Source organism: Burkholderia alba, from assembly GCF_034721475.1.
Taxonomy (GTDB): Bacteria; Pseudomonadota; Gammaproteobacteria; order Burkholderiales; family Burkholderiaceae; genus Burkholderia; species Burkholderia alba.
On sequence record NZ_JAWJWL010000022.1, the window covers coordinates 37,024 to 94,694 of the forward strand.

Below are 57,671 nucleotides of genomic sequence, written 5' to 3' on the forward strand. Positions count from 1 at the left end.
ACGCGCGGCGCCGCCGGGCGGGCCGCGTTGCACGGCCCGCCCGGCGGCGGATCAGGATCCGCCGAACCAGTTGTAGCCCTGGTCGACCCAGTAGCCGCCCGGAAACGTGTTGGTCACGAAGATCTCGACGATGTGCTTCGGACTCTTGTAGCCGAGCTTGGTCGGCATCCGCAGCTTCATCGGGAAGCCGTACTCGGGCGGCAGCCGCTTGCCGTCGTAGTCGAAGGTCAGCAGCGTCTGCGGATGCAGCGCCGTCGGCATGTCGATGCTTTCGTAGTAGTCGTCCGCGCACTTGAAACCGACGTATTTCGCGCGTGTGTCCGCGCCGACGCGCCGCAGGAAATCGCCGAACGGCGTACCGCCCCAGCGGCCGATCGCGCTCCAGCCCTCGACGCAGATATGGCGCGTGATCTGCTCCTCGTGCGGCAGCGCGTACAGCTCGGGCAGCGTCCAGCTGCGCTGGCCGGTCACCCGTCCGGATACCGCCAGCCGGTAATCGTCGGCCGCCACCCGGGGCACGTCGTCGATCCCGTAGAACGCGTTGAACGGGAACGGCCGCGTGATGTCCGCCTCCGTATAGGTCGGCGCGAGCCGCTGCGGGCCGAACAGCCAGGCCTGCACGCGATCGTTCGCGCGCGACACCTGTTCGAGGAATGCGTTGACCGATGCGTCGTCCTGCAGCGAGCAGCCCGTCAGCATCGTGAGGCCGCCGAGCGTCAGGATGCGCTTGCCGAACAGCCTGCGCGACGGCATCGACAGTTCCTTGCGTACGTCGATCAGCAGCGCCTGCCGATCGAGCCGGTATCCGTCGTTTTCAGTTGGTTTCGTGTCGTTTTTAGACATGATGATCTCCTTCGCCTACCGGCCGCGCAGCATCGCGAGCAGCGAACGCGGCACCAGCAGCGCCATCGCGACATGCACGACGAAGAACGCGACGAGGAACGCCATCGCCCAGAAGTGCACGACGCGCGCGCGGTCGTAGCCGCCCAACAGCTCGCGCAGCAGCGGGAACTGCACCGACTTCCAGATCACGAGTCCCGACAGCACCAGCAGCACGAGATCGGCGATCGCCGCCACGTACGCGGCGCGCTGCACCGCGTTGTAGACGCTCAGGTCGTCGTGCGCCAGCTTGCCCTTCAGCGCATTCAGCGCGTCGCGCAGCACGCCCGCCGGGCTGAGCGGCAGGAACTTGCGGCGAAAGCGCCCGGTCGCGAAGCTCATGGTCAGATAGAACAGGCCGTTGAAGAACAGCAGCCACATCGCGGCGAAATGCCATTGCAGCGCGCCGCCCAGCCACCCGCCGAGCGTCAGGCCGCGCGGGATCTCGAAGCCCGGGTAGATCGGCGACGCGTCGTAGATGCGCCAGCCGGACAAAGCCATCGTGATCGCGGCGAGCGCGTTGAGCCAATGGCTGACCCGCACCCAGGCCGGATGTATCTTGCGGCCGGGCCGCGTGACGACCGGCCCGGTACCCGCGTGAGAAGCGCTCATGATCCGCACCTCCTTGATTGAGTTGAATCGGCGCGCGGCACGCCGCGCGCTCCGGGATTTATACGCCTTATCCGCACAGCGGCAGATCGACCGCCTGCAGCACGTCGCCTGCGCCGTCCTCGACGAACGCCGCGACGCCATAACGTCCGCCCGTCACGTGCTCGAGCGGCCATTCGCGCCGGATCTCGAACGTCCCGGCGCCGGACGGCGGCGCGTCGACGGGGCCGAGCCACTGCCGCACCACCCGCTCGTGGCGCAACGTCGCGCCACGGTTCTCGCCCGCCCGCACGTCCGACACGACGCCGTTCTCGTACAGCGCGAGATAGGTACCGAGCCGGCGGGGCGCACCCGCGCGCGGCGTCACGGCGAGCCGGACCGCGAGCCGGCCGCCCTGTTGCGCGACCGTCAGCGCGAGGTCGACGGTCGGCGGCTGGCCGCCGATCTCGCGCAGACGCCGCTCGAACGCATCCGGATCGCGCCAGTTGCGCAGTTCGCGGCCCGCGACCGCCACTTCCGGGGTGTAGATGAAACCGCCGCCGCTACGGGCCGCGAGCGCGTTCTGGCGCGCCGTGAAACGGGACTGCGCGAACCGGTCCCGCCAGCCGAGCCCGTCCCAGTCATCGACATGCAGCGCGAGCGGCACGATCCGCAGTGCCGCCGGGCTTGCGCCCAGGCGCGCGAGCCAGTCGTCGGCGGGCCGGCAGCTGCTGCAGCCTTCGCTCGTATACAGCTCGACGAGCGCCTGCCGGTAGGCGGGACTCGCGGCCGAACAGGCTGCGCCCGCTTGCGCGACGCACGCCGCCGCCAGCGCGGCAGCGCCCATGCCGAAACGGATCAGGTTGAACAGTGACATGCGAGCCTCGTCGTCCGGGGCGGGTCCGGGTACGCGGCAACCGGCGCGGCTTCCGGCCGACACAACCCGCCCGGGCGAAGCCGGGCGGACAGGCCGGACACCGCGTGACGCCGCGTCTGCCGCACCGCGCTCAATTCGACATCGGGCTCATCTTGTCGTCCTTCATCGGCTTTTTCATGCCGTCCTTCGACATGTGATCCTTCTTCATGCCGTCCTTCTTCATGCCCATCGAGTCCTTGGACATCGCGTCCTTCGACATCGCGTCCTTCGACATCGCATCCTTCGACATCGAATCCTTCGACATCGCATCGTTCTGCGCATACGCGCCGCCCGCGGCAAACGCGAAACCGACGAGGCACGCGGCGATCAGGGATTTTTTCATGGGATAACTCCATCGTTTTTGGTTGAGGAGCCGAATAGTCGGCCGCCGACACCGGATCTGACAGCCGCCCGCGAAAATTTTTGCGGGCCGGGCGTCGCGGCCGGCCACGCGTCGCCCTGACTACCATCATGGACCATGGCGGACGGGCCGCCCTCCTGGTGTACCCGACTCTCCCGGCGTGGGGTCGACTCGATCTGTCCCCGGTTGAAACCGGCGCCGTCCGGGTGTATCGTGTGCGCTTGCTAACGCGGGGGTCCTGCAATGCGTTCGGTCAAACAACCGGCGTGCGCGGGTGAGAAATACCCTTTGAACCTGATCTGGATAATGCCAGCGCAGGGAAGCGTCCGGGTTTCACCGCCGTTCTTCTGATGAAACCCGTCGCGTCGCGAGTCTCCTGCTTAGCCCCCACATTCGCTTTGCATGGGCCCCGAGCCAGCGCCACGGCGCCAGCCCGGTCCGAGAAACAGGAGATCGCATGAACGCCAATCCGAAGTTCCTTTCCGCCGACGCCCGCGTCGACGCCGCCGCCATCGCCCCGCTGCCGAATTCGCGCAAGGTCTACGTCACGGGCTCGCAGCCGGACATCCGCGTGCCGATGCGTGAAATCACGCAGGCCGACACGCCGACCGGCTTCGGCGGAGAAAAGAACCCGCCGATCTACGTTTACGACACCTCCGGCCCCTACACCGACCCCGACGCCCAGATCGACATCCGCTCGGGCCTGCCCGCGCTGCGCCAGCGCTGGATCGAATCGCGCGGCGACACCGAGACGCTCGGCGGCCTCACGAGCCAATACGGCCGCGAACGCGCGGCGGATGCCGCCACCGCGGAATTGCGCTTCCCGGGCCTGCACCGCCACCCGCGCCGCGCGCTGGCGGGCAAGAACGTCACGCAGATGCACTACGCGCGCCAGGGCATCATCACGCCCGAGATGGAGTACATCGCGATCCGCGAGAACCAGCGCCGCGCCGAGTACCTGGAAAGCCTGAAGGCGAGCGGTCCGAACGGCGCGAAGCTCGCCGCGATGATGGGCCGCCAGCATCCGGGCCAGGCATTCGGCGCCACCGCGTTCGGCGCGGACGCGCCGCACGAGATCACGCCGGAATTCGTGCGCGCGGAAATCGCGTGCGGCCGCGCGATCATTCCCGCGAACATCAACCACCCGGAATCGGAGCCGATGATCATCGGCCGCAACTTCCTCGTGAAGATCAACGCGAACATCGGCAATTCGGCCGTCACGTCGTCGATCGGCGAGGAAGTCGACAAGATGACGTGGGCGATCCGCTGGGGCGGCGACACGGTGATGGACCTGTCGACCGGCAAGCACATCCACGAAACGCGCGAATGGATCATCCGCAACAGCCCGGTGCCGATCGGCACGGTGCCGATCTACCAGGCGCTCGAGAAGGTCAACGGCAAGGCCGAGGATCTGACCTGGGAGATCTTCCGCGACACGCTGATCGAACAGGCCGAGCAAGGCGTCGACTACTTCACGATCCACGCGGGCGTGCGCCTGCAGTACGTCCCGCTGACCGCGAACCGGATGACGGGCATCGTGTCGCGCGGCGGCTCGATCATGGCGAAGTGGTGCCTCGCGCATCACAAGGAAAGCTTCCTGTACGAGCACTTCGAAGACATCTGCGAAATCATGAAGGCGTACGACGTGAGCTTCTCGCTCGGCGACGGCCTGCGCCCCGGCTCGATCTACGATGCGAACGACGAAGCGCAGCTCGGCGAGCTGAAGACGCTCGGCGAACTGACCCAGATCGCGTGGAAGCATGACGTGCAGGTGATGATCGAAGGCCCCGGCCACGTGCCGATGCAGTTGATCAAGGAAAACATGGATCTGCAGCTCGACTGGTGCAAGGAGGCGCCGTTCTACACGCTCGGGCCGCTCACGACCGACATCGCGCCGGGCTACGACCACATCACGTCGGGCATCGGCGCCGCGATGATCGGCTGGTTCGGCACCGCGATGCTGTGCTACGTGACGCCGAAGGAACACCTGGGGCTGCCGAACAAGGACGACGTGAAGGAAGGGATCATCACGTACAAGCTCGCCGCGCACGCCGCCGATCTGGCGAAGGGCCATCCGGGCGCGCAGGTGCGCGACAACGCGCTGTCGAAAGCGCGCTTCGAGTTCCGCTGGGAAGACCAGTTCAACATCGGCCTCGATCCGGACAAGGCGCGCGAATTCCACGACGAAACACTGCCGAAGGATTCCGCGAAGGTCGCGCACTTCTGCTCGATGTGCGGCCCGCACTTCTGCTCGATGAAGATCACGCAGGACGTCCGCGAGTTCGCCGCGCAGCAGGGCATGTCGGAAACCGACGCGCTGAAGAAAGGCATGGAAGTGAAGGCGGTGGAGTTCGTGAAGAGCGGCGCGGAAATCTACCGCCGCCAGTAACGCCGGACCGGTTGCGCCGCTGTCGACAAAGCCCGCCTCGCGCGGGCTTTGTCATGGCTGCGGCACGCCATGCCGCCGCGCCGCGAAGGGGTCGGATCGGGCGCGGCCCCAAGCGAAACAATTGATTACGATACCGACTAAAGACTAACAAGTCCTTACAGCAGAACGGGAGCCGGCCACGTAGATTTCAACGCATGGGCGCAGCGCCGACTGGCCGCGTCCGCCTCTCTTTCCATAAAGGACAGCATCATGAACTCGATTCGGCGTATTGGGGTATGCGCGGTGATCGTCGCTACCATGGCCAGCCTGTCGGCATGTGACAGCATGACCACCCGCCAGCGCAACACCGCGATCGGCGCGGGCATCGGCGGGGTCGCCGGCGCCGCGATCGGCGGCAACGCGCTGTCGACGATCGGCGGCGCCGCCGCCGGCGGTCTGATCGGCAACCAGGTCGGCAAGTAAGCCCCGCGCGGCGCGACGCCGCCCTCGGCGCCTGCCCGTGCACGGCGCGTCCCGCGAACGGCACGCGCCGTGTCGGCTTCCGGGCGCCGCCCGCGCGGCCGAAATGATCCGTTACTGTTTCACACAGCGTTTCATATGGGACCCGCCTAAGCTGGGAAGCATCGACGCTATCCCGCGCCCCTTGCAAGGGGAACCATCATGACCAAGACCTTTGCCGCAGCCGCCTTCGCGAGCCTCGCTCTCGCCGGGTGCTATTACCCGTACGGCTACTACCCGGCGGGGTACTACGCGGCCGCGCCCGTCCAGACCGAGCAGCCTCCTTATGTCGCCGCGGCGCCCGCCTACGTCGCGCCCGCCCCCGCCTACGTCGCGCCGGCCTATCCCGCTTATTACCCGGCGCCCGCCTACGCGCCCGCGTGGGGCGGCTGGTGGGGACCGTCCGTCTCGCTCAATTTCGGCTATCGCAGCGGTTGGGGAGGCTATCGCGGCTGGGGAGGCTATCGCGGCGGCTACTGGCGTCATCGCTGACGCGAACCGCGCCGGCCCATGCCTCGCGGCCTGCCCGACGGGTGGCCAGTCCGATTCTTGCTGTTTCATCGCAACCTGAAACGTTGCGCGATAGCGCGGTGTAAGATGCGTTCGCCTCCTCTCTCGACCGCACCGTCGCCGCTTCGATGAATCCCAAGAACACCGTCCTGCTGATCGTCCTCGCCGCGCTGTGGGGCGCGTCGTTCCTGTTCATCCGCGTGGGCGTCGCCGAGTTCGGCGTCGCGCCGCTGATGATGCTGCGCGTCGGAATCGGCGCGCTGTTCCTGATCGCGCTCGCGATGACCCGCTTCACGCCGCGCGAGCTGAGCGCGCACCTGCGCGGCCGCGCGGGCGCGCTGTTCGTCGTCGGCGCGCTCAACTCCGGCATTCCGTTCTGCCTGTTCGCCTTCGCCGAACTGACGCTGTCGGCCGGCGTGACGTCGGTCATCAACGCCACCACGCCGCTCTGGGGCGCGCTCGTCGCGTACCTGTGGCTGAAGGACAAGCTGTCGGTCGCGCGCACGATCGGCCTCGTGATCGGCTTCACGGGCGTGCTGATGCTCGTCTGGAACCAGGTGTTCTCGCCGCACGGCGCGGATCCCGCGTCGCCCGGCACGACCGCGCTCGCGGCCGCCGCGGCGCTCGGCGCGACCCTGCTGTACGGGATCGCCGCGAACTACACGAAGCGCAAGCTGAGCGGCGTCGATCCACTGATCAACGCGACCGGCAGCATGATCGGCTCGACCCTTCTGCTGACGCCGTTCGCACTGGCGACCTGGCCCGCCGCGCCGGTGTCGATCACGTCCTGGGGCGCGGTGCTGAGCCTCGGCGTCGCCTGCACCGGCGTTGCGTACTTCATCTACTTCTACCTGATCGCGCACGTCGGACCGGCGCGGGCGATCACCGTCACGTTCGTGATTCCGATCTTCGGGATCCTGTGGGGCGCGCTGTTCCTGCACGAACAGGTGTCGATCGCGATGCTGGAAGGCTGCGCGGTGATCCTGATCGGCACGGCGCTCGCGACCGGCGTGATCAAGCGTCTTCCGGGCATCGGGCCGCGTCCCGAGCAGTCTCGCTGACCGCCGGCGCGCCCGGCGCGCTAGGTTAAGCAATCTATGCAAAACGGCCGGCCGGGCGGACCGGCCGTTTTACATTGCCGCAAACGATTTCGCCCCGAGCCGGCGCCGATTCGTCAGACTTGAGTCTGGAGTTACCCTGATACGCGGTCGCCTCCGACTTTCGCTACACTCGACAGCATCCCACCTGCCGGAGGCAAACGTGACGCGCTCCGTTCTTCCCTCCGCCGCGCGTGCGCCCCGCCGCCGCGCCGCTTCATACTGACCCCATGTCGTCCCCCCGCCACCTCTCGCTCGACAGCCTGATGCCGCAGCTCGCGCGCGGCCCCGACGGCTGGTGCGCGCGCTATCGCGACGCCACGCTGTCGAGCGTGTTCCAGCCGGTGCTGTCGATCACGCACAAGCGGGTGGTCGGCTACGAGGCGCTGGTCCGCGCGGCCGACGCCGGAAGCCGGCCGGTATCGCCGGGCGAGCTGTTCGCGCGGGCCCACGCGCACGGCGAGGCGCTGCTCCTCGACCGGCTGACCCGCTGCATGCACACCGCCAATTTCGCCGCGCAGCACATCGAGGTGGGCTGGCTGTTCCTGAACATCCTGCCGCTGGTGCTCGACTCCGGCACCGCGCAACGCGAATTCATCGAGGCGCTGTGCGCGCACTTCAATCTGCCGCCGACGCGGATCGTGCTCGAGGTCGTCGAGCAGCCGTCGCGCGACGAGGCGGAACTGGCGCGCACGATCGACCTGATCCAGCATCGCGACTTCCTCGTCGCGATCGACGATTTCGGCACCGGGTTTTCGAACTTCGACCGCATCTGGCAGATGAAGCCCGACATCGTGAAGCTCGACCGCTCGATCGTCGAACGCGCGCTGAAGCCGGACGATTCGCACCGGATCATTCATCACCTCGTCACGATGCTGCACCAGTCCGGGACGATGGTGCTCGCCGAGGGCGTCGAGAGCGACGACGCGCTGCAGGTGTTGATGGAAGCCGATATCGATTTCGTGCAGGGTTTTCTGTTCGGCCGGCCCGACGCGTCGATCGCGCGCGGCTGCGCGGCCGCCCCCGCCCGCCTCGATGCCGCCTGGCAGCGCTTCGCCGCGCGCCGGCTCGAATGCGCCGACAGCGTGCAGCCGGGTTTCGACACGATCGAGCAGCTGGTGCTCGCGGCCGCGGCCGACTATGCGCGCCATCGCGATCTGCCGGGCGCCGCGCGGCATCTGCTCGCGACGCCGGGCGCACGGCGCGTGTTCGTCGCGGATGCGAGCGGCGAGCAGCACGAACCGTCGGTCACGTCGGCCGCGATCGCGGCCGACGCGGCAACGGGACGGCTCGCGCCGCTGTTTCCGGAAACCCATAGCAACTGGTCGCGCCGGCCGTATTTCCAGCGCGCGCTCGCGACGCCGGGACGCGTCGCGCTGATGGGACCGCACTTTTCGCTGACCGACGGCCGCGACTGCTACACGGCGGCGGTGGCCCTCCGGATCGCCGGCGATATCGTGGTGTTCTGCGCGGATTTCGCGCTCGACAGCGCGGGAACGGTCATGCGGTGAACGCGACCGACGCGCCCGCATGCGGCGGGCGCCGGCGACCGGCAGGATGATGCCGGTGGCGGCTCGCGAAAGCCGCCCGGCAATGCGAGGCTAGCTAGGTAGCGCTCTCGACCTGATCGGCCAGCAGCGTCAACGCACGCGCGACCTGGTGATCGAAGTAGTTCGACCGCTCCTTCTCATACGCGCGCAGCAACGCGGTGCATTCGCGCTCCGCCCATCGCCAGCGCGGCCCTTTCTTGATGAAGGCGGCATGATCCCGCAGTTCGGGCGGCACCGTATCCTCGTCCTCCCACACCCACAGGAAACCCTGCGTCGTGCGCGAGAACGGCATGCCCACCTCGCGCGCGACGACAGGGTCGTGCCGCATCGTGAAGTCGACGATCTCGGTCCTCGCGGCGCCGTCCGCCAGCGTGTGCTTCGCTTCGATCCAGCAGTGGTAGCGGGACAGCTGCGACAGGTGTTTCGCGTCGCGGCGCCGCTCGCGGGTCGAGCACAGCACATACAGCGCGCCGCCGCCGAAATCCATCACCTCGCCGCCCGCGAACGGCCGGTAAGGGACGTGCGTCAGCAGCGTCAGCACGCGGGCACCGACGATCGCGTAGTCGGCGCAGCGCATGTATCCGTCCTTCGTCGTCGATTCCGAGACGCTGCGATGCACGACCCCGTCGATCACATCGCGAAGCGGCAACGCCACGGGCGTCGCCAGAACCGGCTTGCCGTCTACCCTGTCCAATGTATCCACCTGCTCACCCGCATGAACCGCCATTCGTCCGTCATTGCCTCCGCGCCGCAAAACGAGGCGGAGCGCGACTTCAGCGACGCATTCTTGCTGACGCGAAACGAAATGAACGTGGCGATTCGTCTAGATCCGTAGCGGATTTGTCAGTTGGCGGACGGCATTTCGCATCCGATTCGTCAGGAATGAGCCGGCGGGCAATGCGCCGCCCTTCAGGCGGCGCATCTCGGCTCGGCGCGACGCCGGCCGCGGTCGGCCGTTTCGAACGCGCGGGACCGGTCGGCGCAGAGAGCGGTCGGCGAACGCACCGATGCGCGCGCACGCGGCGGCACGCGTGATGAATTCGTTCTGCTACGGGATTTTCGGAGCGGAAAGAGCCTGACGTCCCCCCGTTGCGGCGAAACCCGCCGAACGAGGCCGCTCAAGCATCGCGCCCGCCGTCGCGTGACGGGTGTCCCGTCAGCGCGTCGTGCGCCCCGGGCCGTGTGGACGCCCCGCCCGGCCCGGGCCGGATGAAACCGGCGGCGGCGCGCGCATCCGCGCGCGTGCATCGGCGACGCCGCGCCCTTCACATTACTCGACAATCTTCCCGCGCCCCGCCTTCACCGTCCCCCGCCGGCTCTTCGCATCGAGGCGGCGCTCCTTCGACGCGCGCGTCGGCCGGGTCGCCACGCGCTTGCGCGGCGTCACGCTGACGCTGCGGATCAGCGCGTCGAGCCGCGCCAGCGCGGCCTCCCGGTTCTTCTCCTGGGTCCGATGCTCCTGGGACTTCAGCACCACCACGCCGTCGCGCGTGATCCGCTGGTCGGACAGCTCGAGCAGGCGCGCCTTCAGCACCTCGGGCAGCGACGATGCGCGGATGTCGAAACGCAGATGAATCGCGCTCGACACCTTGTTCACGTTCTGCCCGCCCGCGCCCTGCGCGCGCACCGCCGACAGTTCGACGTCCTCGGGCACGAGCGTATAGCGAATCATCATTCGGCACGCTCCACCGTCTCGGCCGGCTCGCGCAGCGCTTCGGCGATCCGCGCGGCCAGCCCGGAATCGCGCTGGGTGCGCGTCGCGATCGCCTGGGCGAGCACGGCGCGCGGTCCGATCACCTGCACGCGCGAACGCGCGCGCGTCACGGCCGTGTAGATCAGCTCGCGCGACAGCACGCGGCTGAACGACGCCGGCAGAATCAACGCCGCCTCGTCGAACTCCGAGCCCTGCGACTTGTGCACCGTCAACGCGAATGCGGTGTCGTGCGGCGGCAGCGCGGCGGGCGACACCGCGCGCGCCTGCCCGTCCGCGCCGCGGAACCACACGCGCAGCGCGCCGTTCGCATCGGGCAGCGCGATGCCGATGTCGCCGTTGAACAGGCCGAGCGCATAGTCGTTGCGGGTCACCATCACCGGCCGGCCGGCGAACCAGTGCGCGCCGACCGCGAGCGGCACGCGCACCGCGCGGCGCACCTGAGCCGCGACGAGCGTATTGACCTGATCCGCGCCGCGCGCGCCGGCACGGGTCGCGCACAGGATCCGGAAACGGTTCAGCGCGTCGAACAGCGGCAGCGGGTCGGGCGCCGGCGCGGCGAGCGCCTCGCGCAGCGCATCGCCGTAGGCGGCAAAGCCGCGCGCGAGGCCGTCGAGCGTCGCGGCCGACAACGCATCGCCGCCGTCGTCCTGAAAACGGGCCGCGGCGTCGGCGTCGGTCGACAGCGCATCGAGCGCGTCGCTCGCGGCGCCCGCGCGGATCGCGAGCGACAGGCGGCCGATCGGCGAATCGAGTCCGAAGCGGTAGTTGCGTTCGAGCCAGACCACGCAGTCGGTCAGCGGCGCGAGCGCATCGCCGCCGCTCCCCGTCGGCACGGCCCGGTTCGCCGCGCCGGCCTCCCGCGCCGAAGCCAGCGCCCCCGCGAGCGCCGCATCGCTCGCCGCGAAGCGCGCATCGTCCAGCCAGTCCAGCTCGCCCGCGTCGATCCAGGCTTCGGCCAGCGTCTCGAGATCGGGCGGCGGCGATGGCGGGGCGATACGCGCATCGTCGCGCTCCGCGTCGGCCGTGTCGTCGAAGTCGAACAGCGAGCCCTGCGCGTCGTTGCCGCGCGCCGCGCGGCGGCCGCGCGGGGACGGCGATGGCGACGGAGACGACGCCGGCAGGATCGGCGCCGGAACGGGCGAGCGGCCCGCTTCCGCCGGCAGCGCCGCCACGAAAGCCGCGACCTCGATCCCGAGCGCCGCCGCGACGGTCGCGCGCCCCGCCGGGCTGAATACCGGACGCGCGCTCAGTTCCGCGAACACCGCTCCGGCCTCGACCGCCGCGAGCTGATCCTTGTCGCCCAGCAGCACGAGGCGCGCGCCCGGCGCGAGCGCGTCGAGCAGGTGCGCGGCGAGCGCGACGTCGATCATCGACGCTTCGTCGACCACCACCAGATCGCAGGGCAGCGGATTGTCGCGGTGATGCCGGAAGCGTCCGCCCGAGCCGCCGCCCAGCAGCCGGTGCAGCGTGTAGGACGTGCGCGGCAGTCGCGCGGCCAGCTCGGGCGGCAGATCGCCGGCGCGCGCGTGCAGCGCCTCCTGCATCCGCTGCGCGGCCTTGCCGGTCGGCGCGGCGAGCGCGATCCGCAAGCCGGGATCGGTGTCGAGCAGACACGCGATCACGCCGACCACCGTCGTCGTCTTGCCGGTACCCGGACCGCCGCTGACGATCGTCACGCGGCCCGTCAGCGCCGCGATCGCGGCCACCCGCTGCCAGTCGACCTCGCCCGCCGGCGCCGGCCCGAAGTAGCGCGCGAGCCGTTCGCGCAGCACGTCGGGCGAGACGTCGCCGGCCCGGACGCCGGCCCGCGTCTGTTCGACCAGCGCGCGCGCCAGGCGCGCTTCGTAATCGAAATAGCGCGCGAGGTACAGGCGGTCGTCGCGGTCGACGACCAGCGGCCGCTCGGCGCCGCGCGTATTCCGGTCGAACCCCGTCACGCCGCTGTCGGCCAGCGCCTGCCGGACTTCGGCGAGCGGTTCGTCGTAGCGCTGCGCGAGCGCGCCGAGCGACACGCACACGTGCCCCGCCGCCGTCGCCCGGCTCGCCGCGAACGCGGCACGCGCCGCCCAGCGCGCGGCGGCGGGCGGCGCGCCCACCCGCCGCGACAGCGAGCCGATCCGCCGCGCGAAACCCTCGGCGAGCGCGAGACCGAAATCGGCCGGCTCGGGCAGCCGCGCGGCCAGCCCGCCCGTAAACGCGAACGGTTCGTGCGCCGCGCTCATGCCGCCTCCTCGCGCATCAGCGCATCGAGCGCGTCGACCAGCTCGCGCGCCGGCCGCTTCGCATGCACGCCGGCGGGCAGCCCGCCGCTGCGCCAGTCCGGCCGCACGCCGCGAATGAACAGATACAGATAGCCGGCCATATGCGTGTCGTAGTCGTAGCCCGGCACGCGCACCCGCAGATAGCGATGCAGCGCCAGCGTATAGAGCAGCGCCTGCAGGTGGTACGCATGCTCCGTCATCGCGGCGTCGAGCGCGCGCGGTCCGTAGGCGTCAGCGCTCGCGCCGAGATGATTGGACTTCCAGTCGACGATCCAGAAGCGGCCGTCGTGTTCGACGATCATGTCGATGAATCCCTTCACGAATCCGGCGAGCGTTCCCGCCTCGAGGGCGACATCCGGGTAGCCGTGCGCCGCGAGCAGGCGGCGCAACGCATTGAAATCGAGCGCGGGCGCGGGAAACAGGAACTCCATTTCGTTCAGCCGCCGCGCCGGGTCGAGCGCCGCCAGCCGCATCCCGGGCACCAGTTCGGTCGCGACGACGTCCGCGACGAGCGTGGTCATCATCGCGGGCAGGCGTTCGGCCAGTTCGAGCGGCGTCTCGACCGGCCGCTCGTGCAGCGCGCGCAGCGCGGCCGCGGGCCAGGTCGCCGGCGCGGCGAAGTCGCTCAGTTCGAACAGCCGGTGCAGGCATTCGCCTGCCGCCGCGCCGCGCGGAAACGCGAGGATGTCGTCGTCCGCGAGCACCGGCACCGGGGCGGCCGGCGGCGGCGCGCTGCCCGCGCCCGCGGCGGCCAGCGCATCGTGATCGGGGCGCAGCGCCTCGTCGGGCAGCGGCGCGACGCCCGCTTCATCGCGCGCCAGCGCCGCCGTCAGCGAACTGAAGCTGGCGATCCGCCACGCATCGCGCAAGCCGCGCGCCGCGCGCCGTGCGCCACGCAGGCGGTCGGCATCGTGGCCGACTTCGAGCGGGTCGCGCCGCGCGGGCACGGGCAGCGCGCCGAGCGTCACCGGCCCGTTCGAGAGCGCCCGCCAGCGGTCGGCCAGCGCCGCTTCGTCGGGCGGCTCCTTCAGCCAGTCGTCGAAGCCGTGCCCGGCGCCCGCGACCAGCCAGTTCAGCACGCTGCGCCGGGACTCCCGGGTCGAGCGCGACGACAGATACGTGCCCGCCACCAGATAGCAGCGGTACACGGCCCGCGTCAGCGCGACATAGACGAGCCGCGCGCGCTCCGCCGCCTGCTCGCGCATCGCGTGCCGGGCCGCGCGTTCGGCGGCCTCGTCGTCGCAACCGTAGTGCAGCACGGCGTCGCCCGCGTCGTCGTGATATTCGCGCGCATCGGGCAGCCCGGACGCGGGCGGCTCGCGCAGCGCGCCGTCGTTCAGGAACGGGCAGAACACGATCGCGTATTCGAGCCCCTTCGATTTGTGCACGGTGACGATCTGCACCAGGTTGCGATCCGATTCGAGCCGCAGCTGCGCATCCTCGCCGCCGCCTTCGTTGCGCTGCGCGGCGAGCCAGCGCAGCGTCGGCGCGATGCCCGGCTGCGCCGACGCGCGCGCCTGGGTCAGTTCCGCGAGATGATTGACGTCGGTCACGCGCCGCTCGCCGTCCTGGCCGGCCATCAGACGCTCCGCGATCCGCAGCTCGCGCGCGAAGGTGCGCCACATCACGGCGAAACCGCGCTCGCGCCACAGCAGCCGGTAGCGCGAGAAGCGCTCGACCCAGCCCATCGCATCGGCCGCGGCCTCGACCGACGGCGTGCCGCCGCGCGCATCGTGCGCGACGTCCTCGCCCTGTTCGAGCCGCCACAGCGCGGCCGCGTCGAGGCCGAACCAGTCGGCGGCCAGCGCCGAGCGCAGCCGGCGCAGATCGCCGGGCGCATCGATCGCGGCCAGCACGCGCTCGAGCTGCTCCGCGTCGGCGGTCGCGAACACCGACGCCTGCGCGAGTTCCACGCTGCCGATCCCCCATGCGGCCAGCACGCGCTTCACGACGCTGCCCTGCCGGTGGGTCTGCACGAGCACCGCGATGTCGCCGGGCGACAGCGGCATGTCGCCGAGCCGCACCGCCCCCTCGCGCGCGCCGCGCATCAGGCGCGCGATTTCCGCCGCGCACGCCTGCGCGGCCTGCCATTGCGCGTCGCGCTTGGTCAGCGCGAGGTCGCCCGCCGGCAGCATCCACACGCGAAAATCGCCCGCGCCTTGCTGCGGATCGGTCGCGTCGCGGAGCGGCGGCCGTGCGCGCGTGCCCGCCCGCACCGGCTGATAGTCGAGGCCGTCGAGCACGAACGCGCGGGGATTCGCGCCGAATACCCGGTTGCACGCCTCGACGAGCGGCGGCGTCGAGCGCTGGTTGACGGCCAGCGTGTAGCGCGCCGACGCCTTGTCGCGCGCCGCGAGGTAGGTATGCAGATCGGCCGCGCGGAAACTGTAGATCGCCTGCTTCGGATCGCCGACCAGGAACAGCGGCCCGGCGGGCGCGAAGATCCGGTCGAAGATCGCGAACTGCAGCGGGTCGGTGTCCTGGAATTCGTCGATCAGCGCCGCCGGATAGCGCGCGCGCAGCGTCTCGGCGAGCCACGGATGGGTGTGCAGCGCGCGGTACAGGTTGGCCAGCAGATCGTCGAACGAAACGACCCGGCGGGTGCGCTTCCTCTCGGCGAGCGCGGCGGGCGCGACGTCCAGCCACTGCGCGAGCAGCCCGAGCCAGCGCGCGCGCTGCGCGGCTTCGGCCGCCGCCACCGCCGCCTCCAGCGCGCCGGCGAGATCGAAGAACGCATGGCGCGGGGTCGCGCCGCCTTTCTTCGTCGCTTTCTCGAGCGCCGCCTGCGTGAGCTTGAGCGCCGGACGCGGCAGGCTCGCCACCGCATCGGCGCGCGAGAAATAGCCGGCCCACGCGTCCAGCGCCTCTGCGATCGCTTCGGGCTTGTGCGAGCGCTGGTTCAGCGACGGCTGCGCGGCGCCGAGCAGCGCGTCGATCTCGCCGCGCTGCGCGCGCCACAGCGCCATCGCCGTATCGAAATGCGCGTGCGCGGCCGTTTCGGCCTCTCCGTCGGACGGCTGCAGGCCGTCCCAGCGCAGCACCGCGAGCGGCTTCTTCAGCCGCCGCGCCAATTGCGCGTCAAGTGCGGCCGGCCCCGCGCCGCGTTCGACCAGCCACGCGGCGAAACCGGGATGCGCGGCCGCCACCGGCTCGACACGGGTGCGCCAGAAATCGGCGGCCAATTCGAAACGCAGCGCCGCGTCGTCGGCTTCCATCTCGAACGCGAACGGCATCGCCGCCGCGAACGGCGCTTCCTGCAGCGCCCGCTGGCAGAACGCGTGAATCGTGTGGATCGCCGCCTGGTCGAATGCGCGCAACGCGCGCCGCACGCGCTTCGCGGCGGTGTCGGCGTCGAGGCCTCGCTCGGGCGACAGCGTCGTGTCGAACAGCTGGCCGACGAACGGATCGCCGCCGTCCTCGCCCGTCTCGAGCGCGTGCGCGAGCTGCGCGAGCCGGCCGCGAATCCGCTCGTGCAGCTCGGCGGTCGCGGCTTTCGTGAACGTGACCACCAGGATCTGGTCGGCGCTGAAATCCTTCTCGAGCAGCAGGCGCACGTAGAGCGCGCAGATGTTCCAGGTCTTGCCGGTGCCCGCCGACGCTTCGATCTGGTTCACGCCGTCGAGCGCGCACGCGAACACGTCCAGTTCGCCCGCGGCGGCCGCCGGTGCCGCGCGGCTCACGACGCCCTCCGCAGGTGTTCGACGAGCGGATCGAAGACGAGGTGCGCAAGCGCGCCGAACGGTTCGTCAAGCGACGGATTCGCGCCGCGCCACGCGATCGCCAGCGCCGCGTCGTCCGCCTCGCTCGCGACGCGGTCGTTGATCCACACGCTCGCAGCCTTCGCCTCGCTTTCCGACACCAGCGCCCACGCGCTTTTCGGGAAGAAGCGCAGCGGCATCCGCCGCCCCGCGCGGAACAGCGCGGCGAGCGGCGCAAGCTGCTCGACGGGCGCCGCCACCGGCGCGAATTCGAACGTGTCGCCGCTGCCGAACCACAGCGTGCGGCGCGGCCCGTCGGGCAACACCGCGCAATAGACCAGATGCGCGAGCCACGCGGACAGGTAGTCGCGCGCGCCGGGCCGCGCATAGCGGTAGATCACCTGGCCGGCCGCGGTCAGCCGGTTCAGCGTGCCGTGCAGATGCAGCGGCGCGTGCGCGGCGTCGCGCGCCAGCTCGGCGTCGTGCGCGCCGAACCAGGCGGCGTCGCCCTCGGGCCAGCGCGGCGCGATGTCGAGCCCGAACGGCACGCGCGTCGCGCCGTCGGCCAGCGCGCCGCGCACGTTGCCCGCCAGTCGGGCGAGCGCGCCGAGTTCCTGGTCGCGCCATACCGCGCCCGTCGCGCCGCCGGGCAGCTCCGGGCTCGCGTCGGCGACCCGCAACGCATGATCGAACGCGGCCGCGTCGGCCGTCTCGATCAGCAGCGGCAGCACGCGTTCCGCGAGCGCGTCGCTGCCCGCGTAATCGAGCGCGAACGGCTCGGTATCGAGCAGCTCGGCCTGCACGTCGGCCAGCACGATGCCCAGCCGCTCGCGCAGCAGCGCGCGCGCCGGATGGCGCCAGAAGCGCTCGAAATCGGTGAACGCCACGGGCTCCGCCGGCTCGGGCGGCAGCGGCGCGGCGAAGAACGGCCGCGCGGCCGGCGCGGTGCCGCGCGCGAGCAGCGCGGCCAACGCCGCGCGATCGGTGTCGTAGCTGAACAAGCCGCGCTCCGCCGAGAAGTAGTCGGCCGAGAACGGCTGCAGCGGGTGCTCGGTGACGAATCCGCGCCGCGCGGCGTCGACGTCGGCGGGCGACGCGTCGGCGCCGGCGGAGATCTGCGCCAGATAGTCGAGCAGTTCGTCGACCAGCGCGGCCGGCGGCAGCGGCGCGTTGTCGCGGATGCTGCGCCCCGTGTAGGCGATCAGCAGCCGGTCGCGCGCGGCGAGCAGCAGGTCGAGGAACAGGTTGCGCTCGTCGTCGCGGCGCTGCCGGTCGCCGAGTTTCGCGAACACCGCCATCAAGTCGAATTCGTCGGCACGCGCGAGGCTCGGCAGTACGCCGTCGTCCATCCCGAGCAGGCAGACGACGCGATACGGCAGTCCGCGCAAGCTCGTCAGCGATGAGAACGTCACGCCGCCCCACGGCACCCCGCCGCGCGCCGGATCGTCGAGCGCGGCGGCGAACCCGGCGCGCACGACGGCGGCCGGCATCGGCAGCCCGCCCGCGCCCTCCTCCATCGACGCCAGCATCGCGTCGAGCACGTCGCGCACGCCCGCCAGCGCATCGGCGAACACCGGCCCCGAATCGAAGAAGCGCGCGAGCGCATCGGCGAACAGGTCGCTCCAGCCTTGCGGCGTCAGGCTGTCGGCCAGACGCCGCGCGAAGCCGTCGAGATCGTCGGTGAAGCGCGCGAGACGGCCGAGCAGCTCGGCCTGGCTGCCCTGCGCGCCTTCGACGGGCAGCCACGCATCGACGGGCGCCGCGCCGTCGGGCATCGCATAGCCGAGAAAGAGCCGCGTCAACGCGTCGGCGAAGGTGTGACGCGGCACGGGCACCGCGTCGTCGCCGGACGGCTCGGCGGCCAGCCCGCGCCGCGCGCCGGCGGCGGCCAGCCAGGTCTGCACGGTCTCCAGCGCGGCCGCGTCGATGCCGTAGCGCGCGGCCACCGCGTCGACCCGCAGCCATTCGATCAGCTCCGGCGCGCCGACGTTGCGCTCGGGCAGCGCGAGCCAGTCGAGCAGCACGCGCGCGACCGGGTTCGCCTGCGACGGCGGCAGGCCGGTGATCCGGTACGGGATGCGGCGCGCATCGAGCGGCGCGGACGTACCGAACACCGCGTCGATCAGCGGCCCCGCGGCCGCCAGGTCCGACACGGCGACGAGCACGTCGGACGGTCCGAGACTCGGGTCCTCGTCGAACCACGCGAGCAGCCGGTCGTGCAGCACCTCGAGCTGGCGCGCGAGGCTGTGGCACACGTGCACCTCGATGCCGGGCTCGGCGGGCGGATCGCCCAGCTCCGCTTCCGGCTGCAGCGCGAGGATCGCGTTCTGGATCCGCGCAAGCCAGCTCGGCGCCGGATTCTCCGTATACAGCGCGGCGTCGCCCGCCGCCGCGTTTTCCGTCAGCTCGTGCAGCATGTGCAGCTGCGCCTGCGTCTGCCGCCCCCATTCGGCCAGCAACGGATGGCCGACCTCCTGATAGTCGAGCTGGTCCGCCGCGTCGAGCGATTCGGCGCGCGCGGCGGTGACGATGTCGAACCAGAATTCGCGGCACGGATTGAGCGCGTAGATCCGCACGTCGATCCAGCGCGACAGCTCGCGCAGCAGCGCGACGTGCAGCGGCGGCATGGTGGGCAGCGCGAACACGCTGACGACGTCGGGCCACCTCGCGCGCCCGATCGCGTCGGCGTCGAGCGTGCCGGCCTCGCTCAGGAAGCGGTGCGCCGGCGGCGTGCCGCTGTCGCTCAATTCCGCGAGCAGCGCGCGCCACAGCGCGGCCTGCCAGCGCTCGTCGTCGCGCGCGGCGTCGGCGCCCTGCCGGGGCGGCCCCTCCCGCTCGAAGATCGAGCCGCCGTCCTGCCATTGCGCAAGCCACTCGGGGCGATAGGTCAGGTAGTGATCGAAAACCGCCGCGATCCGGTGCGCCAGCTCATGGCGCATCGGCGCGTCGGCGGCGGCCAGATAGGCCGACAGGCGCGGCGACGCGCGCCACGGCGCCGCATCGCCCGCCTCCGACAGCAGCCGGTAGCAGCGCCAGACCAGCCGGTCGGGCGCGTACGGCGAACGCGGCGGCACGGTCAGCACCTCGCCGATCTGCGCCCACAGCCACTGGGCGAGATAGGTGAACTGCACGTTCGCGCAGACGCCGTGGCGCTCCGCGATATCGAGTTCGAGCCGGCGGCGCAGCGCGGCGCTCGGCACGATCACCTGCTGCGCGGCCCAGGGCCCGGCACGGGCGGGCAGCGCGGCAAGATCCTCGAGCAGCGCGGCGGCCAGCGTCTCGTGACGGTTCGAATAGAAAAGATGGAGCATGAAACCTGGGCGAAAGGCTCGCGCGGGCACGCCCGGCGCATCGAAGCGCCAAGCATAGCAAAGGGTTCGGCGCGGGAGAACCGGATCGGCCGGAACCGGGCCCATTTGCAGCGAAAGCGCGCGGAAATACGATAGACTCGTCGCCAATTCGAACGCCTCGGCGCCTCTTCGTCAGCCTATTCGCCAATCGATGCGCTACTCCGTCGAACTCAGGAAGTTTTTCTACAGCCAGTATTTCTTCGGCGGTCTGCGCATCGCGGTCGGGGTTTCGCTGCCGGCCGTGCTCTGCCTGATCGTCTTCAACAACCGGGATCTCGGCTTCACGATCGCGACGGGCGCGCTCGGCGCGTGCGTCGTCGACATGCCCGGCCCGCTCAAGTACAAGCACAACGAAATGCTGGCGTGCAGCGTGATCGGCTTCTTCGCCGCGCTCGCCACCGGGCTCGCCACGCCGAACATCTTCGCGCTGTGGCTGACGATCGTGCCACTCACCTTCGTGCTGTCGCTGATCGTCGTCTACGGCAATCGCTGGCCGCAGATCAGCTTCGCGACGCTGTTCATGATGGTGATGACGCTGGAGGGGCAGTTCACGCCCATGGAGGCGCTCGTCAATGCGGCGTGGATTCTCGCGGGCGGCCTCTGGTACACCTACTGGGCCACCCTCGTGTCGCGCTGGCAGGCGCACCGGATCGAGCAGCAGGCGCTCGCCGAGAGCCTGTTCGCCTGCGCGGCCTACCTGCTCGCGCGCGCCGATTTCTACGATCTCGACGCCGATCTCGACGAGTGCTACCGCAACCTCGTCGCGAAGCAGATCACCGCGGTCGAGACCCAGGAAACCGCGCGCGACATCGTGCTGCGCAACCTGCCGAAGCTGCGCCAAGGCAAGCTCGATCCGAGCCGCACGATGATGTTCAACCTGTTCATCAACAGCGTCGACCTGCACGAGCTGTTCGTCGGCGCGCACACCGACTACCCGCTCGTGCGCAGCACGTTCGGCGGCTCGGACCTGATGATCTTCTACCGCGACCTGATCCGCAAGGCGGCGTCCGACCTCGAAGAGATCGGCCTCGCGGTGCTGGAAAATCGCCGGCCGCATTCGCGGATCAGCGTGAAGGCCGAGCTGCGCGCGATCGAGTATGAAATCGAGCTGATGCGCAAGAAGAGCTTCGCGGCGACCAACGCGGAAGCCTATGCGGCCGTGCTCGCGACGTTCCGCCGGATCTGGAGCGCGACGCGCCTGATCGACAAGATGCGCCGCAACCTGTCCGAAAGCACCGACGGCCAGAAGACCGAGCTGAAGATCGACAAGACGCTCACCCGGTTCCTGCAGAAACGCCGGATGTCGCCGCTGCTGGTGTTCTCGAACCTCAACCTGCGCTCGCCGAGCTTCCGTCACGCGCTGCGCGTCACGGTCGCGGTGGCGGTCGGCTTCTGGCTCGGCCGCCTGCTGCCGCTCACGAACGCGTACTGGATCGTGATGACGACCATCATCATCCTGAAGCCCGGCTATTCGCTGACCAAGCAGCGCAACGCGCAGCGGATCGTCGGCACGCTGATCGGCTGCGCGGCGAGCATCGCGCTGATCTACACGCTGAAGGAGCCGCACCTGCTGATCGCGATCATGTTCGGCTCGATGGTGATGAGCTACAGCCTGCTGCTGTTCAACTACACGGCGAGCGTCGTGTTCACGTCGGCCTACGTGCTGCTGATGTTCCACCTGCTCGCGCCGGGCAGCATGCGGATCATCGGCGAGCGCGCGATCGACACGGTGGTCGGCTGCATGATCGCGATCGCGGCGAGCCGCCTGTTTCCCTACTGGGAATACCGGGCGATGGGCAAGCTGGTCACCGACACGATCGCGACGACCCGCAAGTACTTCGAATCGGCCTGGCGCGTCGGCCGCGGCAACAGCGCGCCGCCCGTGCCGGAAGCCGACGGCGCGGCGGCCGTGCCGGCGGTGGCGGCCGCCGTCGAGGCGGCGCTGCCCGCGCTCGACAGCGACTATCAATACCGGCTCGCACGCAAGAACGTGAACATCGCGTTCGCGAATCTCGGCCAGGCGTTCCAGCGGATGATGCTCGAACCGAAGGCACACCAGAAGTTCGTGCCCGAGCTGAACGACCTGCTCGTGCAGACCCACGTGCTCGGCGCGCAGATCACGGCCGCCGCGCCGCTGCTGCGCCACGCGTGCACGGAAGGCGCGCAGCTCGACCTCGGCCCGCTGCAGCGCAGCCTGGCCGCGATCCAGGACAACCTGGAGCAGGCCGAGGCCGGCGTGCCGCCGCCTGCCCATCATCCCGACGCCGGTAAGCAGCTCACCCGCGAGCTGGACGCGATGGTGGTCGCGGCCGAGCAGTCGGACGCGGCCGGCGCCGAACTCACTCACGATCTCAAGATGCTCGCGCACCAATGCAAGCAGATGTTCGCGTCGTCGCTGCTGATCCGCAAGGACGCCGGCATCATCCGCCTGCCCCAGTGACGCCGCGCGCCGCCGGCGCGCGTTCGCCCGCCCCGCCCCCCACGCTCATATCGCGTCGCGGCAGAAGTCAGGTATTTCCCGACTTCTGCCGCGACGCCGCTATTGATATGATCCGTTCCGCGCCAAGTTGTATAGACAACTTCAAGAACGCCCTTGCCGGTCCGACGCGTCCGGCTCAAGACACAAACATATCGGAGACACGATGAAGAACTTGCAGCGCCACCTGAGCGCGCGGCACATCCGTTTTCTCGCGCTCGGCTCGGCGATCGGGACCGGGCTGTTCTACGGTTCCGCCACCGCGATCCAGCTCGCGGGCCCCGCGGTGATCCTCGCGTACATCCTCGGCGGCGCGGCCGTCTACATGGTGATGCGCGCGCTCGGCGAGATGGCGGTGCGCGAGCCCGTGCCCGGCTCGTTCGGCCAGTACGCGACCGACAACCTCGGGCCGTTCGCGGGTTTCGTCACCGGCTGGACCTACACGCTCGAGATGGTGATCGTCGCGATCGCCGACATCACCGCGTTCGGCATCTACATGGGCTTCTGGTTTCCGGACGTGCCGCAATGGATCTGGGTGCTCGCGATCGTCGCGATCATCTGCGGGCTCAACCTGTGCCACGTGAAGGTGTTCGGCGAGCTGGAGTTCTGGCTGTCGATCGTCAAGGTCGGCGCGATCGTCGCGATGATCGGCGGCGGCGCGGCGATCCTGATCGCGGGCGTCAAGCTGGGCGGCAACGCCGCGCCGTCGGTCGCGAACCTGTGGTCGCACGGCGGCTTCCTGCCGAACGGCGTCGGCGGACTGGTCGCGTCGCTGTCGGTGGTGATCTTCGCGTACGGCGGCATCGAGGTGATCGGGATGAGCGCGGGCGAGGCGAAGAACCCCGAACGGGTGATCCCGCGCGCGATCAACGCGGTGCCGCTGCGGATCCTGCTGTTCTACGTGCTGACGATGGTCGTGCTGATGTCGATCTTCCCGTGGACGGGGGTCGGCTCGAGCGGCAGCCCGTTCGTGCAGATCTTCTCCGCGCTCGGCGTGCAGTCGGCCGCCAGCATCCTGAACCTGGTCGTGATCAGCGCGGCCATCTCCGCGATCAACAGCGACATCTTCGGCGCGGGCCGGATGATGTACGGGATGGCGCAGCAGGGCCACGCGCCGCGCGCGCTCGCCGCGACCTCGCGCCACGGGGTGCCGTGGGTCACCGTGCTCGTGATGGCGGCCGCGCTGCTGGCGGGCGTCGTGCTCAACTACCTGATGCCGAAGGACGTGTTCCTGATGGTGGCCGCGATCGCGACGTTCGCGACCGTCTGGGTCTGGCTGATGATCCTGCTGTCGCAGGTGGCGATGCGCCGCCGGCTGTCGAAGGCCGAGGCGGCCGCGCTGAAGTTCAAGGTGCCGTTCTGGCCGGTCGCGCCCGCGCTGACGATCCTGTTCATGCTGTTCGTGATCGCGATGATCGGCTACTTCGAGGACACCCGCATCGCGCTCTACGTCGGCGTCGCGTGGCTCGCGCTGCTCGCGCTGGTGTTCTTCTCGCGGATCCGGCCGAAACTCGCCCCTGCGTCGCGTTGACGCAGGGCGGCTATCCGGCGCGCACGGCGCCGGGTAGCGCCGCTCAGCCGCCCGTGCGGGCGGCGGCCGCGCTCGCGGCTTCCGCCGGGTGCGCCTCGTCGAACTCGCGCTTTTGCGAAATCGCGTTGTACAGGATGGTGCCGATCACGAGCAGCACCACGACGACGATCAGGATGGACACGCCGAATACCGGATTCTTCTTGCGCTGATCGTTCATGGTCGGGTCTCGCTCCGTCAAAGTCGTCGAAGCCGGCATTCTACGCGCAAGCCCGCGCAATGCCGCGTTGCCCCACCGTTTTGCTTTCCCCTCCCGCCGGGACGCGCGGGGCGCCACCGGATCTCGCCCGGGTTGGTCATCGTTCCCATTTCGCATTACAATCCGCTTTCTTTCAATTTGTAATTTTCCGCCGTCCGCCGAACCGGCCGCCACGCGCGGCTCCGGCGGGCCGGAACCGGCCCATCCCCCGTCCATCGTCTGGAGTCTTCATGTTTCCGAAGCGCATCCCCCTGGTCCCGCTGATCCGCACGCTCGCGCTGGCGGGCGCCGTCACGGCGCTGTCGCTTCCCGCGCACGCCGCCGACGAGGTCAATCTCTACACGACCCGCGAGCCGAAGCTGATCCAGCCGCTGATCGACGCGTTCACGAAGGAAAGCGGCGTCAAGGTCAACACGGTATTCGTGAAGGACGGCCTGCTCGAGCGGGTCAAGGCGGAAGGCGCGAAATCCCCGGCGGACGTGCTGATGACGGTCGACATCGGCAACCTGCTCGACCTCGTCGACGGCGGGCTCACGCAGCCGGTGAAGTCGAAGGCGCTGACCGACGCGATCCCCGCGAACCTGCGCGGCGCGAACGGCGACTGGTATGCGCTGTCGCTGCGCGACCGTGTGCTGTACGTCGAAAAGGATCTCAAGGTCAACGCGTTCCGCTACGAAGAGCTTGCCGATCCGAAGTGGAAGGGCAAGGTGTGCATCCGCTCGGGCCAGCATCCGTACAACACGGCGCTGGTCGCCGCGATGATCGCGCACGACGGCGAAGCGGCGACGGAGAAGTGGCTGCGCGGCGTGAAGGCGAACCTCGCGCGCAAGGCGACGGGCGGCGACCGCGACGTCGCGCGCGACATCCTCGGCGGCATCTGCGACGTGGGCCTCGCGAACGCGTACTACGTCGGCCACATGAAGAACGCCGAACCGGGCACCGACGCGCGCAAGTGGGGCGACGCGATCAAGGTGGTGCGCCCGACCTTCGCCAACGAGAAAAGCGGCGGCACGCATGTGAATATCAGCGGCGCGGCGGTCGCGAAGCACGCGCCGAATCAGGCGAACGCGGTGAAGCTGCTCGACTATCTGGTATCGCCGTCGGCGCAGGCGCTGTACGCGCAGGCGAACTACGAGTACCCGGTGCGCGCCGGCGTGACGCTCGATCCGGTGATCGCGAGCCTCGGCCCGCTGAAGGTCGACCCGCTGCCGCTCGCCGAGATCGCGAAGCATCGCAAGCTCGCGAGCCAGTTGGTCGACAAGGTCGGCTTTGACAACTGATGTCGTTTCCCCTCGTCACCGCCTTGCGTCGCGCTCCCCTCGCGGCGTGAAGCGCGGTGGCTTCGCGGCCGCGATCCTGATCGCGGCCGCGGTTTTTACACCGCTCGCCAGCCTCGCCTGGTCAGCCTTCGGCGCCGATCTCGCGCACTGGCGCCACCTCGCCGCCTTCGTCCTCCCGCAAGCGCTCGCCAACACGCTGCTGCTGCTCGCCGGCGTCGGCGCGATCGTCACGCTGGTCGGCACCGGCGCCGCGTGGCTCGTCACCGCCTACGATTTTCCCGGCCGGCGCACGCTCGCGTGGGCGCTCCTGCTGCCGCTCGCCGTCCCGACCTACATCGTCGCGTTCGCGTATCTCGACCTGCTGCATCCGATCGGCCCCGTGCAAGGCGCGCTGCGCGGGATGCTCGGCTTCGACAGCCCTAGACAGTTCCGGCTGCCCGACCTGCGCTCGCTGCCCGGCGCGATCTTCGTGCTCGGCTTCGTGCTGTATCCGTATGTTTACCTGAGCACGCGCGCGATGTTCGTCACGCAGTCCGCGAGCCTGATCGAGGCGGCCCGCACGCTCGGCGCGGGCCGGGCCGAGACGTTCGTGCGCGTCGTGCTGCCGCTCGCGCGGCCCGCGATCGCGGTCGGCGTGAGCCTCGCGCTGCTCGAAGCGCTCAACGACATCGGCGCCTCCGAATTCCTCGGCGTGCAAACGCTCACCGTGTCCGTCTACACCACCTGGGTCACCCGCTCCGATCTGGCGGGCGCCGCCCAGATCGCGCTCGCGATGCTCGCGATCGTGGTCGGCATGATCGTGCTCGAACGCTACGGCCGCCGCCGGCAGCGCTACGCGCACGGGCGCCGGATGCGGCCGATCGCGCCTCGCCGTCTGCGCGGCGCGGCCGCCGCCGCGGCCGCGTGCGTCGGCTGGCTGCCCGTGCTGCTCGGCTTCGGCGCGCCCGCCGCGTATCTGATGGTCGAGACCGGCAAGCGCCTGCACCTGATCGGCGGCGTGTCCGCCCAACTGCTCGCGAGTCTCGCGAATACGCTGATGCTGGCGGGCGGCGCGACCGTCGCGACGCTCGCCTGCGGGCTGATCGTCGCATGGGCCGCGCGCACGCAGCGCGACAGCGCGCGCCATCGGGCCAGCCGTGCCTGCGCGCGGATCGCGAGCCTCGGCTATGCGGTGCCGGGCACCGTGCTCGCGATCGGACTGCTGACGCCGCTCGCGTTCGCCGATCGCGCACTCGCCGGCCTGCTCGGCCGCGACACTCTGGTGCTGATGGGCTCGCTCGCCGCGCTCGTGATCGCGTACACGATCCGCTTCCTGGCGATTTCCGCCGGCAGCATCGAGGCCGGGCTCGCCCGCATTCCCGCGTCGCTCGAACAGGCGTCTCGCACGCTCGGGGAAACCGCCGGCATGACGCTGTGGCGCGTGCATCTGCCCCTGCTGCGCCCGGCGCTCGCCGCCAGCGCGCTGCTGGTGTTCGTCGACGCGATGAAGGAGCTGCCCGCCACGCTGCTGCTGCGCCCGCTCAACGTCGACACGCTCGCGACCTGGCTCTACGCCGAAGCCGCGCGCGGCACCTACGAGGAAGGCGCCGTCGCGGCGCTCGCGATCGTGCTCGCCGGTCTCGTGCCCGTGATCCTGCTCGCCCGCACCACTCTCAAGATGGGACACTGACACCGTGGCCATGCTGCTCGAACTGAACGCCGTCACGCTCGCGTACGACACGCCGGCCGGCCCGCGCACGGTCGTCGACCGATTGAGCCTCGCGCTCGAACGCGGCGGCATCGGCTGCCTGCTGGGCGCGTCCGGCTGCGGCAAGAGCACGGTGCTGCGCGCGATAGCCGGCTTCGAGCCGGTACGCGGCGGCGAGATCGTGCTCGACGGCGCCGCCGTCTCGACCCGCACGGGCGAGGTGCCGCCGGAACGGCGCCGGGTCGGCATGATGTTCCAGGACTACGCGCTGTTTCCACATCTGGACGTGCGTCGCAACGTCGAATTCGGCCTGCGGCGCCAGCCGGCGGCCGAGCGCCGCGCGCGCACCGCGCGGATGCTGGAGATCGTCGGGCTCGCCGATGCGGCGCAAGCCTACCCGCACGAATTGTCGGGCGGGCAGCAGCAGCGCGTCGCGCTCGCTCGCGCCCTCGCGCCCGCGCCCGATCTGCTGCTGCTCGACGAGCCGTTCTCGAATCTCGACGTCGACACCCGCGAACGGCTCGCGTTCGAGCTGCGCGACATCCTGAAAGCGACCGGCCACACCGCGATACTCGTGACGCACAACCAGGCCGAGGCCTTCGCGATCGCGGACCGGATCGGCGTGATGCAGGACGGCGCGATCGCGCAATGGGATACGCCGTACAACCTGCACCATCGTCCCGCGAACGCGTTCGTCGCTGATTTCGTGCGGCGCGAGGCGCTCGCCGAGGAACGGCAGCGGGCGCTGACGCGGGGACGGTAGACGGGGAGACTCAGGGGGCCGCACGTCGCGGCGGCATCGGTCCGGCCGGTACGTCGTACAGCGCCGCCGCGACGATTCCGCCGTGAACGTGGCCCCGCCTCTCGCGTCGGCATGCGAAACACGCCGATGGCTTACCGCGGCATCTCCGGCGCCCGCAGCACGAAACGCGCGATCGCGTCCACCACGCCGGCGGCCAACGGCAGGTCGGGATTCCCGTAGGTCGCGATATTCTGCTGCCGGTCGTCACCGTCGACCGCCTTCAGCACGTGGTTGGCGTCGCCGATCAGCACGAGCGCGGCGCGCGGATTCGCGCGCTTCAATCGCTCGGCATCGTCCCGTTCGACCTGAAGATCCCGCAGCCCCTGCACGATCAGCGCCGGCTTTTCGTAGCCGGCCAGCAGCGCGGCCGGATCCACCGTCAGCTCGCTCATCAGGAAGCGCTGCACCGCCGGCGCGAACAGCGGCAGCAAGGCCGGTTCGATGTCGGCCGCCGCGACCGCGTGCCCGGCCTCGAGGGCCGCGAGCACCGTCATCGCGTTATCCAGCAGCGGCGCATTGGCCGGATTCGCACGCAGTTGCGTCCTCAACACCGCCCCCAGCGGACGGCCCGCCGTCGCGACCAGGATCAGCCCGCACACCCCGGCGGAGTCGCGTGTCGCGGCCCGCAGACCAACCAGACCGCCCTCGCTGTGGCCCAGCACCCAGACGCATGCCGCGCCGGTTCGTTGCCGGATCGTCGTTACCCATGAGCGCACATCCGTCGCGTAATCGTCGAGGGTCACCGCGTTGGCATCGGGAACCGCCGCCGCGCTGCCGAACATCCCGCGCTTGTCGATCCGCACCGTCGCGATACCCCGGCTCGCCAGTCCCTCGGCCAGCAGCCGGTAAGTCGACGCGCGCAGGCCGAGCGGACCATTGCCGTTCCGGTCCGTCGGTCCCGAACCCGGCACGATCAGCACCACCGGCGCGGCCGCCCCGCTCGCGTCGGCCGGCGTCAGCAGCGTGCCGCGCAGCGGGCCCGCCGGGCCGGGCGCGGAAAGTTCCATCGCAGCCGGCGCGGGTGCGCTTGCGGACTGGATCGCCGCCGCCACGGCCAGCGCTGCAAGGAGAGTCATGGGCATTGCCTCCGATATCGATACCTGGATGTCCGCCCGACGCGCCCGGTCAGTCGGCCGCGCCGGCGACGTTACGCTCGACGATCGCGGCCAGCTCGGGCCGCGCCTCGCGAGCCGTCGTCACCCCCGATACCGCCCGCCCGCATTGCCGCACATAGTAGACGACCGCCCCCCAGAACCCCGCATGCGAGTCGCACGCGCGGCCATCGACGGCGCCGGCACACGCCCAGCCGATCGGCGTGCGCCCCTTCGCACACCCTCTCCGCCAGCGTGCGCGCCTGCTCGAAGCCCCGTCCCGCGAACAGATCGCGCGTCGACCCGGCGAGGAGCGGCCCGTTAGCCGGATACGCGACGCGCCAAGGGGTATGAACCGGCGCGCCGAACCCGGCGCGCGGCGGCCAACGCGCGGCGACCCGCTTATCCCCCGCTTATTCCCGCTTGCCCGCCCGCGTCCGCGCCGCCCCCGTGCGGCTCGGGTTTCGGCGGATGCGCGTAAGGCAACCCGTGGGCGATGCCCTGCCGCAGGAAATCGCTGATCGCCCGGTTGCTGGTTTTCTCGGCATCCAGATCCGCGGGCATCGGCAGATGCAGGCCTTCGAGCATGTCGAACCGGTGCAGGTCGATCGCCGCGTTCATCACGACGCCGAACGCGGCCGCCGCCTCGATCGAGGCCCGGTAGCCCAGGATCGCCATCAGCGCGAAGCCCGCCGGCATCGCCAGCCAGACCCCGTGGCCGTGCAGAAACCCCAGCGACACCGCCGCGCAGATCACGAAGGTCGGCACCAGCCGAATCGACACGTCGAACTGATTGCGCGCGCTGTCGACCAGCCCGCCCAGCGCGGCGTCGATGTACGGATAGAGTCTCGGCCACATCACCACCGCATCGAGTCCGTACCGGCTGGTCGCGAGATCCTCGGCCGCGCGCAGCGCGTTGCCCAGGCCCGTGGGCAGCACACGGTCCGCGTCGGACGGATAGTATTTGGACAGCCGGCGGGCCGCCGAATCGGTCGACAGTTTCTGGCTGGCGGTCGGATTGTCGGGCAGGTTCTGCACCGCGTCGACGAGCTTCGCGCGCTTGCCCTGTTGATACCTGACGCAGCATCGTCCGAGCCCGCCGGTCGCGAGACGCCCCCAATAGCCCTCGACAATCCGCACCAGCGCATCCTGCAGCGGCATCGTGACGAACGCGAGCACCAGCACGACGAAGATCAGACCCACCCATTTCGTCAGGTCGAAATCGTTCATCGCCCGGACGAATCGGGCCCACGACGGCGGCGCGTCGGGCGCGCCCGATGCATCGAGACTCACGATCAAGAGCGCCACCGACAGGATCGGCAGGAATGCGATCAGGAAAAAGCGCGCGCCCAGTTCCTTGAAGCCGGCTTCGAACAACGCGTCGAACTTCATCGCGTCACTCCGCTTCCATGTGCCGCGGCGGATGGCGGTTCATGCAGTTCGGCGGGGGCAGCCCGTCGATCGGAATCGCGTTCACTTCGCGGCCGCACACGGGACACTTGAATTTGCGCGGCCGGTACGAAGACTGCCCCGGCAAGCTGCCTTGTCCCGCGCCGCCGAAGTCGGCCGTCGTCACGCGGAACGTTTCCGAAAACTCCGCCGAATCGAGCGCCTTCGCGATCGACTCGCTCGTCACGAAGACCGACATCCGCGGCACGCCCGGACGCGCGTGATACAGATAGAGTTGCAGCACGCTTTGCGGGTTTTCGATCAGGTAGCCGCTGACCCAGTCGAACACCGGGTGCACGCCGGCCTTGCGCGGCAAGGCGACGGAGACCGACGCGGTTTCCACGTGTTCGGCCGCGATCGCGTGAATGAGATTCCTGAGCGCATCCATCGGCTCCTCCCGCTCTCGCCGCGCGCCGGATCGGCATCCGCCGCGCGGGGACTGATGCCAGGTCGCGAGCCGCCCGTCCGCGCTCATCCGGCCGCAGCGGCGCCGGACGCATCCGGGCGGGCGAGCCCTCCTGCGTGCTATTAACGATAGCCGACCGGCAAGGACAATCAATCGGAATATCGCGCGGCTCAGTTCGTCTTTTCACGCCCGGACGGGGAAGCTTTCGTTGTGCCGACGACGCGCCCGGCCCGATCCCTGACCGGTTCGACGATCGCGGCCCGGGTGCGCGTCTCGGCAGTCGCCGGGCTGCCGATTCCAGCGTGTCTGCCGCACGGGCAAGCGGTTGAATGAGGTCCGTCGTTGATAGGTCCGGCGCCCGCGACGGGGCGATAACATCGACCCGGTGCAAACGCGATCCGGGCGTGGTGCGCGAAGGCGAACAGTCGCATGCCGCACGTCGTCTGGCGCTTCCCCTGAACGCCCATCGTCATGACATCGGCGCGCGCAGCACGGCAAAGTGCTCGTCCTCCGACTCGACGCCGAACGCCAGCGACCGATAGAAATCCATCGCGGGCCGGTTGCATCGGAAACACGACAGCGTCAACGGCCGGCCCGCTTCGGCCGCGCGCGCCATCAGAATCCGCATCGCCGCCCGGCCGATGCCGCGCCGCCGATACGCCGGGTACAGCAGGAGCAGGGACACGTGCCACGCCGGCTCGCCGGCTTTCAGCGCCAGATACCCGGCCCTTGCCTTCCCGACGTGAATCCAGCGGAAGTCCGGCGCCTGATACGACCGGCCGAAACGCTCGCGCTGGCACGCGTCGTTCCAGCCGAACGTCTGCTCGATGTATTCGCGCAGCGACAGCCGATACAATGCGAACAGTTCGGCTCGATCCGCATCGTCCGGGTGTATGGGCATCAGTTCGATTGTGTCGTCGTCCATGCTCGCGCCGGGTCCGCCGTCTCACGCCGCAGGAAAAGCATGAAGCCCACCGGGAACCCCGGCACGAACCTCGCCGCGCGCATGCCCGGCGCTCACGCTACACCCCATCCCGCACCGGCAGCGCCGTCGAATACTTGATCTGCTCCATCGCGAACGACGAGCTGACGTCGAACAGCGGCACCGCGCGGATCAAACGCTTGTACACGCGATCGTAGTCGTCGATATCCGACACCACCACCCGCAGCAGATAATCGGTCTCCCCGCTCATCCGGTACACCTCGACCACCTCGGGCATGTCGCACACGGCCTGCGTGAAGCGCGCCGCCCATTCCTCGGTGTGCTGGTTGGTGCGCACCGCAACGAACACGGTCGTGCCGACCCCCAGTTTGCGCGGATCGCACAGCGCCACCTGCGCGCGTATCGCCCCGGTTTCCTTCAGGCGCTGAATCCGCTTCCAGCATGGCGTCTGCGACAAGTTCACCCGTTGCGCCAGCTCCGCGATCGGCAGCGTTGCATCCGCCTGAAGCAATTCGAGCAGTTTCCGATCGATCGCATCCATTTCCCCAGCCTCGTGTGAATAGAATTTTTTTCTACGTGGAAAGTATATAAGGGAACAATATGGAATCCGTTTCCCCAAGTCGACCGGTATAAATACGTATCCGGCCCGCGGCAATCGCAGCGGGCGCCCGACCTGCCGATCGACCGATGAACCACGACACCCTGCTCCTTTCGTCCGCCTCCGACCTGCCGTTCGCGCGACCGGCCTCCGCCGCGCCGCGCCGGGAACCCGCTCCGCTCGCGCGTCTGTGCGCACGGATCGACGGCGCGCTGCGCGGTGGCGCCGACGCGCCGCTCACGGCGGCCTTCGCCCGCGATCTGCGCGCCGCGCTCGCCGAGGCCGCGGCGGCCCCGGCACTGCTCACGCCCGCGCAGCGCGAAGGCTCGGCGAACACCTATCGCCGCCACCTGCTCGCGGCCGATCCGCTCGGCCGCTACGCGGTCGTATCGCTGGTCTGGCAACCGGGGCAATGGAGCCCCGTTCACGGCCATCAGACCTGGTGCGGCTATGCGGTGCTGGAAGGCACGTTGAGCGAATCGGTCTACGACTGGCACGACGCGGCCGGCTGCGCGACCGAAGCCCGCCGCCATCCGCGCGAAACGGGCGCCGTGTCCTACGTGCGCGCCGGCATGACGGGCATCCACCGGCTCGGGCACGGCGGCGCGGCGGCGGATGCGCCCGCCGTGTCGCTGCATGTGTACGGAGTGCCCGGCGAACGGATCGCCACCCACGTGAACGAGATCGTCGAGGTTCGCGCCGGCGCCTGAGCAGCGTTCATCCGGCCGCGAGCGCCGGCATCTTCCGGCCGCCCGCCCCGGCAGCGGCACATATCAGCCGCCCCCGCCCTCGCGCCGCCCCTCGGCCGGCGTGGCCTTGCCCGACGCCGGTGCCGGCGCCCCGCCTGACGCGGCCGGCTCTTGCGCCGGCCCCGTGTGCGCGGCCGACGGCGCCCCTTCGCCGGCCGCCCGAGCCTCGCCGTCGCGGCGGCTCTGCGCCGCGACGGCCTTCGGCGACGACGTGTACACCTGCATCTGCGGCACGGGAATCTCGATGCCCGCATCGTCCATCCGCCGCTTGATCCGCACATTGAACGCGCGCATCACGGTGGACTGCTGCTGCGGCCGCGTGCGGATCTGCCCCTTGACGATCATCCAGTTCGGCTCGAAGCGGTCGAGCCCCCACACCTCCACCGCGCCCAGCATCAGCCGGCGGATCGCGCCGTCGCTCCACAGCTCCGAACCCGCGTCGCGAATCATCCGCGTGACCTGATCGATGTCCGCCGAGAACGGCACGCGCACCTCGAACACCGCATAGCCGTAGTCGCGCGACAGGTTCTTCACGATCTTGATCTGCGAGAACGGGATCGAATGCAGCGCGCCCTGCCCGTCGCGCAGCCGCACGGTACGGATCGTCAGATGCTCGACCGTGCCTGCGTGGCCGCCGTCGACGTCGATCCAGTCGCCGACCGAGATCGTGTCCTCGATGATGATGAACAGCCCGGTGATCAGGTCCGACACCAGCGACTGCGCGCCGAAGCCGACCGCGAGACCGATCACGCCCGCGCCGGCCAGCAGCGGCGTCACGTTGATGCCGAGATTGGCCGCCGTCACGATGCCCGCGGCCGTGATGATCGTCACCAGCATGACGTTGCGCACGAGCGGCAGCATCGTGCGGGCGCGCTGGCTCGGGTTACGGCCCTTGCCGCGCGCGCTGGCGGAATTGAGCGCCTCGAGGATCGCGGTGTCGATAATGATCCACGCGAGCCACGACACGAACAGCGTGATGACGATCGCCGTGACCGCCTGCGCGATGCCGCGTGCCGCGACGCTGTGCTCGATGATCCGCGCGAGCGACACGCCCCACAGGCGCGACGTCAGTTCGACATAACCGAGCCAGATGAACAGCGTGCCGAGCGACCCGGCGAAGCGCACCAGCCGCGCGACATACGCGGACCGGTTGCGGCGCGGGTTGCGATGAACCGGGTTGGGCCGCGTCACGCGCAGCACGACGGCCGACAGGAAGAACGCGAGCACGAGCAGCAGCGCGGTGACGATCGACGTCTGCAGCAGGTTCGACGACGAATGGCGCCCCATCAGCGTGCCGAATACGGCGGCGAACGCAAGCAGCAGCACCGGCGCCGGCCACATCGACGCCGCGAAGTCGAACATCTCGGTGGCCGCGCGATGGCCGGTGCGCTGCGCGTAGCCGCGATTGCGGATCAGATGCGCGATCGGCCGGCGAAACGCCAGCGCGAAATACGCGCACAGCGCGGCGGCCGTCATGTTCGCGAAGATCGAGATCAGGCCGGAGAGATTGGAGCCGAGCTGCTGCGCGACGTCGTAGTTGAGCGCCGCATCGCCGAGCGCGCCGAGCGCGCCGATCACCCGCAGCAGGCGCCACGACCGCGCGATCAGCAGCCGCCCCGCCGCGCGCCGGTGCCCCGCGCTGAAGAGCGCGAACATGATCAGGCACAACGCCGCGAATACCGAGCCCGACACGCTGGCGTACGCGGTCACCAGCGCGAGCGTGCGGCCGAGCGAGTCGGGCAGGCTGTGCGCGATCGCCAGCACGACGGCGAACGCGATGATCCACGGACCCACCCGCCGCAGTGCGAAAACCAGCATCTCGCGCGCACTCGGATTCGGATCGAGCTTGACGACGACGCCGTAGTGCGCCCAAAGCTTGTGCTGCGCCCAGATCAGCGCCGCCCCGCACGCGCCCCAGCCGGCCAGCATCACGACCAGATCGAGCAGCACACGGCCCAGCGATTCGCGGCCCTGTCCGCTCACGATCGCAACCAACTCGTTGCCGGCGGCATAGAAGCGCCCCGTCCAGTAGCGCGCGGGCGTATCGCCCTGGCGCATGCTCGCCTCGACGGATGCCATCCCCGATGCGATCGCGCCGAGCAGTCCGGCGTTCGCTTCGGGCGACGACGCGGCCGTCGGCGGGGAAGCCACCTGCGCCGCCTGTGCAACGTCGCGCAACTGCTTGAGCTGGGTCACGAGCTGGGTGCGCTGACGGTCGTTGTCGAGCATCCTGATCACGGCGTTGAACGACCGGGCGATCTCGGCCGCGCTCGCCGCCGACGGCGCGGAAGCCGCCGTGGCGGCCGACGCGGCCGATGCGGTCGACGCCGGTTCCGCCGTGGACGGCGCCATCATTTTCTGGAAGGTGGCCAGCCCGGGCGCGGTGGCGGCCTGCGCGGCGCTCGCGAACGCGACGGCCAGCAGACAGGCGGCCACGCCGGGCGCCGCGCGGCGCAGCCGCCACGCGAAACCCGCCAATACGGCGAGCCAGACGACGGCGCACGGCACCGGACCATTCAAGCGGGAAGAAATCGGCATGCGATCGATCGGGGGATGGCACTGGCTCGCCAGTGTAGCCCCAAGTGCACGCCGCGCCTGCGGCGAAATCGACGGCCGGCCCCGCAACGACGCACGCGGCGCACGAGTGAGCCCGTGCGCCGCGTGCGTCGTTTCTCTTCAAGCGCGCGCCGAACCGCGCGCGCCGGTCATGCTCAATACGCCGCCGTTGCGATCCGGCGCACGAACTGATTTTGCTCGATCGCATCGACGAACGCGACCGCATAGTCTTCCGCCGAGATCTTGCTGTTGCCCTCGGCATCGGCGATCAACGTGTCCGTGCCGGTGCGGAACGTACCCGTGCGCTCGCCCGGCGCAATCAGAGCAGCCGGAGCGAAGAACGTCCAATCGAGATCCGTCGCCGTCTTCAGGTAGGCGAGTGCGTCGCGGTGCGCGAGCGCGACCGGCTTGTAGGCTTCCGGGAAGCCTTCCGCGTCGACCAGTTGCTTGCCCGGCGCGATTTCTAGCGATCCCGCGCCGCCCACCACGATCAGGCGCTTGACGCCCGCCTGGCGCGCGCCCTCGACGAGCGCCTTCGTCACGCTCACCACCTTCGCCGCGTCCTCCTGCTTCGGACCGTACGCGCTCGCCGCGACGTCATGGCCGGCGAGCGCCGCCGCGACGCTCGCCGGATCGGCCAGGTCGGCCGCCCGGCTGGCCACGTTCGCCGTGCCGGCGGCGGGGTTGCGCGACAGCGCCGTGACCTGGTGGCCGCGGCGGGCGGCTTCGGCGGCGATCCGCGAACCGATCGTGCCGGTTGCCCCAAACAGCGCGATTTTCAAAGTACGTTGCGTCATGTCGTTTCTCCAGACAGAGTTATATGTAATCAACTCAATTACATATTAGGATAAAAAAAAGGGATGGTTGATCCCCATGTGACTCGTTGCCGGCCGCGCTCCCACCGGCCGCCCAGACCAGCGGCCGGGACGATCGCCCCGACACGCCGTGCCGTCCTGCTACTTGCTGCTCACCGCTTCGGTTGCGCCGTGCTGCCGGTGCGCCTCGGACTGCAGCACGTCCGCCGTCACGTCCGCAAGCGTTCGGGTGGCGAGCGACGCCTCCATGGCCCGCTGCGCATCGCCGATGTAATCGGTCAGCACACCCTGGATGTGCCGCCCCACCATGCAGGCCGGGTTCGGCGTCTCGCGGTGCAACGCGAACAGCTGCGCGTCGTCGACCGCGCGATAAACGTCGAGCAAGGTCATCTCCGACGGTTCGCGCGCCAACAGCGCGCCACCGCCCGCGCCGAGCTGCGACGTGGTGAGCCCCGCCGCCGCCAGCATCGACAGCAGGCGACGGATCAGCGCCGGATTCGTGTTGACGCTTCCCGCGATGATGTCCGACGACAGCGGCACGCCTTCCTGCAACGACAGCAAGGCGAGCACGTGAACGGCGAACGCGAATCGGCTGCTCGTATTCATGACCCACTGGCCCGACGGCTCTTGCAAGCCGTGGCTCGACGACAATATGTAACCATAGTAATTACATTTAATCGGCGGCGCAAGGTTTTTATTCGCCGCTCTTCGCCCCGCTCGCCGCGCTGCCCGACGCGGCCGGCGCATTCTGCTCGCTCCACTGCTGCAGCTTGCGGCCGGCGGTTTCAAGACTGGTTCCGGCGACGGCCGCCGCCTGACCGAGCACGGCCGACGCCGCGCCCTGCAGGTGCGCCTGCGCGGTCGCCGACACCGCACTGGCGCTCAGCGGCGGCACCGCGGACGCAGCCGACGCGACCCCTTGCTTCGCCGCATCGATCTGCTGGTTGACGAAACTCGCGACTTGATCGAGTTTTTGCGAGGCCTGCGCCGCGGCCTGTGCGGCGGCGCTCGCGGCGGTATCGGGTTGCGCGGCGGGCGTCTCGGCCTTCTTGCAGCCGGCCAGCAATGTGGCCGCCGCGACTGCCGCGAGCGCGGCGGCACGAATCCAGGGCGTACTACGGCGAGCAAAATGAGTCGTCATGGCTCGATGCGCCGCAAAGCGGCGCCTGCAAGTAAAAAAAGCATGATACGACGCACCGGGATCGGTCCGTCGCAGGTTGTTTATTTTTTACAAATTGATTTCGAATTCGCCTGCCGCCCCCCGCCGGCCGTGGTGTCCGATCTACCGAATCGCCCTGTTCCGCTCGCGTCGGGTCCGGCTGCGCACCATGACCCGTTCCACCGGCGGGCCGGTCGCCGCGCCGCCCGTGTCCCGCTTCACGCCCGGCATACCGCCCAAAGGACCGCCCCCGGCAAACGAGGAGACGGCCCTCTCCGGTCGCCTCAAATCGGGCAACGCCGCGATCGATTGATTACCCTACAAATTCAATTCAAAAAACTTTCATTTAAGGGCCTTACACTCGCCTCCAGTTTTCAAACAGCCTTCCGGATACTTTCCATTTCCCTGGAACACGAAGGCCGGCTACCCATAACGAAACTGGACTCCCCATGCCCGCGTTGCCCAATTCCTCCCGTCGTCAGGCGCTGAAGATCCTCGCCGGTGCCCCGATGCTGCCGCTAAGCGGTCTCGCGCTCCCTGCCCTTCTGACCGGCTGCGGCGGCGACGACAACGGCACGACGACGCCCGCCGCGAATTTCGCAGCGGCAGCGTTCACGGCCATGGCCGCGCCGACGCTCGCCAACCCGAGCGCGATGGCGCAGACGACCGTGGGCTCGACGTTGTCGGTCTCGTTCAGCGACGGTTCGTCGCGCAGCTACAAGCTCGCCTACCGCCCGTTCTTCATGACCGGCGACCTAGTACCCGACGGCAAGGGCGGCACGATACTCGCCGGCGGCTACTACGACATCAACAACCAGCCGATTCGCGACACGTCGGTCGCGGGTAAAGAACGCCCGTTCTACTCCGATTGCCCGGACGGCAGTTCGCTGCTGTCGCTGCGCAACGCGAGCGTCGCCGGCGTCAAGGGCAACACGGTATTCGCGGTCGTGCAGTTCGAATACACGACGCGCGATCAGAAAGGCGCCTCCGTCTACGGCCAGTTGCCGTCGCCGATCGCGGTCCTGACGCTCGACCAGGATCCGGCCACGGGCGCGCTCAAGCTCGTCAAATATCACAACGTGGACACCTCGAAGGCGCATGGGCTGTGGATCACCTGCGGCGCGAGCCTGTCGCCGTGGAATACCCACCTGTCGAGCGAGGAATACGAGCCGGATGCGACCAAGGCCGCGTCCGACGCGCAGTTCAAGGCCTTCAGCCTGAACACGTTCGGCAGCGAAACGGCCGCGAATCCGTACCATTACGGCCACCTGCCCGAGATCACGGTGAATCCGGACGGCACGGGCAGCGTCAGGAAGCACTATTGCCTCGGCCGGATCTCGCACGAGTTGATCCAGGTGATGCCGGACCAGCGCACGGTGATGATGGGCGACGACGCGACCAACGGCGGCCTCTTCATGTTCATCGCCGACAAGGCGGCCGACCTCTCCGCCGGCACGCTGTACGTCGGCAAGTGGACGCAGACGTCGTCGGCCGGCGCGGGCGCGGCGACGCTCGGCTGGATCAGGATCGGCCACGCGACGAGCGCCGACATCGAAGCGCTCGCGAACCGCCTGAAGGCATCGGACATCATGGACGTCGCGACGGCCGACCCCGCCGACCCGGCTTTCACCAAGATCCACTTCGGCGGCAAGTTCAACTGGGTGCGCGTGAAGCCCGGCATGGAGCAGGCGGCGGCGTTCCTCGAAACGCACCGCTACGCGGCGCTGGCGGGCGGCAGCATGGCGTTCACGAAGCTGGAAGGCACGACGGTGAACGCGAAGGACAAGATCGTCTACATGGCGATGTCGCGGATCGAAACATCGATGGTGAAAGGCAACGCGGTGTCGCGCGACGTGGCGCTCGACAAGAAGATCGCCGCCGGCGCGGTCTACGCGCTCAATCTCAAGGCCGGTCAGCGCGATGCGGCGGGCGCGCCGATCGACAGCGACTGGGTGCCGGTCGACATGAGCGCACCCGCCGCGCTCGTCGGCGAGGATCTGGCGTCGGCCGACGCGCTCGGCAATCTCGCGCACGCCAACAAGATCGCGAACCCGGACAACCTCAAGTTCTCGGAAAAGCTGCGCACGCTGTTCATCGGCGAGGACTCGGGCATGCACGTGAACAACTTCCTGTGGGCGTACAACGTCGACACGAAATCGCGCGCGCGCGTGCTGTCGTGTCCGGCGGGCGCGGAATCGACCGGCCTGCACGCGGTCGACGAGATCAACGGCTGGACCTACATCATGAGCAACTTCCAGCATGCGGGCGACTGGGAAAGCCCGCTGCACGACAAGGTCAAGGCCGCGCTCGACCCGCTCGTGAACGACAACTACAAGAGCCGCTTCGGCGCGAGCGTCGGCTACCTTACGGCCGAGCCGACCAGCATCAAGCTCGTGAAGGGCTGACCTCCCCCGCTTTCTTCATCACGTTCATTCGTCGGCGGCTCCACGCCGGTTTGGGCGCGGCGCTCTTCGGAGCCCCGCGCTTTTTTTCTTGTCGCGCGCCCCACGGCCGCACCCGCAGCGGGGCGGCCGCCCCCCTTCCAACTGCCTCGGTCGAGGTCCGGCCGGCCCTTCGGCTCGCCAGTCAATTGCCCATATAGTGGGAAAACAACCATTTCTTCTTCGCCAACCCGGACAGGCAAAAAAAAAGCGCCACGGAGACCGTGGCGCTAAAAAAGTTCTAGCCATTCCGAGGGCCGTGCTAGAACCTGAGAGACTGCACGAACCATCATTTCGGATTAAACTGCGAAACGATGTTTCGAAATTCAGAGACATTTTTTCCGTTTCCGCGGGACAAGTCAAGCGAAAAATACGTCGGATTGGCCGATTTGCTGCACTGCGTGATTAGGCGTTTCCCTAATACCGTATGGGTTAGTTAATAATATTGCATGAAATGATCGCCCTGCGCTAAATTTGTGCATCATTTGCCATTCATCTTACGATTCATAAAAATTTGAAATCGAGTTTCGGAAAAGAGAGCCAATCCGTGCCGAACCACACTGCGACGACCACCGCCATCCGTGACCGGGATGCCGCGCCCGACGAAATCACCGCCCTCGCCCGGGGGCTCGCCGTCCTGCGGCGCATCGCGGCCGCCGATGCACCGGTCAGCAACCGGGAACTGACAGAATTGACGGGTATCCCCAAACCGACGGTGTCGCGCATCACCGCGACGCTGGTCAGTGCGGGCTTCCTGTTCCAACTGCCCGACAGCGAACGTTTCGTACTGACCGCGTCGGTGCTGGAACTGAGCAACGGCTTCCTGCGCAACTTCGACATCCGCGCCCGCTCGCGGCCGTTCCTTGCCCGGCTCGCCGAACAGACCTCGCTGTCCGTTCACCTCGCCGTGCGCGATCGGCTCGACATGGTGGTGATCGACGTGATCCGGCCGCGCTCCGCCGTGCTGGTGACGCGGCTCGACATCGGCTCCCGGATGGACATCGCCCGCACCGCGGTCGGACGCGCGTATCTGGCCGCGCTGGAACAGGACGAGCGCCGCGAACTGATCGGCGCGCTGCAGGCCGCCTCGGGCGACGACTGGCCGCACGTGGTCGCGCGCCTCAATCCTGCGCTGGAGGACGCGTCGAAAGCGGGGTACGCGATGGTGATCGGCGAATGGCGCGAGGGCCTGAATGCGATCGCGGCCGGCTTCGTCGGCCCGTCCGGACAGCGCTATGCGGTCAACTGCGGCGGCGCCTCGCACCAGTGCCCGCCGGAATGGCTGCTGTCGACGGCGATGCCGGCGCTGCGCGAATGCATCGCGAAGATCACCCGGGAAATCGGCGGCTCGGCGTGGCCGCATCGCGACGCGTGACCCCTTCGCCGGCGCGGGGTCGGCCCCGGTCCGAAGCCGGCCTGAAAGCTGGCGGTTCTGTCACACGGCGTTCATCCCGCGGCCATCTGTAACCTTAGTAACCCTCTGAAAGATAGATCGCTGGACGGGCCGCCGCACGGGGACGTAGCATCTCACCCATCCTTGTGCCGCACGTTGCGGCGCACCCTGTCCGTGCAGCGTGGGCGGGCCCACGAGGCCGGGCTGCTCGTGCGCCCGCGGCCCGGACGCACCCGCCCCGCATCCAGCAAGCTGTCTTCCAGATCGAATGATGGACAACCAAGAAAAGCAAACGCCAAGCTCCGCCCTTCCTTCGAACCCGAACCCGCCGGCCGCCCCGCGCTCACGCCGCAAGCTGATCGTGTCGGTCGTCGTGCTTGCCGTCATCGTGATCGGCGGTCTGCTGTGGTGGCATCCGTGGAGCCGGGGCGGCAGCGGCGGCACCCCGTCCGCCGGCCAGGCGGGCGGCTCGCGCAAGCACGGCGGTCCGTCGGCGCTCGCCAACCTGCCGCAGCCCGTCCAGGTCGCGACCGCGACGCAGGGCGACATGCCCATCACCCTCAGCGCGCTCGGCACCGTGACGCCGCTCGCGAACGTCACCGTGAAGACCCAGCTGTCCGGCTACCTGCAGTCCGTCGAATTCCAGGAAGGCCAGATGGTCAAGAAGGGCGACGTCCTCGCGCAGATCGATCCGCGCCCGTATCAGGTCGCGCTCGCCACCGCGGAAGGCACGCTCGCGCGCGACCAGGCGCTGCTCGCGACCGCCCGCCTCGACCTGAAGCGCTACCAGACGCTGGTCGCGCAGGACTCGATCGCGACGCAGACCGCCGATACCCAGGCATCGCTCGTCAAGCAGTACGAAGGCACCGTCAAGACCGACCAGGCAGCCGTCGATTCCGCGAAGCTCAACCTCACCTACGCGCGCGTCACCGCGCCCGTGTCGGGCCGCGTCGGCCTGCGGCAGGTCGATCCGGGCAACTACGTGACGCCGTCGGACGCCAACGGCCTCGTCGTCATCACGCAGCTGCAGCCGATGAGCGTGATCTTCACGACGTCGGAAGACAACCTGCCGTCGATCCTCAAGCAGGTGAACGCGGGCAACACGCTGTCGGTCACCGCCTACAACCGCAACAACACGGTGGTGCTCGAAACCGGCTCGCTCGAAACCTTCGACAACCAGATCGACACCACGACCGGCACCGTCAAGCTGCGCGCGACCTTCGCGAACCGGGACAACATGCTGTTCCCCAATCAGTTCGTCAACACGCGCCTGCTGGTCGACACGATGCACGGCGCGACGATCGTGCCGACCTCCGCCGTGCTGACCGGCTCGATCGGGCAATTCGTCTACGTGGTGAAGCCCGACAACACCGTCACCGTGCGCAAGGTCAAGCCGGGGCCGGTGGACGGCGAACGCACCAGCATCGTCGACGGCCTCGCGCCCGGCGAGCGGGTCGTGACGGACGGCTCGGACCGCCTGCGCGAAGGCTCGCCGATCACGATCCCGGCCGCCAGGCCGAAACACGCCTCCGGCGCGGCGGGCGCGTCGGCGGCCCGCGGCGGCCATCATCGCAGGGGCGCGTCGCAAGCCCAGTCGCAATAAGACGGGCCCGCGATGAATCCGTCCCGCGTCTTTATTCTCCGCCCGGTCGGCACCGCGCTGCTGATGGCGGCCATCATGCTGGCCGGGCTGGTCGCGCTGCGCTTCCTGCCGCTCGCCGCCCTCCCCGAAGTCGACTATCCGACGATCCAGGTCCAGACCTTCTATCCGGGCGCGAGCCCCGAGGTGATGACCTCGTCCGTCACCGCGCCGCTCGAGCGTCAGTTCGGACAGATGCCGTCGCTCAACCAGATGTCGTCGCAAAGCTCGGCCGGCGCGTCGGTGATCACGCTGCAGTTCAGCCTCGACCTGCCGCTCGACATCGCCGAGCAGGAAGTGCAGGCCGCGATCAACGCGGCCGGCAACCTGCTGCCGTCCGACCTGCCCGCGCCGCCGATCTACGCGAAGGTGAATCCGGCCGACGCGCCGGTGCTCACGCTCGCCGTCACGTCGAAGACGCTGCCGCTCACGCAGGTGCAGGATCTCACCGACACCCGCCTCGCGATGAAGATCTCGCAGGTGTCGGGCGTCGGGCTCGTCAGCCTGTCCGGCGGCAACCGGCCCGCGGTGCGGATCCAGGCGAACCCGCTCGCGCTCGCGTCGTACGGCCTGAACCTCGACGACCTGCGCACGACGATCTCGAACCTCAACGTCAACACGCCGAAGGGCAATTTCGACGGCCCGACCCGCGCGTACACGATCAACGCGAACGACCAGCTGACGAGCGCCGACCAGTACAACGACGCCGTGGTCGCCTACAAGAACGGCCGGCCGGTGATGCTGACCGACGTCGCGAAGGTCGTCGCCGGCTCCGAGAACACCAAGCTCGGCGCGTGGGTCGACGCGGAGCCCGCGATCATCCTGAACGTGCAGCGCCAGCCGGGCGCCAACGTGATCCAGACGGTCGACAGCATCAAGGCGATCCTGCCCAAGCTGCAGGAATCGCTGCCCGCGTCGCTCGACGTGCAGATCGTCACCGACCGCACGACGATGATCCGCGCCGCCGTGCGCGACGTGCAGTTCGAACTGGCGCTCGCGGTCGGGCTGGTCGTGCTGGTGATGTACCTGTTCCTCGCCAATATCTACGCGACCATCATTCCGAGCCTGTCGGTGCCGCTGTCGCTGATCGGCACGCTCGCGGTAATGTACCTGTCGGGTTTCTCGCTGAACAACCTGTCGCTGATGGCCCTCACCATCGCGACCGGCTTCGTCGTCGACGACGCGATCGTGATGATCGAGAACATCGCGCGCTACGTCGAGGAAGGCGACACGCCGCTCGAGGCGGCGCTGAAAGGCTCGAAGCAGATCGGCTTCACGATCATCTCGCTGACGGTGTCGCTGATCGCCGTGCTGATCCCGCTGCTGTTCATGGGCGACGTGGTCGGCCGGCTGTTCCACGAGTTCGCGATCACGCTCGCCGTGACCATCGTGATCTCAGCGATCGTGTCGCTGACGCTCGTGCCGATGCTGTGCGCGAAGCTGCTGCGCCATACGCCGCCGCTCGAGAGCCACCGCTTCGAGAGCAAGGTCCACGCGGTGATCGACAAGGTGATCGCGCGCTACGGCGTCGCGCTCGAATGGGTGCTGAACCGGCGGCGCTCGACGCTCGTCGTCGCGGTGCTGACGCTGGTCCTCACGGGTCTCCTCTACGTGCTGGTCCCGAAGGGCTTCTTCCCGGTGCAGGACACCGGCGTGATCCAGGCGATCACGCAGGCGCCGCAATCGGTGTCCTATCAGTCGATGGCGGAGCGACAGCAGCAGCTGGCCGCCGAGATCCTGAAGAACGAGAACGTCGAGAGCCTCACGTCGTTCATCGGCGTCGACGGTTCGAACATCACGCTCAACAGCGGCCGGATGCTGATCAACCTCAAGCCGCGGGACGCGCGCAGCGAATCGGCGAGCGAGATCATCCGCGCGCTGCAGCAGCAGGTCGCGCACATTCCCGGCATCTCCCTCTACATGCAGCCGGTGCAGGATCTGACGATCGATTCGACGGTCAGCCCGACGCAGTACCAGTTCATGCTCACCGACCCGAACGCGGACGAATTCTCGACCTGGGTGCCGAAGCTCGTCGACCGGCTGAAGAAGGAGCCGTCGCTCGCCGACGTCGCGACCGACCTGCAGGAAAGCGGCCAGTCGGTCTACATCGAGATCGATCGCGCGACCGCCGCGCGCTTCGGCATCACGCCCGCGACGGTCGACAACGCGCTGTACGACGCGTACGGTCAGCGCATCGTGTCGACGATCTTCACGCAGTCGAACCAGTACCGCGTGATTCTCGAATCCGAGCCGCAGATGCAGCACTACACCGATTCCCTGAACGGCATCTACCTGCCGTCGGCGGGGGGCGGACAGGTGCCGCTGTCGTCGATCGCGACGTTCCACGAACGGCCGTCGCCGCTCCTCGTCACGCATCTGAGCCAGTTCCCCGCCACGACGGTATCGTTCAACCTCGCGCCGGGCGCATCGCTCGGCGAGGCGGTCAAGGCCATCCAGGCGGCCGAGAAGGAGATCGGCCTGCCCGCGTCGTTCCAGACCCGCTTCCAGGGCGCGGCGCTGGCGTTCCAGGCATCGCTGTCGAACCAGCTGTTCCTGATCCTCGCCGCGATCGTCACGATGTACATCGTGCTCGGCGTGCTGTACGAGAGCTACATCCACCCGATCACGATCCTGTCGACGCTGCCGTCGGCGGGCGTCGGCGCGCTGCTCGCGCTGATGATCACCGGACACGACCTCGACATCATCGGGATCATCGGCATCGTGCTGCTGATCGGCATCGTGAAGAAGAACGCGATCATGATGATCGACTTCGCGCTCGAGGCGGAACGGGTCGAGGGCAAATCGCCGCGCGACGCGATCTACCAGGCCTGCCTGCTGCGCTTCCGGCCGATCCTGATGACGACGCTCGCCGCGCTGCTCGGCGCGGTGCCGCTGATCGTCGGCTCGGGCTCCGGCTCCGAGCTGCGCCAGCCGCTCGGGATCGCGATCGCGGGCGGGCTGATCGTGTCCCAGGTGCTGACGCTGTTCACGACGCCCGTGATCTATCTCGGCTTCGACTCGCTGGCGCGCCGCGTCCGTGGCCTGTTCCACCGCGACGGCCCGGCCGCCGCCGCGCATCCGGACGCGTAAATGAACCTGTCGCGTCCGTTCATCACCCGCCCCGTCGCGACCACGCTGCTCGCGCTGGGCATCGCGCTCGCCGGGCTGTTCGCCTTCATCAAGCTGCCGGTCTCGCCGCTGCCGCAGGTGGACTTCCCGACCATCTCGGTGCAGGCGTCGCTGCCGGGCGCAAGCCCGGAAACCGTCGCGACCAGCGTGACGAGCCCGCTCGAACGGCATCTCGGCTCGATCGCGGACGTCACCGAGATGACGTCGTCCAGCTCGGTCGGCAATGCGCGCATCACGCTGCAGTTCGGGCTCGACCGCGACATCGACGGCGCGGCGCGCGACGTGCAGGCCGCGATCAACGCCGCGCGCGCCGACCTGCCCGCGAGCCTCAAGAGCAATCCGACCTACCGCAAGGTCAACCCGGCCGATTCGCCGATCATGATCGTGTCGCTGACGTCGAAGACCGCGTCGCCGGCGAAGCTCTACGACGCCGCGTCGACGGTGCTGCAGCAGTCGCTGTCGCAGATCGACGGGATCGGCCAGGTCAGCGTGAGCGGGTCGGCGAACCCGGCCGTGCGCATCGAACTGGAGCCGCACGCGCTGTTCCACTACGGCATCGGCTTCGAGGACGTGCGCGCCGCGCTCTCGTCGGCGAACGCGAACAGCCCGAAGGGCGCGATCGAGTTCGGCCAGAACCACTACCAGCTGTACACCAACGACCAGGCGTCGCAGGCATCGCAGTACAAGGATCTGGTGATCGCCTACCGCAACAGCGCGGCGGTCAGCCTGTCGGACGTGTCGACGGTGGTCGATTCCGTCGAGGATCTGCGCAATCTCGGTCTGTCGAACGGCCAGCGCGCGGTGCTGGTGATCCTGTACCGCTCGCCCGGCGCGAACATCATCGAGACCATCGACCGGGTGCGCGAGGCGCTGCCGCAGCTGGCGGCGTCGCTGCCCGCCGACATCCAGGTCACGCCGGTGCTCGACCGCTCGACCACGATCCGGGCGTCGCTGCGCGACACCGAGCACACGCTGCTGATCGCGGTCGGCCTGGTCGTGATGGTGGTGTTCCTGTTCCTGCGCAACTGGCGCGCGACGCTGATCCCGAGCATCGCGGTGCCGATCTCGATCGTCGGCACGTTCGGCGCGATGTATCTGCTCGGCTTCTCGATCGACAACCTGTCGCTGATGGCGCTGATCGTCGCGACGGGCTTCGTCGTCGACGACGCGATCGTCGTGCTGGAAAACATCTCCCGCCATATCGAGAACGGCACGCCGCGGCTGCAGGCCGCGTTCGACGGCGCGCGCGAGGTGGGTTTCACGGTGCTGTCGATCAGCCTGTCGCTGGTCGCGGTATTCCTGCCGATCCTGCTGATGGGCGGCATCGTCGGGCGGCTGTTCCGGGAGTTCGCGCTGACGCTGTCGCTCGCGATCGGCGTGTCGCTCGTCGTATCGCTGACGCTCACGCCGATGATGTGCGCGCGCCTGCTGCCCGAGGCGCACGACAAGCGCGACGAAGGCCGGTTCGCGCGCTGGCTCGAACGGATGTTCGAGAAGCTGCAGCGCGGCTACGAACACACGCTGTCGTGGGCGCTGCGCCATCCGCGCACGATCCTGGTCGTGCTGCTCGCCACCATCGGCCTGAACATCTTCCTTTACATCGTCGTGCCGAAGGGCTTCTTCCCGCAGCAGGACACGGGCCTCCTGATAGGCGGCATCCAGGCCGACCAGTCGACGTCGTTCCAGGCGATGAAGGTCAAGTTCTCGGACATGATGCGGATCGTGCAGGCGAACAAGAACGTCGCGAGCGTCGCCGGCTTCACGGGCGGCGCGCAGACCAATTCCGGCTTCATGTTCGTCGCGCTGAAGGACAAGAGCGAGCGCAAGCTCACGGCCGACCAGGTGATCCAGCAGCTGCGGCCGCAGCTGTCCGACGTGGCGGGCGCCCGCACGTTCCTGCAGGCGGCCCAGGACATCCGGGTGGGCGGCCGGCAGAGCAACGCGCAATACCAGTTCACGCTGCTCGGCGATTCGACGGCCGATCTGTACAAGTGGGCACCGCTGCTGACCGAGGCATTGCAGGCGCGGCCCGAGCTGGCCGACGTCAACTCCGACCAGCAGCAGGGCGGCCTCGAATCGATGGTGACGATCGACCGGGCGACGGCCGCGCGGCTCGGCATCACGCCGGCGCAGATCGACAACACGCTGTACGACGCGTTCGGCCAGCGCCAGGTGTCGACGATCTACAACCCGCTCAACCAATACCACGTCGTGATGGAAGTCGCACCGCAATACTGGCAGCAGCCGGAAATGCTGAACCAGGTGTACATCAGCACGACGGGCGGCAGCGCGAGCGGCACCCAGGGCACCAACGCCGCGGCCGGTACCTACACGGCCGGAACGGGCACGACCAGCGCCGCGTCGATCGCGGCCGATTCCGCGCGCAACCAGGCGCTCAACTCGATCGCGTCGAGCGGCAAGTCGAGCGCGTCGTCGGGCGCGGCGGTGTCGACCTCGCAATCGACGATGGTGCCGCTGTCCGCGATCGCGACCTTCGGCCCGAGCACGACGCCGCTCGCCGTCAACCATCAGGGCCTGTTCGTCGCGACCACGATCTCGTTCAACCTGCCGCCCGGCGTATCGCTGTCGCAGGCCACCCAGATCATCTACCAGACGATGGCCGAGATCGGCGTGCCGCCGACGATCCAGGGCAGCTTCCAGGGCACCGCGCAGGCGTTCCAGCAATCGCTGAAGGATCAGCCGATCCTGATCCTCGCCGCGCTCGCGGCGGTGTACATCGTGCTCGGCGTGCTGTACGAGAGCTACATCCATCCGGTCACGATCCTGTCGACGCTGCCGTCGGCGGGCGTCGGCGCGCTGCTCGGCCTGCTGCTCTTCAAGACCGAGTTCAGCATCATCGCGCTGATCGGCGTGATCCTGCTGATCGGTATCGTGAAGAAGAACGCGATCATGATGGTCGACTTCGCGATCGACGCGTCGCGGCAAGGCAAATCGTCGTTCGATGCGATCCACGAAGCCTGCCTGCTGCGGTTCAGGCCGATCATGATGACGACCATGGCCGCCCTGCTCGGCGCGCTGCCGCTCGCGTTCGGCAGCGGCGACGGCGCCGAGCTGCGCGCGCCGCTCGGGATCGCGATCGCGGGCGGCCTCATCGTGTCCCAGATGCTCACGCTCTACACCACGCCGGTGGTCTATCTGTACATGGACCGGCTCCGCGTCCGCTGGGAAAACCGCAGGCGCGGCGGCACGCCGCCGGCCCGCCCGGCCGGCGCGGGCGGCGAGTAAGGCGCCGGCCGCCCGGCCCGCCGCGCGCCCGCCCGAACGGCGGCGCGCGGCGGACCGGGAAGTGGTTCCGGACCGCCATCCCAATCTCATCCTGGCGTCACCGAAAGCCCCGCGATTCGGCATACACTTGTAGGCTCGTCGTCAGTCCCCATGTTGAATGGGAAACCAGGTTGACGCAGCGCTACGCAAGGAGTGGGTTCATGTCGATGAAGGTATTGCTGATCGGCGCGACGGGTCGCACGGGCGTCGCGCTCGCGGACCTGCTGCTCAAGCAGCAGGATTTCGAGGTGACGGCGCTGGTTCGCCAGCCGGACTACGTGCTGCCCGGCGCGAAGGTCGTCGTGGCCGACCTCACCGGCGATTTCTCCGCCGCGTTCAAGGGCATCACCCATGCGATCTACGCGGCCGGATCGGCCGAATCGGAAGGCGTGACGCAAGAGGAGCAGATCGACCGCGACGCGGTCGCGCGCGCGGCCGACTACGTGAAGTCGAACAACGTGCAGAAGCTCGTCGTGATCAGTTCGCTGTCCGCATACCACCCGGAACGCGGCCCCGACACGCTGCGCCACTATTCCCGGATGAAGCGCGAGGGCGACGACCGGGTCATCGCGTCGGGCGTCGACTACGTGATCCTGCGCCCGGGGCCGCTGTCGGACAGCCCCGGCATCGGCAAGATCGCGCTCGCCGACGAGCGGCCGGACAATCCCGCGCCCGTCGCCCGCCAGGACGTGGCCTGGGCCGCCATCGAAGCGATCAAGCTCGGCGTGTCGCGCAAGACGATCGGCTTCGTCGGCGGCAGCACCCCGATCGAGCAGGCGCTGCGCGCCTGACGGGGTGGCCGGCCGCGGCCGCCGGCTTCCGCATGAGACCGCTTACTGCTTGTGCGCGGCGGCCCACGCCTTCACCGCATCCAGCGTATTCTCGACGTGCTTGTCGGGCGACATGCTCGTGTACTCGTACAGGATCTTCCCTTCGGGCGAAATCACGTAGGACACCCGGTTCGCCTTGTCGACCATCGGCAGCTTCGCGTCATAGTCCTTGATGATCTTCGCGTCCGGATCCGCCGCGACCGGGAATTTGCTGCGGCACTCGCTCACCGAGAATTTGGTCAGCGTGGCGATGTTGTCCGCCGACACGCCGATCACCGTCGCGCCATAGTGCTTGTAGGTATCGACCGCATCGGCGAACGCATGCGCCTCGACCGTGCAGCCCTTCGTGAAGGCCGCCGGGTAGAAATACAGCACGACCGGCCCTTGCTTCAACGCGGCGGCGAGCGAGTAGGTGTAAGTCTTACCGCCCAGCGACGCATCGGTATTGAAATCCGGCGCCGCGTCGCCCGGCTTCAGGACCGCCTGGGCCGTCAGTGCATGGAATGCAAGCAGCACCGCCGCCGCGCCCATCGAAAGTTTTCGCTTCATTTGAGTCCTCATTTCCCATAAAGTCAGGCTCGATCCGCGAGCCGTCCAACGTTCGCATCCCGAACGCCCCGTCCTTCCGGGCGCCGCTTTCCTTCTCAACGCTAAAGAATCGGCACAAAACGCCGTTATTGCGTCCGGACAACCGGTTCCAGCCTTTTCACGCCAGCGAGAAACATGGAAGCCAACAGGAACAAGATGCCCCGCAAGGGCTCCTGGCGCACCGCCCTTCACACGCTCCGCCGCCTCGCCTGGTCAGGCGGTGCGTTGATGCCCGCTCGCGCCGGCTCCGGCGCGCCGCGCGACGACGATACCGTGCGCAGTTGGTTGGAGCAAACCGTGGGCGCGGTCGATTTTCTGGCGCATGTCGATCGCGACCTGCGCTTTCTGTACGTATCGGATGCGAGCCTGCGCTTTATCGGCTATCACCGCGACTACCTGCGCACCCTGACCCTGCGCGACCTGATTCCCGATCAGGATACCGCGACGCTCGATGCGTTGCTTGCGCGCGCGTCCCAAAGCGGCACGGTCGAGAAGTCGACGCTCTGCATCGTCAAGTCGCTCACCTACCCGCTCGACGTCGAGGTGCGGGCGGTGCGGAGCCGCCATCAGGGTATCGAGGGGTATGCGATCGCGGCGTTCGACGTATCGGCATGGCGCGCGATCGAGGCGCGGCTGACCTACGAGCTGCATCACGATCCGATGACGGGGCTCGACAATCTGTCGGCGCTGATTCCCGCGCTGATGCATGCGCAGCGGATCGCGGACGACGACGGCACCTGCGCGGCGCTGCTGTTGCTCGATCTCGACGATTACCAACGGATCAACCGCGCGCTCGGCTACGATGCCGGCGACGCGCTGCTGCGCGACACCGCGCAGCGGCTGCAGGGGATGATGTCGCACCGCGAGCGGCTCGCGCGGGTGGCGAGCGACAAGTTCGCGATCGTGTTCACGTCGCCGACCCGCGCGAAGGCTGCCGATGCGGCCGAATCGCTGGCCCGGCGGCTGCAGACGGCGGTCCAGCAGCCTTACGTCTACGAAGGACAGCCGGTGCATCTTTCGGCCAGCATCGGCATTGCGCTCTACCCGGACGAGCGTTATGTGTCGAAGCGGGCGCAGCATCACAGCCCGCTGCTGCGCCGCGCGGATCATGCGCTCACGCAGGCGAAGGCCGCGGGCGGCAACGCGCTGGCCTTCCATCTGCCGGCCGACGACCCGGCCGATGCCGAGCGGCTGAAGCTCGAGGCGGATCTGTACGACGGCGTGCGCAACGGCGAGTTTTCGCTGCACTTCCAGCCGATCACGAAGAGCCATACGGGCGGCGTGGTCGGCGTCGAGGCGCTGATCCGCTGGCACCACCCCGTGCATGGGCTGGTGCCGCCCGCGACCTTCATCCCGCTCGCGGAGTCGATCGGCCTGATCAACTATCTGGGCAACTGGGTGCTGAAGGCCGCGTGCATGCAGTTGGTGTCGTGGGACCGGCAGGGCATTGCGTTGCAGTACGTGGCGGTCAACGTGTCGCCGCAGCAGTTCCGGGATCCGCGTTTCACGCAGAGCGTGCGGGATGCGATCGCGCTGACCGGCATCGATCCGCGCCGCATCGTGCTCGAGATCACCGAGAGTTTGTTGATGCACGATCCGTCGCATGCCAAGGCGTTGCTCGAGGAAGTGACCGATCTCGGCATCCGTTTCGCGGTCGACGATTTCGGTACGGGGTATTCGAGCCTGGCGTACCTGCAGCGTTTTCCGCTGGCGAAACTGAAAATCGATCGCAGTTTCGTCGAGAACCTGTTGACGTCGCGAAATGACCGCGCGATTGTGTCGGCTGTCGTCGGCCTTGCGCAGACGCTGGATCTCGAACTCGTCGCCGAGGGCGTCGAGACCGAGGCGCAGCGCGTGCTGCTGACCGAGATGGGCTGCAACCATATTCAGGGCTGGCTCGTATGCCAGGCGTTGCCGTCGGAGGAACTGGCGCAGCGCTTCGAGGCACAGGAACTCCGCTTGCACGAGGCGGCGTGACCGGCGCGGCCGGCTATTTTATTCACTGATTCGAATGTCTATCACCGAACACATGCCCAAGACAGCGCTGCTCGACAAGCTCTGGGCGCGGATGAACGAGCGAGGCGATTTCCCGCTGCTGTCGGAATCCTTGCGCGCGACGATGGCCGCCATGAAGAACGACGATCTGGATTTCACGGCGCTGGTGCGTGTCGTGCTATCGGATTTCGCGTTGACCCAGAAAGTGCTGCGGCTCGCCAATTCGGCGATGTACATGGCGTTCGGCGGCAACATCACGACCGTGACGCGGGCGCTGATGGTGCTCGGCATGGACGCGGTCGGCCATCTGGTGGTCGGGCTGAAGCTCGTCGATCACTTTCACCAGAGCGCGCCGCGACGCATCGAGGCGAAGCTCGAACTGAACCGCGCGCTGCTGGCGGGCTGCGTGGCGCGCAAGCTCACGGCGCAGGCGGATTTGCGCGCGGGCGAGGAAGCGGTCGTCTGCACGCTGATGCGCCAGGTCGGCAAGCTGCTCGTCGTGTGCTATCTCGACGGCGAGTGGGACGAGATACACCGGCGTGCCGCCGAGCTGGACGGTGACGAGGAAGCCGCTTGCGGCGATGTGCTGGGGGTGGGTTTCGAGGAGATCGGGCTCGAGGCGGCGGCGCGCCGGCGGCTGCCGGAGATGATCCGGGCCGGGATGACGCGCTACGACGAGGACGACGACGTCTCGGGCGACGTGCGGTGGTTGCGTGCGGTGAGCCACTGTTCGACGGACATGGCGGCCGTGCTGACCGCGCCGGCGGGTGCGCAGCGCGACGCGCGGATTGCCGCGCTCGCGCACCGGTTCGGCGATGCGATCGACATCGAGCCGGACGTGCTGGCCGGGATGGCGGCGGCGCTGGCGCGCGAGGAGGCAAGCGACACGATGATGCGGGAGATTGTCGAGTTGCGGGCGAACGCGGATGCGATTGCGCGGGCGGCGACGAGCCCGGAGGCGTGTTTGGAAGCGGGGCTGGCCGATTTGCGGGCGCTGCCGTCCGAGCATGTGCTGGGGCCGGTGCTGGCGCTGGCGTCGGAAAGCGTGCTGGCGGGATTGGCGTTCACGCGGACCGTGATGTTCGTGCGGCGCGACGACGGGGTGTTCGCGGGCCGGCTCGGGTTCGGGTCGGGAGTCGATGCCGCGCTGGGGCGGCTGGGGTTCCACGAAGCGTTCGAGCCGGATGTGTTTCATCTGGCGATCAGCAATTCAGTGGGGATCTTCATCGAACATGCCCATGAGCCGAAGATGCTGAAACGGCTGCCCGGGTGGTATCGGGAAGCGTTCGACGACGCACGGGCGTTCGTCCTGTTGCCGGTGCGCGTCGAGCAGCAAGCTGTGGCCCTCCTCTATGGCGATTGGGCAGGTGCGCAGCCCGCGCGCAAGATCTCTCAACAGGAAATGGCGGTTCTCAATGAACTCGCTATGGAATTAGGGAGGTTTTTTCGCGGGGCGATGGGGTGAGGTGGGTTTCCTGTGCCGTTTGTTGAGCTTGGTTTGCCGTTCGTTGAACTTGTTTTCGTGTCGGTCTATTAGCGTCGCCCCTCCCCGGGGCAGGGGTCACTTTTCTTTGTCTTGCCAAAGAAAAGTAACCAAAAGAAAGGCGCTTTTCTGATCCAAGCTTAAGGTGCCCTCATAAAACGAACTGGCCCAGCACCTAAGTGTCCACCACGATGAGAACGCGGATAGGCGCGCGCAGGCACTGAGGCATCGCACCACGAAGCGGAGTGGTATGCCGCCAGTTAGCTCCATCCTCGCAAGCTCGGACGATGGGTTTATCGCCCGCTCAAGATGTCTGGTGTAGATCACACCTATTTCGACATATTCCAAGCATTTACTCAAATAGAAACGCCCGCATTTCAGCAATGAGTGCGGGCGTTTCTACATGTGGATCAAGCAATCTCAACAGTAAAGATATACCTGCCGGATAACCATTGAAGTTCATCGAGGTCGAGAAGTTGATATGCCAACACCGTTCATTCGCGCGTGGGTGATGTGCCCGATGTCCGAGCTTGCGAGGATGGAGCTAACTGGCGGCATACCACTTTGTACCGTGGTGCGATGTCACGGTGCCTGCGCGCGCCTATCCGCGTTCTCATCGTGGTGGACACTTAGGTGCTGGGCCAGTCAGTGTGATGAGGGCACCTTAAGCTCGGATCAGAAAAGCGCCTTTCTTTTGGTTACTTTTCTTTGGCAAGACAAAGAAAAGTGACCCCTGCCCCGGGGAGGGGCGACGCTGATAGACCGACACGAAAACAAGCTCAACGACCACAACACCAAACCCAAGACCCACCGACACCAACCCAAAAAAAGCGCCCAGGACCGCTCAGTCCGCAAACCTCCCGAGCCCCACGGTATCCATCGTATAGTCCGCACTAGCGGCCCATGCCGCGGCTTTGAGCGTGACCTTGACGGCGTCACCGGCCGGCCATCCGCCCAGCCGAGCGCACCCGTCATCCACTGCGGGCCAGTCGCCTCGCTCCATCCCGACGATCACATCGAGCAACGCCCCCAACACGCCTTCGCGATCGAGAATCGCGGCCCGCACTGTCGGCGACACGGTCAGATCGTCGAGCGTCACGGCGATCGGATCCCCGAACACCGCATCGATCAGCGACAGCGCCCCCACCAGAAACGCCGCTTCCACCGTGCGCCGATCCGCGTCCGGCAACGCGACCGCCGCCAGCTCCATGAAGCGCGCCCGCGTCGCCGCCAGTTGCACGAGCGGATCGTTCTCCAGCGCCACCTTGCGACCATCCGCATAGAGCAGGATCTGCGTCCAGCGCGCGATCCGGTTGGTCCCCGTCGCCGCGATCGCTTCCCGCAGCGTCGTGGCCTGTCGCCCGAAACCCGCCTCGCCGGTATTCGCGAGCCGCATCAAATGCATCACGAGCACCGGATTCAACTTCAACTCGGCCTCCAACTGCGCGACATTCGGATCGGTCGCCAGCAACTGCATCAGATTCAGCAACGCATGACGCGGCGCACTCACCCGGCGTGCCGGACTCACATGCCGATGCGCAAAGAAGTACCCCTGGAACTGCACGAAACCCAGCGCCTTCGCCTGCTCGAAACGCTCCGGCGTCTCGACGTTCAACGCGATCAGCTTCTTGTTCGCCGTCTTCAACGCATCGACCAGCTTCCTCAGCAATGCCTCCGAACCCTGCCCCACATCGATCTTCACCGCCTCCGCGTAAGGCAGCAGCTTCGCAAACGACGGCCCCGGATCCGACACCCGATCAAGCACGAACCGATAACGCCGCCGATGCAGCGTCACCAACCGCGCAATCAGATCCGCATCGACCTCAAGCTCCGGGGGCAACTCGAACATGTAGCGCTCCGGCGCCAGTTCGAACAAAGCATCGGCAAAAAGCAGTGGCCGCGATGCATCGATCAGCGCCTTGTGTCCACCCAGCGCCGCGCGCACTCCGGCGTCGCGCAACCCGGCAACCAGCGCGTCGGGCCAGAGCCCCCCGCCATCACGCACGCCCAGCTCGAATCCGCACAGCAGCCCGTCGCGATCGACCAGCGGCTGCCTGCCCAGCAGCAGTGCCTGCCCCCCCGCGGCCGCTCGATCGGCCGCGCCGTCCGCTCCGTCCGGCGCATCGACGCCCGGCACGGTCCTGTTCTCCATCTCACTATTCCCCGGTTGCTGATTTCTCGTACTTTATTTCCGGCCGTGGCGACTCCGACGGGTCGCCATTCTTATCTCAATATTTAAGCGGCTGATGATACACCGGCAATTCGACGACTGTCCCTCACGAATCCCTCTGGATTTGATCGCCCAAAGCAAAACCGGCCGCTGACGCGGCCGGTTGGGGAATCTGCGCGCGGCGCACGGCCGCGAGCGGATTACTTCAGCGTGACGGGTACGCTGAAGTACTTCTTCGCGAAGCCGTCGATCGTACCGTCGGCCTTCAGTTCCTTGAGCGCCTGGTTCAGCGCGTTCTTCAACTGCGCGTCGCCCTTGCGCAGCCCGAAGCCCACGCCCGAACCGAGAATCTCGGTGTCGGTCACGAAGCCGCCCGCGAACGCAAAACCCGCGCCCTGCGGCTTCGTCAGGAAGCCCTTCGCGCCCGCTTCGGAATCCTGGAACGTTGCGTCGAGACGACCCGACTTCAGGTCCTCATAGGCGAGATCCTGCGTCTGGTACGGCACGACCTCCACACCCGCCGGCGCCCAGCGCTTCTTCGCATACGCTTCCTGGATCGTGCCCTGCAGCACGCCGACGCGCTTGCCCTTCAACGACGCGGGCGTCGGCAGCAGGCCGCTGCCCTTCTTCGCGATCAGCTGGTTCGGGATCGAGTAGATCGGATCGGTAAAGTCGATCGCCTTCTGGCGCTGCTCGGTGATCGTCATGTCGGAGTTGATCGCATCGAACTTGCGCGCCTGCAACGCCGGGATCAGGCCGTCGAACGCGTTCTCCACCCACACGCACTTCACCTTCAGCTTCGCGCACACGGCATTGCCGATATCCACGTCGAAACCGGCCAGCTTGCCGTCCGGCGTCTTGTACTCGAACGGCGCATACGACGCCTCGACGCCGAAACGCACTTCCTTCAGATCCGCAGCGAACGCGCTGCCCGCCGCCAGGGCCGTGGCCGTCACCACCGCATGCGCGGCCATCTTTCGCCAGTTCAACTTCATCAGGGGTTTCTCCTCGATACGATCGATCAAATTCAGTCAACAACCAGACCGGCGCATCATTGCAGCGCCAGAATTTCCGGACAAACACACGGGCCGGCCGTGATGCAGCGCAAC

Annotated in this window: 41 protein-coding genes, 3 pseudogenes and 1 riboswitch; of the genes and pseudogenes, 21 read left to right on the plus strand and 23 right to left on the minus strand. The window is 68.4% G+C overall.

Features of this window, described 5'->3' with window-relative positions; genetic code table 11:
• Positions 1-51: 51 nt before the first annotated feature.
• The 4 genes and pseudogenes from RZR99_RS23390 to RZR99_RS23405 form a co-directional block, all read right to left on the minus strand.
• Positions 52-843 (minus strand): molybdopterin-dependent oxidoreductase, encoded by a 792-nt coding sequence (locus RZR99_RS23390; protein ID WP_323122156.1) that lies wholly within the window; start codon positions 841-843, stop codon positions 52-54.
• Positions 844-858: 15 nt separating this feature from the next.
• Positions 859-1,485: pseudogene (locus RZR99_RS23395) on the minus strand (cytochrome b/b6 domain-containing protein); the annotation flags it as partial.
• A gap of 73 nt (positions 1,486-1,558) precedes the next feature.
• Entirely contained in the window at positions 1,559-2,344 is a 786-nt protein-coding gene (locus RZR99_RS23400; protein WP_323122157.1) for a DUF1223 domain-containing protein, read from the minus strand.
• 130 nt (positions 2,345-2,474) lie between these two features.
• Positions 2,475-2,726 (minus strand): pentapeptide MXKDX repeat protein, encoded by a 252-nt coding sequence (locus RZR99_RS23405; RefSeq protein WP_323122158.1) that lies wholly within the window; start codon positions 2,724-2,726, stop codon positions 2,475-2,477.
• A gap of 239 nt (positions 2,727-2,965) precedes the next feature.
• Positions 2,966-3,083, plus strand: a riboswitch (TPP riboswitch).
• A gap of 118 nt (positions 3,084-3,201) precedes the next feature.
• Between RZR99_RS23405 and thiC the strand changes: the two genes are divergently transcribed.
• The 5 genes from thiC to RZR99_RS23430 all read left to right on the plus strand — a co-directional run bounded on the left by thiC (position 3,202) and on the right by RZR99_RS23430 (position 8,749).
• Positions 3,202-5,133 (plus strand): phosphomethylpyrimidine synthase ThiC, encoded by a 1,932-nt coding sequence (gene thiC / locus RZR99_RS23410; protein WP_323122159.1) that lies wholly within the window; start codon positions 3,202-3,204, stop codon positions 5,131-5,133.
• A 249-nt stretch (positions 5,134-5,382) separates the two neighbouring features.
• Positions 5,383-5,595: a glycine zipper 2TM domain-containing protein gene (locus RZR99_RS23415; protein WP_323122160.1), complete on the plus strand. Its 213-nt coding sequence runs from the start codon at positions 5,383-5,385 to the stop codon at positions 5,593-5,595.
• Between the two features lie 198 nt (positions 5,596-5,793).
• Positions 5,794-6,123, plus strand: a complete 330-nt coding sequence (locus RZR99_RS23420; protein ID WP_323122161.1) for a hypothetical protein — start codon at positions 5,794-5,796, stop codon at positions 6,121-6,123.
• 146 nt (positions 6,124-6,269) lie between these two features.
• The gene (locus RZR99_RS23425; RefSeq protein ID WP_323122162.1) at positions 6,270-7,202 is read left to right on the plus strand and encodes a DMT family transporter; all 933 of its coding nucleotides are present in this window, start codon (positions 6,270-6,272) and stop codon (positions 7,200-7,202) included.
• A 266-nt stretch (positions 7,203-7,468) separates the two neighbouring features.
• Positions 7,469-8,749, plus strand: coding sequence for a sensor domain-containing phosphodiesterase (locus RZR99_RS23430; protein ID WP_323122163.1), 1,281 nt, complete (start codon positions 7,469-7,471; stop codon positions 8,747-8,749).
• Positions 8,750-8,843: 94 nt separating this feature from the next.
• On the opposite strand, the gene RZR99_RS23435 is transcribed toward RZR99_RS23430, so the two are convergent.
• From RZR99_RS23435 to recC, 5 genes are all read right to left on the minus strand, one after another.
• Positions 8,844-9,482, minus strand: a complete 639-nt coding sequence (locus RZR99_RS23435; RefSeq protein WP_323122164.1) for a hypothetical protein — start codon at positions 9,480-9,482, stop codon at positions 8,844-8,846.
• A 576-nt stretch (positions 9,483-10,058) separates the two neighbouring features.
• A complete protein-coding gene (gene arfB / locus RZR99_RS23440; protein ID WP_323122165.1) occupies positions 10,059-10,463 on the minus strand; it encodes an alternative ribosome rescue aminoacyl-tRNA hydrolase ArfB in 405 nt (134 codons plus the stop codon).
• A complete protein-coding gene (locus RZR99_RS23445) occupies positions 10,460-12,724 on the minus strand; it encodes an AAA family ATPase (protein WP_323122166.1) in 2,265 nt (754 codons plus the stop codon). Before RZR99_RS23445 ends, arfB begins: the two co-directional genes overlap by 4 nt.
• On the minus strand, positions 12,721-16,443 hold the full coding sequence (gene recB / locus RZR99_RS23450) for an exodeoxyribonuclease V subunit beta (protein ID WP_323122167.1): 3,723 nt from the start codon (positions 16,441-16,443) through the stop codon (positions 12,721-12,723). The genes RZR99_RS23445 and recB overlap by 4 nt, the downstream gene beginning before the upstream one ends.
• Complete coding sequence (gene recC / locus RZR99_RS23455; protein WP_323122168.1) at positions 16,440-19,772, minus strand: exodeoxyribonuclease V subunit gamma; 3,333 nt, start codon at positions 19,770-19,772, stop codon at positions 16,440-16,442. Before recC ends, recB begins: the two co-directional genes overlap by 4 nt.
• A 190-nt stretch (positions 19,773-19,962) precedes the next feature.
• On the opposite strand from recC, the gene RZR99_RS23460 reads away from it, so the two are divergent.
• Together RZR99_RS23460 and RZR99_RS23465 are read left to right on the plus strand one after the other, a co-directional pair.
• Complete coding sequence (locus tag RZR99_RS23460) at positions 19,963-22,251, plus strand: FUSC family protein (RefSeq protein ID WP_323122169.1); 2,289 nt, start codon at positions 19,963-19,965, stop codon at positions 22,249-22,251.
• Positions 22,252-22,453: 202 nt separating this feature from the next.
• Positions 22,454-23,818 (plus strand): amino acid permease, encoded by a 1,365-nt coding sequence (locus RZR99_RS23465; RefSeq protein WP_323122170.1) that lies wholly within the window; start codon positions 22,454-22,456, stop codon positions 23,816-23,818.
• A 43-nt stretch (positions 23,819-23,861) separates the two neighbouring features.
• On the opposite strand, the gene RZR99_RS23470 is transcribed toward RZR99_RS23465, so the two are convergent.
• A complete protein-coding gene (locus RZR99_RS23470; protein WP_323122171.1) occupies positions 23,862-24,035 on the minus strand; it encodes a hypothetical protein in 174 nt (57 codons plus the stop codon).
• A gap of 269 nt (positions 24,036-24,304) precedes the next feature.
• On the opposite strand from RZR99_RS23470, the gene RZR99_RS23475 reads away from it, so the two are divergent.
• The 3 genes from RZR99_RS23475 to RZR99_RS23485 are packed head-to-tail and all read left to right on the plus strand — an operon-like array spanning position 24,305 to position 27,804.
• The gene (locus RZR99_RS23475) at positions 24,305-25,354 is read left to right on the plus strand and encodes a Fe(3+) ABC transporter substrate-binding protein (RefSeq protein ID WP_323122172.1); all 1,050 of its coding nucleotides are present in this window, start codon (positions 24,305-24,307) and stop codon (positions 25,352-25,354) included.
• A gap of 46 nt (positions 25,355-25,400) precedes the next feature.
• Complete coding sequence (locus RZR99_RS23480; protein ID WP_323122237.1) at positions 25,401-27,023, plus strand: ABC transporter permease; 1,623 nt, start codon at positions 25,401-25,403, stop codon at positions 27,021-27,023.
• Between the two features lie 10 nt (positions 27,024-27,033).
• Positions 27,034-27,804 (plus strand): ABC transporter ATP-binding protein, encoded by a 771-nt coding sequence (locus RZR99_RS23485; RefSeq protein ID WP_323122238.1) that lies wholly within the window; start codon positions 27,034-27,036, stop codon positions 27,802-27,804.
• Positions 27,805-27,935: 131 nt separating this feature from the next.
• Here the strand turns inward: RZR99_RS23485 and RZR99_RS23490 are convergent, their stop codons facing one another.
• The 5 genes from RZR99_RS23490 to RZR99_RS23510 all read right to left on the minus strand — a co-directional run bounded on the left by RZR99_RS23490 (position 27,936) and on the right by RZR99_RS23510 (position 32,273).
• Entirely contained in the window at positions 27,936-28,925 is a 990-nt protein-coding gene (locus RZR99_RS23490) for an alpha/beta hydrolase (protein WP_407655491.1), read from the minus strand.
• Positions 28,926-29,336: 411 nt separating this feature from the next.
• Entirely contained in the window at positions 29,337-30,326 is a 990-nt protein-coding gene (locus RZR99_RS23495; RefSeq protein ID WP_323122173.1) for a hypothetical protein, read from the minus strand.
• Positions 30,327-30,330: 4 nt separating this feature from the next.
• Positions 30,331-30,771 (minus strand): hypothetical protein, encoded by a 441-nt coding sequence (locus tag RZR99_RS23500; protein WP_323122174.1) that lies wholly within the window; start codon positions 30,769-30,771, stop codon positions 30,331-30,333.
• A 487-nt stretch (positions 30,772-31,258) separates the two neighbouring features.
• Positions 31,259-31,714 carry a GNAT family N-acetyltransferase gene (locus tag RZR99_RS23505; protein ID WP_323122175.1) on the minus strand — a complete coding sequence of 152 codons (456 nt, stop codon included), beginning with the start codon at positions 31,712-31,714 and terminating at the stop codon, positions 31,259-31,261.
• Positions 31,715-31,811: 97 nt separating this feature from the next.
• The gene (locus RZR99_RS23510) at positions 31,812-32,273 is read right to left on the minus strand and encodes an Lrp/AsnC family transcriptional regulator (protein ID WP_323122176.1); all 462 of its coding nucleotides are present in this window, start codon (positions 32,271-32,273) and stop codon (positions 31,812-31,814) included.
• Between the two features lie 146 nt (positions 32,274-32,419).
• On the opposite strand from RZR99_RS23510, the gene RZR99_RS23515 reads away from it, so the two are divergent.
• Positions 32,420-33,040 carry a cysteine dioxygenase family protein gene (locus RZR99_RS23515; protein WP_323122177.1) on the plus strand — a complete coding sequence of 207 codons (621 nt, stop codon included), beginning with the start codon at positions 32,420-32,422 and terminating at the stop codon, positions 33,038-33,040.
• Positions 33,041-33,103: 63 nt separating this feature from the next.
• Here the strand turns inward: RZR99_RS23515 and RZR99_RS23520 are convergent, their stop codons facing one another.
• From RZR99_RS23520 to RZR99_RS23535, 4 genes are all read right to left on the minus strand, one after another.
• The gene (locus RZR99_RS23520) at positions 33,104-35,617 is read right to left on the minus strand and encodes a mechanosensitive ion channel family protein (protein WP_407655492.1); all 2,514 of its coding nucleotides are present in this window, start codon (positions 35,615-35,617) and stop codon (positions 33,104-33,106) included.
• A 173-nt stretch (positions 35,618-35,790) separates the two neighbouring features.
• A complete protein-coding gene (locus RZR99_RS23525; protein ID WP_323122178.1) occupies positions 35,791-36,432 on the minus strand; it encodes an NAD(P)-dependent oxidoreductase in 642 nt (213 codons plus the stop codon).
• Positions 36,433-36,591: 159 nt separating this feature from the next.
• Positions 36,592-37,056, minus strand: a complete 465-nt coding sequence (locus RZR99_RS23530; protein WP_323122179.1) for an Rrf2 family transcriptional regulator — start codon at positions 37,054-37,056, stop codon at positions 36,592-36,594.
• 88 nt (positions 37,057-37,144) lie between these two features.
• Complete coding sequence (locus RZR99_RS23535) at positions 37,145-37,591, minus strand: hypothetical protein (RefSeq protein ID WP_323122180.1); 447 nt, start codon at positions 37,589-37,591, stop codon at positions 37,145-37,147.
• 187 nt (positions 37,592-37,778) lie between these two features.
• Between RZR99_RS23535 and RZR99_RS23540 the strand changes: the two genes are divergently transcribed.
• The 7 genes from RZR99_RS23540 (at position 37,779) to RZR99_RS23570 (ending at position 50,287) form a co-directional block, all read left to right on the plus strand.
• Positions 37,779-37,922 carry a hypothetical protein gene (locus RZR99_RS23540; RefSeq protein WP_323122181.1) on the plus strand — a complete coding sequence of 48 codons (144 nt, stop codon included), beginning with the start codon at positions 37,779-37,781 and terminating at the stop codon, positions 37,920-37,922.
• A gap of 136 nt (positions 37,923-38,058) precedes the next feature.
• Positions 38,059-40,014: a PhoX family protein gene (locus RZR99_RS23545; protein WP_323122182.1), complete on the plus strand. Its 1,956-nt coding sequence runs from the start codon at positions 38,059-38,061 to the stop codon at positions 40,012-40,014.
• 583 nt (positions 40,015-40,597) lie between these two features.
• The gene (locus RZR99_RS23550) at positions 40,598-41,425 is read left to right on the plus strand and encodes an IclR family transcriptional regulator (RefSeq protein ID WP_323122183.1); all 828 of its coding nucleotides are present in this window, start codon (positions 40,598-40,600) and stop codon (positions 41,423-41,425) included.
• A gap of 289 nt (positions 41,426-41,714) precedes the next feature.
• Complete coding sequence (locus RZR99_RS23555) at positions 41,715-43,046, plus strand: MdtA/MuxA family multidrug efflux RND transporter periplasmic adaptor subunit (RefSeq protein ID WP_323122241.1); 1,332 nt, start codon at positions 41,715-41,717, stop codon at positions 43,044-43,046.
• A 12-nt stretch (positions 43,047-43,058) separates the two neighbouring features.
• A complete protein-coding gene (locus RZR99_RS23560; RefSeq protein WP_323122184.1) occupies positions 43,059-46,172 on the plus strand; it encodes an MdtB/MuxB family multidrug efflux RND transporter permease subunit in 3,114 nt (1,037 codons plus the stop codon).
• Positions 46,173-49,457 (plus strand): efflux RND transporter permease subunit, encoded by a 3,285-nt coding sequence (locus RZR99_RS23565; RefSeq protein WP_323122185.1) that lies wholly within the window; start codon positions 46,173-46,175, stop codon positions 49,455-49,457.
• 200 nt (positions 49,458-49,657) lie between these two features.
• Complete coding sequence (locus RZR99_RS23570; protein ID WP_323122186.1) at positions 49,658-50,287, plus strand: SDR family oxidoreductase; 630 nt, start codon at positions 49,658-49,660, stop codon at positions 50,285-50,287.
• A gap of 42 nt (positions 50,288-50,329) precedes the next feature.
• On the opposite strand, the gene RZR99_RS23575 is transcribed toward RZR99_RS23570, so the two are convergent.
• A complete protein-coding gene (locus tag RZR99_RS23575; RefSeq protein WP_323122187.1) occupies positions 50,330-50,875 on the minus strand; it encodes a peroxiredoxin in 546 nt (181 codons plus the stop codon).
• A 267-nt stretch (positions 50,876-51,142) separates the two neighbouring features.
• Between RZR99_RS23575 and cdpA the strand changes: the two genes are divergently transcribed.
• From cdpA to RZR99_RS33360, 3 genes and pseudogenes are all read left to right on the plus strand, one after another.
• Positions 51,143-52,891: a cyclic di-GMP phosphodiesterase CdpA gene (gene cdpA, locus RZR99_RS23580; protein WP_323122188.1), complete on the plus strand. Its 1,749-nt coding sequence runs from the start codon at positions 51,143-51,145 to the stop codon at positions 52,889-52,891.
• A 34-nt stretch (positions 52,892-52,925) separates the two neighbouring features.
• Positions 52,926-54,374, plus strand: coding sequence for an HDOD domain-containing protein (locus RZR99_RS23585; RefSeq protein WP_323122189.1), 1,449 nt, complete (start codon positions 52,926-52,928; stop codon positions 54,372-54,374).
• 72 nt (positions 54,375-54,446) lie between these two features.
• Positions 54,447-54,521: pseudogene (locus RZR99_RS33360) on the plus strand (ion transporter); the annotation flags it as partial.
• Between the two features lie 550 nt (positions 54,522-55,071).
• Here the strand turns inward: RZR99_RS33360 and RZR99_RS23590 are convergent.
• From RZR99_RS23590 to RZR99_RS23600, 3 genes and pseudogenes are all read right to left on the minus strand, one after another.
• A pseudogene (locus RZR99_RS23590) lies at positions 55,072-55,161 on the minus strand (ion transporter); the annotation flags it as partial.
• A gap of 75 nt (positions 55,162-55,236) precedes the next feature.
• On the minus strand, positions 55,237-56,544 hold the full coding sequence (locus tag RZR99_RS23595) for an EAL and HDOD domain-containing protein (protein WP_323122190.1): 1,308 nt from the start codon (positions 56,542-56,544) through the stop codon (positions 55,237-55,239).
• 218 nt (positions 56,545-56,762) lie between these two features.
• Complete coding sequence (locus tag RZR99_RS23600; protein WP_323122191.1) at positions 56,763-57,557, minus strand: ABC transporter substrate-binding protein; 795 nt, start codon at positions 57,555-57,557, stop codon at positions 56,763-56,765.
• Positions 57,558-57,671: the final 114 nt, after the last annotated feature.

Bases quoted from the DNA above. Each gene is read 5' to 3' on its own strand.
- RZR99_RS23525 (WP_323122178.1), bottom strand. From the start codon at position 36,432: ATGACGCAACGTACTTTGAAAATCGCGCTGTTTGGGGCAACCGGCACG.
- RZR99_RS23430 (WP_323122163.1), top strand. From the start codon at position 7,469: ATGTCGTCCCCCCGCCACCTCTCGCTCGACAGCCTGATGCCGCAGCTC.
- RZR99_RS23540 (WP_323122181.1), top strand. From the start codon at position 37,779: ATGACCCGTTCCACCGGCGGGCCGGTCGCCGCGCCGCCCGTGTCCCGC.
- RZR99_RS23465 (WP_323122170.1), top strand. From the start codon at position 22,454: ATGAAGAACTTGCAGCGCCACCTGAGCGCGCGGCACATCCGTTTTCTC.
- cdpA (WP_323122188.1), top strand. From the start codon at position 51,143: ATGCCCGCTCGCGCCGGCTCCGGCGCGCCGCGCGACGACGATACCGTG.
- recC (WP_323122168.1), bottom strand. From the start codon at position 19,772: ATGCTCCATCTTTTCTATTCGAACCGTCACGAGACGCTGGCCGCCGCG.
- RZR99_RS23530 (WP_323122179.1), bottom strand. From the start codon at position 37,056: ATGAATACGAGCAGCCGATTCGCGTTCGCCGTTCACGTGCTCGCCTTG.
- arfB (WP_323122165.1), bottom strand. From the start codon at position 10,463: ATGATGATTCGCTATACGCTCGTGCCCGAGGACGTCGAACTGTCGGCG.
- RZR99_RS23585 (WP_323122189.1), top strand. From the start codon at position 52,926: ATGTCTATCACCGAACACATGCCCAAGACAGCGCTGCTCGACAAGCTC.
- thiC (WP_323122159.1), top strand. From the start codon at position 3,202: ATGAACGCCAATCCGAAGTTCCTTTCCGCCGACGCCCGCGTCGACGCC.
- RZR99_RS23475 (WP_323122172.1), top strand. From the start codon at position 24,305: ATGTTTCCGAAGCGCATCCCCCTGGTCCCGCTGATCCGCACGCTCGCG.
- RZR99_RS23560 (WP_323122184.1), top strand. From the start codon at position 43,059: ATGAATCCGTCCCGCGTCTTTATTCTCCGCCCGGTCGGCACCGCGCTG.
- RZR99_RS23390 (WP_323122156.1), bottom strand. From the start codon at position 843: ATGTCTAAAAACGACACGAAACCAACTGAAAACGACGGATACCGGCTC.
- RZR99_RS23445 (WP_323122166.1), bottom strand. From the start codon at position 12,724: ATGAGCGCGGCGCACGAACCGTTCGCGTTTACGGGCGGGCTGGCCGCG.
- RZR99_RS23510 (WP_323122176.1), bottom strand. From the start codon at position 32,273: ATGGATGCGATCGATCGGAAACTGCTCGAATTGCTTCAGGCGGATGCA.
- RZR99_RS23420 (WP_323122161.1), top strand. From the start codon at position 5,794: ATGACCAAGACCTTTGCCGCAGCCGCCTTCGCGAGCCTCGCTCTCGCC.
- RZR99_RS23425 (WP_323122162.1), top strand. From the start codon at position 6,270: ATGAATCCCAAGAACACCGTCCTGCTGATCGTCCTCGCCGCGCTGTGG.
- RZR99_RS23485 (WP_323122238.1), top strand. From the start codon at position 27,034: ATGCTGCTCGAACTGAACGCCGTCACGCTCGCGTACGACACGCCGGCC.
- RZR99_RS23500 (WP_323122174.1), bottom strand. From the start codon at position 30,771: ATGGATGCGCTCAGGAATCTCATTCACGCGATCGCGGCCGAACACGTG.
- RZR99_RS23400 (WP_323122157.1), bottom strand. From the start codon at position 2,344: ATGTCACTGTTCAACCTGATCCGTTTCGGCATGGGCGCTGCCGCGCTG.
- RZR99_RS23470 (WP_323122171.1), bottom strand. From the start codon at position 24,035: ATGAACGATCAGCGCAAGAAGAATCCGGTATTCGGCGTGTCCATCCTG.
- RZR99_RS23595 (WP_323122190.1), bottom strand. From the start codon at position 56,544: ATGGAGAACAGGACCGTGCCGGGCGTCGATGCGCCGGACGGAGCGGAC.
- RZR99_RS23405 (WP_323122158.1), bottom strand. From the start codon at position 2,726: ATGAAAAAATCCCTGATCGCCGCGTGCCTCGTCGGTTTCGCGTTTGCC.
- RZR99_RS23460 (WP_323122169.1), top strand. From the start codon at position 19,963: ATGCGCTACTCCGTCGAACTCAGGAAGTTTTTCTACAGCCAGTATTTC.
- RZR99_RS23600 (WP_323122191.1), bottom strand. From the start codon at position 57,557: ATGAAGTTGAACTGGCGAAAGATGGCCGCGCATGCGGTGGTGACGGCC.
- RZR99_RS23505 (WP_323122175.1), bottom strand. From the start codon at position 31,714: ATGGACGACGACACAATCGAACTGATGCCCATACACCCGGACGATGCG.
- RZR99_RS23545 (WP_323122182.1), top strand. From the start codon at position 38,059: ATGCCCGCGTTGCCCAATTCCTCCCGTCGTCAGGCGCTGAAGATCCTC.
- RZR99_RS23495 (WP_323122173.1), bottom strand. From the start codon at position 30,326: ATGAAGTTCGACGCGTTGTTCGAAGCCGGCTTCAAGGAACTGGGCGCG.
- RZR99_RS23520 (WP_407655492.1), bottom strand. From the start codon at position 35,617: ATGCCGATTTCTTCCCGCTTGAATGGTCCGGTGCCGTGCGCCGTCGTC.
- RZR99_RS23515 (WP_323122177.1), top strand. From the start codon at position 32,420: ATGAACCACGACACCCTGCTCCTTTCGTCCGCCTCCGACCTGCCGTTC.
- RZR99_RS23490 (WP_407655491.1), bottom strand. From the start codon at position 28,925: ATGCCCATGACTCTCCTTGCAGCGCTGGCCGTGGCGGCGGCGATCCAG.
- RZR99_RS23415 (WP_323122160.1), top strand. From the start codon at position 5,383: ATGAACTCGATTCGGCGTATTGGGGTATGCGCGGTGATCGTCGCTACC.
- RZR99_RS23555 (WP_323122241.1), top strand. From the start codon at position 41,715: ATGGACAACCAAGAAAAGCAAACGCCAAGCTCCGCCCTTCCTTCGAAC.
- RZR99_RS23575 (WP_323122187.1), bottom strand. From the start codon at position 50,875: ATGAAGCGAAAACTTTCGATGGGCGCGGCGGCGGTGCTGCTTGCATTC.
- RZR99_RS23565 (WP_323122185.1), top strand. From the start codon at position 46,173: ATGAACCTGTCGCGTCCGTTCATCACCCGCCCCGTCGCGACCACGCTG.
- RZR99_RS23535 (WP_323122180.1), bottom strand. From the start codon at position 37,591: ATGACGACTCATTTTGCTCGCCGTAGTACGCCCTGGATTCGTGCCGCC.
- RZR99_RS23570 (WP_323122186.1), top strand. From the start codon at position 49,658: ATGTCGATGAAGGTATTGCTGATCGGCGCGACGGGTCGCACGGGCGTC.